Source organism: Methylobacterium tarhaniae (assembly GCF_001043955.1).
Classification (GTDB): domain Bacteria; phylum Pseudomonadota; class Alphaproteobacteria; order Rhizobiales; family Beijerinckiaceae; genus Methylobacterium; species Methylobacterium tarhaniae.
Window position 1 is genome coordinate 1 of the sequence record NZ_LABZ01000030.1, and the last position, 40,730, is coordinate 40,730.

The 40,730-nt window shown below is 69.8% G+C and carries 35 protein-coding genes and 2 pseudogenes; 20 read left to right on the forward strand and 17 right to left on the reverse strand.

All coding sequences use genetic code 11. The annotated features are described in order from the left end of the window. The 4 genes and pseudogenes from VQ03_RS05525 to VQ03_RS05540 form a co-directional block, all read right to left on the reverse strand. Positions 1–291: pseudogene (locus VQ03_RS05525) on the reverse strand (histidine kinase); the annotation flags it as partial. Positions 292–364: 73 nt separating this feature from the next. Further along, positions 365–1,657 (reverse strand): adenylosuccinate synthase, encoded by a 1,293-nt coding sequence (locus tag VQ03_RS05530; RefSeq protein ID WP_048449873.1) that lies wholly within the window; start codon positions 1,655–1,657, stop codon positions 365–367. A gap of 159 nt (positions 1,658–1,816) precedes the next feature. Continuing rightward, the gene (locus tag VQ03_RS05535; RefSeq protein WP_048449874.1) at positions 1,817–2,179 is read right to left on the reverse strand and encodes a hypothetical protein; all 363 of its coding nucleotides are present in this window, start codon (positions 2,177–2,179) and stop codon (positions 1,817–1,819) included. A gap of 119 nt (positions 2,180–2,298) precedes the next feature. Next, on the reverse strand, positions 2,299–3,150 hold the full coding sequence (locus tag VQ03_RS05540) for a D-amino-acid transaminase (RefSeq protein ID WP_048449875.1): 852 nt from the start codon (positions 3,148–3,150) through the stop codon (positions 2,299–2,301). 196 nt (positions 3,151–3,346) lie between these two features. On the opposite strand from VQ03_RS05540, the gene VQ03_RS05545 reads away from it, so the two are divergent. Further along, positions 3,347–4,273 (forward strand): dihydrodipicolinate synthase family protein, encoded by a 927-nt coding sequence (locus VQ03_RS05545; protein WP_048449876.1) that lies wholly within the window; start codon positions 3,347–3,349, stop codon positions 4,271–4,273. Between the two features lie 73 nt (positions 4,274–4,346). Here VQ03_RS05545 and purB read toward each other — a convergent pair whose 3' ends face one another. From purB to VQ03_RS05560, 3 genes are all read right to left on the reverse strand, one after another. Beyond that, on the reverse strand, positions 4,347–5,657 hold the full coding sequence (purB, locus tag VQ03_RS05550) for an adenylosuccinate lyase (protein WP_048449877.1): 1,311 nt from the start codon (positions 5,655–5,657) through the stop codon (positions 4,347–4,349). 297 nt (positions 5,658–5,954) lie between these two features. Then, positions 5,955–6,707, reverse strand: coding sequence for an arginyltransferase (locus VQ03_RS05555; protein ID WP_048449878.1), 753 nt, complete (start codon positions 6,705–6,707; stop codon positions 5,955–5,957). 143 nt (positions 6,708–6,850) lie between these two features. Further along, positions 6,851–7,366, reverse strand: a complete 516-nt coding sequence (locus tag VQ03_RS05560) for an RDD family protein (RefSeq protein ID WP_048449879.1) — start codon at positions 7,364–7,366, stop codon at positions 6,851–6,853. Between the two features lie 304 nt (positions 7,367–7,670). On the opposite strand from VQ03_RS05560, the gene VQ03_RS05565 reads away from it, so the two are divergent. Together VQ03_RS05565 and VQ03_RS05570 are read left to right on the forward strand one after the other, a co-directional pair. Beyond that, positions 7,671–7,961, forward strand: coding sequence for a hypothetical protein (locus VQ03_RS05565; RefSeq protein ID WP_048449880.1), 291 nt, complete (start codon positions 7,671–7,673; stop codon positions 7,959–7,961). A gap of 505 nt (positions 7,962–8,466) precedes the next feature. Further along, positions 8,467–9,363 carry a transporter gene (locus tag VQ03_RS05570; RefSeq protein WP_425350033.1) on the forward strand — a complete coding sequence of 299 codons (897 nt, stop codon included), beginning with the start codon at positions 8,467–8,469 and terminating at the stop codon, positions 9,361–9,363. A 23-nt stretch (positions 9,364–9,386) separates the two neighbouring features. Here the strand turns inward: VQ03_RS05570 and VQ03_RS05575 are convergent, their stop codons facing one another. The 3 genes from VQ03_RS05575 to hemB all read right to left on the reverse strand — a co-directional run bounded on the left by VQ03_RS05575 (position 9,387) and on the right by hemB (position 12,230). After that, complete coding sequence (locus VQ03_RS05575; RefSeq protein WP_048449881.1) at positions 9,387–10,628, reverse strand: threonine ammonia-lyase; 1,242 nt, start codon at positions 10,626–10,628, stop codon at positions 9,387–9,389. Between the two features lie 127 nt (positions 10,629–10,755). Then, the gene (locus VQ03_RS05580) at positions 10,756–11,148 is read right to left on the reverse strand and encodes a hypothetical protein (protein WP_245291978.1); all 393 of its coding nucleotides are present in this window, start codon (positions 11,146–11,148) and stop codon (positions 10,756–10,758) included. A 32-nt stretch (positions 11,149–11,180) separates the two neighbouring features. Then, positions 11,181–12,230, reverse strand: coding sequence for a porphobilinogen synthase (hemB, locus tag VQ03_RS05585; protein ID WP_048449882.1), 1,050 nt, complete (start codon positions 12,228–12,230; stop codon positions 11,181–11,183). A gap of 234 nt (positions 12,231–12,464) precedes the next feature. On the opposite strand from hemB, the gene VQ03_RS05590 reads away from it, so the two are divergent. From VQ03_RS05590 to recA, 6 genes are all read left to right on the forward strand, one after another. Next, positions 12,465–13,517 (forward strand): enoyl-CoA hydratase/isomerase family protein, encoded by a 1,053-nt coding sequence (locus VQ03_RS05590; RefSeq protein WP_048449883.1) that lies wholly within the window; start codon positions 12,465–12,467, stop codon positions 13,515–13,517. Positions 13,518–13,520: 3 nt separating this feature from the next. Beyond that, positions 13,521–13,982 (forward strand): DUF6163 family protein, encoded by a 462-nt coding sequence (locus VQ03_RS05595; RefSeq protein WP_048449884.1) that lies wholly within the window; start codon positions 13,521–13,523, stop codon positions 13,980–13,982. A gap of 174 nt (positions 13,983–14,156) precedes the next feature. Then, on the forward strand, positions 14,157–14,672 hold the full coding sequence (gene ldtR / locus VQ03_RS05600) for a transcriptional regulator LdtR (protein WP_048449885.1): 516 nt from the start codon (positions 14,157–14,159) through the stop codon (positions 14,670–14,672). Positions 14,673–15,114: 442 nt separating this feature from the next. Beyond that, a complete protein-coding gene (gene gmd / locus VQ03_RS05605; RefSeq protein WP_048449886.1) occupies positions 15,115–16,191 on the forward strand; it encodes a GDP-mannose 4,6-dehydratase in 1,077 nt (358 codons plus the stop codon). After that, on the forward strand, positions 16,181–17,137 hold the full coding sequence (fcl, locus tag VQ03_RS05610) for a GDP-L-fucose synthase (protein WP_048449887.1): 957 nt from the start codon (positions 16,181–16,183) through the stop codon (positions 17,135–17,137). Before gmd ends, fcl begins: the two co-directional genes overlap by 11 nt. A gap of 298 nt (positions 17,138–17,435) precedes the next feature. Continuing rightward, positions 17,436–18,527, forward strand: a complete 1,092-nt coding sequence (recA, locus tag VQ03_RS05615; protein ID WP_048449888.1) for a recombinase RecA — start codon at positions 17,436–17,438, stop codon at positions 18,525–18,527. A gap of 234 nt (positions 18,528–18,761) precedes the next feature. Here recA and VQ03_RS05620 read toward each other — a convergent pair whose 3' ends face one another. After that, complete coding sequence (locus VQ03_RS05620) at positions 18,762–19,175, reverse strand: MAPEG family protein (protein ID WP_048449889.1); 414 nt, start codon at positions 19,173–19,175, stop codon at positions 18,762–18,764. A 191-nt stretch (positions 19,176–19,366) separates the two neighbouring features. Here VQ03_RS05620 and alaS point away from each other — a divergent pair, with 191 nt between their 5' ends. The 6 genes from alaS to VQ03_RS05650 all read left to right on the forward strand — a co-directional run bounded on the left by alaS (position 19,367) and on the right by VQ03_RS05650 (position 27,752). Continuing rightward, a complete protein-coding gene (gene alaS / locus VQ03_RS05625) occupies positions 19,367–22,033 on the forward strand; it encodes an alanine--tRNA ligase (RefSeq protein WP_048449890.1) in 2,667 nt (888 codons plus the stop codon). Between the two features lie 450 nt (positions 22,034–22,483). Then, positions 22,484–23,038 (forward strand): dTDP-4-dehydrorhamnose 3,5-epimerase, encoded by a 555-nt coding sequence (gene rfbC, locus VQ03_RS05630; RefSeq protein WP_048449891.1) that lies wholly within the window; start codon positions 22,484–22,486, stop codon positions 23,036–23,038. 107 nt (positions 23,039–23,145) lie between these two features. Further along, on the forward strand, positions 23,146–24,198 hold the full coding sequence (gene rfbB, locus VQ03_RS05635) for a dTDP-glucose 4,6-dehydratase (protein ID WP_048449892.1): 1,053 nt from the start codon (positions 23,146–23,148) through the stop codon (positions 24,196–24,198). 4 nt (positions 24,199–24,202) lie between these two features. Beyond that, entirely contained in the window at positions 24,203–25,102 is a 900-nt protein-coding gene (rfbD, locus tag VQ03_RS05640) for a dTDP-4-dehydrorhamnose reductase (RefSeq protein ID WP_048449893.1), read from the forward strand. Between the two features lie 14 nt (positions 25,103–25,116). Beyond that, positions 25,117–26,007: a glucose-1-phosphate thymidylyltransferase RfbA gene (gene rfbA, locus VQ03_RS05645; protein ID WP_048449894.1), complete on the forward strand. Its 891-nt coding sequence runs from the start codon at positions 25,117–25,119 to the stop codon at positions 26,005–26,007. Between the two features lie 212 nt (positions 26,008–26,219). Further along, positions 26,220–27,752: an acyl-CoA carboxylase subunit beta gene (locus tag VQ03_RS05650; protein ID WP_048449906.1), complete on the forward strand. Its 1,533-nt coding sequence runs from the start codon at positions 26,220–26,222 to the stop codon at positions 27,750–27,752. 270 nt (positions 27,753–28,022) lie between these two features. Here the strand turns inward: VQ03_RS05650 and VQ03_RS05655 are convergent, their stop codons facing one another. Together VQ03_RS05655 and VQ03_RS05660 are read right to left on the reverse strand one after the other, a co-directional pair. Then, positions 28,023–29,483, reverse strand: coding sequence for a methyl-accepting chemotaxis protein (locus tag VQ03_RS05655; protein ID WP_048449895.1), 1,461 nt, complete (start codon positions 29,481–29,483; stop codon positions 28,023–28,025). Between the two features lie 413 nt (positions 29,484–29,896). After that, the gene (locus VQ03_RS05660; protein ID WP_048449896.1) at positions 29,897–31,279 is read right to left on the reverse strand and encodes an aminotransferase; all 1,383 of its coding nucleotides are present in this window, start codon (positions 31,277–31,279) and stop codon (positions 29,897–29,899) included. Between the two features lie 152 nt (positions 31,280–31,431). Here VQ03_RS05660 and VQ03_RS05665 point away from each other — a divergent pair, with 152 nt between their 5' ends. Beyond that, complete coding sequence (locus VQ03_RS05665; RefSeq protein ID WP_048449897.1) at positions 31,432–31,968, forward strand: hypothetical protein; 537 nt, start codon at positions 31,432–31,434, stop codon at positions 31,966–31,968. A 27-nt stretch (positions 31,969–31,995) separates the two neighbouring features. Here VQ03_RS05665 and VQ03_RS05670 read toward each other — a convergent pair whose 3' ends face one another. Beyond that, the gene (locus VQ03_RS05670) at positions 31,996–32,469 is read right to left on the reverse strand and encodes a MarR family winged helix-turn-helix transcriptional regulator (RefSeq protein ID WP_048449898.1); all 474 of its coding nucleotides are present in this window, start codon (positions 32,467–32,469) and stop codon (positions 31,996–31,998) included. 251 nt (positions 32,470–32,720) lie between these two features. Between VQ03_RS05670 and VQ03_RS05675 the strand changes: the two genes are divergently transcribed. From VQ03_RS05675 to VQ03_RS05690, 4 genes are all read left to right on the forward strand, one after another. Further along, positions 32,721–34,349 (forward strand): long-chain-fatty-acid--CoA ligase, encoded by a 1,629-nt coding sequence (locus tag VQ03_RS05675; protein WP_048449899.1) that lies wholly within the window; start codon positions 32,721–32,723, stop codon positions 34,347–34,349. 210 nt (positions 34,350–34,559) lie between these two features. Continuing rightward, positions 34,560–34,940: a thiol-disulfide oxidoreductase DCC family protein gene (locus VQ03_RS05680; protein ID WP_048449900.1), complete on the forward strand. Its 381-nt coding sequence runs from the start codon at positions 34,560–34,562 to the stop codon at positions 34,938–34,940. 45 nt (positions 34,941–34,985) lie between these two features. Next, positions 34,986–35,696, forward strand: a complete 711-nt coding sequence (locus tag VQ03_RS05685) for an SDR family NAD(P)-dependent oxidoreductase (RefSeq protein ID WP_048449901.1) — start codon at positions 34,986–34,988, stop codon at positions 35,694–35,696. A 219-nt stretch (positions 35,697–35,915) separates the two neighbouring features. After that, complete coding sequence (locus tag VQ03_RS05690; RefSeq protein ID WP_245291979.1) at positions 35,916–36,395, forward strand: protein phosphatase CheZ; 480 nt, start codon at positions 35,916–35,918, stop codon at positions 36,393–36,395. A gap of 466 nt (positions 36,396–36,861) precedes the next feature. Here the strand turns inward: VQ03_RS05690 and VQ03_RS05695 are convergent, their stop codons facing one another. From VQ03_RS05695 to VQ03_RS33665, 3 genes and pseudogenes are all read right to left on the reverse strand, one after another. After that, entirely contained in the window at positions 36,862–37,857 is a 996-nt protein-coding gene (locus VQ03_RS05695; RefSeq protein ID WP_083467799.1) for an ArdC family protein, read from the reverse strand. A 1,083-nt stretch (positions 37,858–38,940) separates the two neighbouring features. Further along, complete coding sequence (locus tag VQ03_RS05700) at positions 38,941–39,519, reverse strand: tetratricopeptide repeat protein (protein WP_048449903.1); 579 nt, start codon at positions 39,517–39,519, stop codon at positions 38,941–38,943. A gap of 19 nt (positions 39,520–39,538) precedes the next feature. After that, positions 39,539–40,730, reverse strand: a pseudogene (locus VQ03_RS33665) (hypothetical protein); the annotation flags it as partial.

Below are 40,730 nucleotides of genomic sequence, written 5' to 3' on the forward strand. Positions count from 1 at the left end.
GGGCAGCTCCGGGGGCGGCTCCGATGCCTCCCGCGGCGCGGAAGCCTCCTGCGGCGGCTCCGGGGGCGCGGGCTCCGGCTGGCCGCCATGCTCGATCTCGAGCCGCGCGATCGCCCGGTCGAGGGAGACCCGCTCCGCCTCGATATCGGCTTCCGACAAAGGTGGATCGAGGGAGCGGAGCTGGCCGATCAGCGCCGCGCGCGCGCGTTCGTAGACCGTGTGCCGCATGTCGGGCGAGCGGTCGGGCAGGGCCTCGAGGGCGCGGGCGAGCAGGGGATAGTAATCGGCCATGGTCGCCGCATGCCTTGTCGTGCGAGGCGGCGGGCGTCAAGCTTCGCCCGCCTTCGTGCGCGCTGGATTCCCCTCAATCCTCGAAGGGGTTGTGGACCAGGATGGTGTCGTCCCGCTCCGGCGAGGTCGAGAGAAGCGCGACCGGCGCGCCGATCAGCTCCTCGATCCGGCGCACGTACTTGATCGCCTGGGCCGGCAGGTCGGCCCAGGAGCGGCCGCCCGCGGTGGTCTCGCTCCAGCCCTCGAAGGCCTCGTAGATCGGCTCGACCCGGGCTTGGTCGGCCTGGCTCGCCGGCAGGTGGTCGATCTCGCGGCCGTCGAGACGGTAGCCGGTGCAGATCTGGATGGTGTCGAATCCGTCCAGGATGTCGAGCTTGGTCAGCGCGATGCCATCGATGCCCGAGGTCCGCACGGTCTGGCGCACGAGGGCGGCATCGAACCAGCCGCAGCGGCGCTTGCGCCCGGTGACGACGCCGAACTCGCGGCCGCGCTCGCCGATCCGCTCGCCGATCGCGTCGGTGAGTTCCGTCGGGAACGGCCCCTCGCCGACCCGGGTGGTATAGGCCTTGACGATGCCGAGCACGTAGCCGATCGCGCCCGGGCCGAGGCCCGACCCCGTGGCGGCCTGCGCCGCCACGATGTTGGACGAGGTGACGTAGGGGTAGGTGCCGTGGTCGACGTCGAGGAGCGCGCCTTGCGCGCCCTCGAACAGGATGCGCTTGCCGGAGCGGCGGGCATCGTCGAGGAGCGACCACACCGTGTCGGCGAAGGGCAGGATCTTCGGCGCGATGGCGAGCAGCTCGGCCTTCAGCGCCGCGCCGTCGATCTCCTCGATGCCCAGGCCCCGGCGCAGGGCGTTGTGGTGGGCGAGCAAGCGGCCGATCTTGGCGTCCAGCATCTCGGCATCGGCGAGATCGACGACGCGGATCGCCCGGCGGCCGACCTTGTCCTCGTAGGCCGGGCCGATGCCGCGCTTGGTGGTGCCGATCTTCAGGACCGCGTTCGAGGTCTCGCGGAAATGGTCGAGCTCGCGGTGCAGCGGCAGGATCAGGGTCGCGTTGTCGGCGATGCGCAGGTTCTCGGGCGTGATCGCCACGCCCTGCTGGCCGATCCGGGCGATCTCCTCGACGAGGTGCCAGGGATCGACCACCACGCCGTTGCCGATGACCGAGAGCGTGCCGCCGCGCACCACGCCCGAGGGCAGCAGCGACAGCTTGTAGGTCACGCCGTCGATGACGAGGGTGTGGCCGGCATTGTGCCCGCCCTGGAAGCGCACCACGACATCGGCCTGCTCGGAGAGCCAGTCGACGATCTTGCCCTTGCCCTCGTCGCCCCACTGGGCGCCCACGACGACGACGTTCGTCATATCACAATACCCGTCCCTGCCCGCCGCGCGAAAAGCCCCGGCGCACGAGGCGCGGGGCTGATCGGCTGCGAATGGTGTCACGCGTATGCGCTCTTCGGCGATCCGGGCCGGGAAATCAAGCGACGCCCGAGGGATGGGCCATGCGCGGAGGTGCCGGCTCTATTTCGCCTGCGTGTTCGGGCCCTGGCCCGGCAGCTCGCCCGGCTTGATCACCGGGGTCGAGTTCGGGGTCGGGTCCGGCGGCCTCACCGCCATGTCGGGGGCGCCGGTGGCCGGCGGCTTGATGACGCCGTCGGATTGCTGGAGTCGGTCGCTCAGGGTCGAGCCGGTGGTGTCGGTCTTGTCGGCATTCGAGGTCGCGTCGCCCGGCCGCACCTTCTCGGGGATGGTCTGGTTCAGGGGCGGCAGGTTCGGGTCGCGGTCGCGCCCCTTCAAGGGCACTTCGGGCGACTGGGCGAGAGCGGCGGTGGCGCCGGCGACGATCGCCAGCACGGCCAACCCGCCGCGCATCAGCTTGGACATCGGGTTTCTCCCAAGGATGGGTCTCCTCAGGGAAACCGGGCCGGCTCCCGTGGGTTCCGGCCCTGCTTGGGTTCGGCTGGCCTTAGGCTTGGCTGGCCTCGGGCTCGGCCGGTCTCGGTTCAGCCGGCCTTCGCCATATCGAGGTAGAGGTCACGCAGGCGCCGGGTCATCGGGCCGGGCTGGCCGCCGCCGACCCGCTTGCCGTCGATCTCGACCACCGGCATCACGAAGGCGGAAGCCGAGGTGAAGAACGCCTCGGAGGCGGCCAGGGCCTCGTCGATCGTGAAGGCGCGCTCCTCCACCGTCAGGCCGTTCTCCTCGGCGAGCCGCATCACCGCCCGGCGGGTGATGCCCGGCAGCAAGGCCGTCGAGAGCGGGCGGGTGACGATGCGGCCGTCCTCGGTGATGATGAAGGCGGTGGAGGAGCCGCCCTCGGTCACGAAGCCGTCCTCGTGCATCCAGGCTTCCGCGACGCCGGCGGCGGCCGCCTGCTGCTTGGCCAGAACCTGGGCGAGCAGCGCGACCGACTTGATGTCCCGGCGCTTCCAGCGCAGGTCCTCGACCGAGATGACCTTGGCGCCGCGCTCGGCGAGCGGGTTCGCCGAGACGTTCTTGGCTTGGGTGAACATCACCACGGTCGGCGGCGTGCCCTCGGGCGGGAAGGCGAAGTCGCGCTCGGCCACCCCGCGGGTCACCTCCATGTAGACGAGGCCTTCCTCGAGGGCGTTGCGGGTGACCAGCTCCTCCTCGAGCCGCGTCCATTCGGCGATGGTGTGGGGATTGCGGATGCCGATCTCGCCCAGCGACCGGTCGAGGCGGGCGAGATGCGCCTCGTTGTCGACGAGGCGCCCGTTCAGCACCGCGCTCACCTCGTAGATCCCGTCGGCGAACAGGAACCCGCGGTCCATGATCGGGATCGTCGCCTCCTCGAAGGGCACGAAGCGGCCGTTGACGTAGACGATGCGGGACATGCGGGTCTTCCTCTCGCGGGGCCGACGGCGCGGCCGGTCACGAACAAGCCGCCCTTGAAGCACCGCTCGGCGCCCGGCGGCAAGCGTGATTCCGGCCGCCCGGCCTTGCATGATTCGTGCAGGCGGCCGGCGCGCGCGGCGGTTGCGCGGGGCCGCCGCCCCGACCTATCGTCCGGCGACACCGAGAGGAAACGACATGCGGCTCACCCCCGACGCGAAGGGCGTCTTCCCCATCGCCCCGACCCCGTTCCACCCGGACGGCCGCATCGACGAGGCCTCGATCGACCGGATGACCGATTTCTACGGCGAGATCGGTGCCACCGGCCTCACCGTGCTCGGCATCATGGGCGAGGCGCCCAAGCTCGACGGCGCGGAGGCGGTGGCGGTGGCCTCGCGGGTGATCCGGCGCACCCGGCTCCCGGTCGTCATCGGCGTCTCGGCCCCGGGCTTCGCCGCCATGGGCTCGCTCACCCGCGCGGTGATGGATGCGGGCGCCGCCGCCGTGATGATCGCGCCGCCGCCTTCCTTACGCACCGACGACCAGATCGTCGGCTACTACGCCCAGGCCGCCGAGGTGATCGGGGCCGACGTGCCGTTCGTGATCCAGGACTATCCCCTGACCTTGAGCGTGGTGATGACCCCCGGCGTGATCCGCCGCATCGTCACCGACAATCCGAACTGCGTCATGCTCAAGCACGAGGACTGGCCGGGGCTGGAGAAGATTTCGGCGCTCCGGGCCTTCCAGCGCGACGGCTCGCTGCGGCCGCTCTCGATCCTGTGCGGCAATGGCGGCCTCTTCCTCGACTTCGAGTGCGAGCGCGGGGCCGACGGCGCCAATACCGGCTACGCCTTCCCGGAGATGCTGGTCGACGTGGTGCGCCTCTCGGCGGCCGGCGAGCGCGAGCGCGCCCACGACGTCTTCGACGCCCACCTGCCGCTCCTGCGCTACGAGCAGCAGCCCGGCCTCGGCCTGGCCGTGCGCAAATACGTGCTGATGCGCCGCGGCATCCTGGCCTCCGACGCCCAGCGCAAGCCCGGCGGCGGCCTGTCCGCGACGGCCAAGGCCGAGGTGGACTTCCTGCTGGAGCGGCTGGGCCGGCACGATCCGCGGGCGCGGGTCTGACGGCCCTGCGATTGGTCCGGGGATCACCGCAGGGTGAGCCCCGGGACTTTTCAGCAGACCGCGCGGCGCGCGATCAGGCTGCCGAGCCGAACACGCGCCGGAAGATCGTGTCGACGTGCTTGAGGTGGTAGCCGAGGTCGAAGCACTCGGCGATCGCCTCGGGCTTGAGCGCCGCCGTCACGTCCTTGTCGGCCTGGAGCAGGGTGAGGAAGTCGCCCTCGCCGCGCCAGACCGGCATCGCGTTGCGCTGGACCAGGCGGTAGGCGTCCTCGCGCGACACGCCGGCCTGGGTCAGCGCCAGCAGCACCCGCTGCGAGTGGACGAGGCCGCCGAGCCGGTCGAGGTTGCGCTGCATCTGCTCGGGGTAGACGAGCAGCTTGTCGACCACGCCGGTGAGACGGGCGAGCGCGAAATCGAGGGTCACGGTGGCGTCCGGGCCGATCATCCGCTCGACCGAGGAATGCGAGATGTCGCGCTCGTGCCAGAGCGCGACGTTCTCCATCGCCGGCAGCGCGTAGGCGCGGACCATGCGGGCGAGGCCGGTCAGGTTCTCGGTGAGCACCGGGTTGCGCTTGTGCGGCATCGCCGAGGAGCCCTTCTGGCCTTCGGAGAAGTACTCCTCCGCCTCGAGCACCTCGGTGCGCTGCAGGTGGCGCACCTCGATCGCCAGCCGCTCGATCGACGAGGCGACGACGCCGAGCACCGCGAAGAACATCGCGTGGCGGTCGCGCGGGATGACCTGGGTCGAGACCGGCTCGGGGGTCAGGCCCATCTTCTCGGCGACGTATTCCTCGACCCGCGGGTCGATGTTGGCGAAGGTGCCGACGGCCCCCGAGATGGCGCAGGTCGCGACCTCCTCACGCGCCGCCACCAGGCGGGCGCGGGCGCGCTCGAACTCGGCATAGGCCTGGGCGAGCTTGAGCCCGAAGGTGACCGGCTCGGCATGGATGCCGTGCGAGCGGCCGATGGTCGGGGTGAGCTTGTGCTCGAAGGCCCGGCGCTTGAGCGCGGCGAGGAGCCCGTCGATATCGGCGATGAGCAGGTCGGCGGCGCGGGCGAGCTGCACGTTGAGGCAGGTATCGAGCACGTCCGACGAGGTCATGCCCTGGTGGACGAAGCGCGCCTCGGGCCCGACGATCTCGGCGAGATGGGTCAGGAACGCGATCACGTCGTGCTTGGTGACGCGCTCGATCTCGTCGATGCGCGCGACGTCGAACACCGCGTCGCGGCCCTTCTCCCAGACCGTCTCCGCGGCCTCTTTCGGCACCACGCCGAGCTCGGCCAGCGCCGTGGTGGCATGGGCCTCGATCTCGAACCAGATCCGGAAACGCGTCTCCGGCGACCAGATCGCCGTCATCTCGGGCCGGCTGTAGCGGGGGATCATCGTCGGGGCTCCTGCTCACGGGTGGGTCGGTTGCCGCGACGGCTATGGGATGCGAGGCGAGAAGGCAAGGAAGGCGAGAAGGCAAGGAAGGGGAGGGGAGCGGCCACTCTTGAGCGCCCGCGGCAACCTCGAGCGCCTGCGACGTCACGGCGCCGCTTCGGCACCGCCATGGGCCCGGGCCGGAGCAAGTCGGTCAAGGTTTCATCGGACGGGTTGAAGATCCGAACAGATGACGGGTCCGACCCGTGGCCGATGGCGACAGGTCTTGTCGCCAACGGATCCCGGCGACGGGCCCGCTCAGGTCTCTTCCACCCGGGCCCAGCCGTTCGGCATCAGCCGTTCCTGGGGTGTGAACTTCGCCTTGTACTGCATCTTGCGCGAGCCCTCGACCCAGTAGCCGAGGTAAAGGTAGGGCAGGCCGAGGCTGCGGGCGCGCTCGATGTGGTCGAGGATCATGAAGGTGCCGAGCGAACGGTCGGCCTCCGCCGGATCGTAGAACGAGTAGACCATCGACAGCCCGTCGGCGAGCACGTCGGTGAGGCAGACGGCGATGGGCGAGCCGGTGCCGCGGCCGTTGATCGCCGTGTCGGGCCCGCGCCTCCGGTAGACGACCAGGTGGGTCTCGACGTGGCTGTCCTCCACCATCATGGCGTAGTCGAGCACCGTCATGTCGACCATGCCGCCGTCGCCGTGGCGGGCGTCGAGGTAGCGGCGGAAGAGGGCGTATTGCTCCGAGGCCGGCCGGTTGGCCTGGGCCTGGCCGATGAGGTCGCGGTTGCGCTTGATCACCCGGCGCTGGCTGTCGCTGGGCTTGAAGTCGTCCACCACCACCCGCACCGAGATGCAGGCACGGCACGTCTCGCAGGCCGGCCGGTAGGCGATGGTCTGCGAGCGGCGGAAGCCGCCCTGCGTCAGGATCTCGTTGAGGTCGCGGGCGCGCCGGCCGACGAGGTGCGTGAAAACCTTCCGCTCCTGCTGCCCAGGCAGGTAGGGGCACGGCGAGGGCGCCGTGAGGTAGAACTGCGGTGCATCCCGCGGATGGCTGGTCACGCTTCGTCGTGCTCGCAGGCAGGGACCGGCCTGTGGGCCGGGGAGGGGAGGATAGCACCGGCGCGGCCCGCCTCAACAGGCTACGGCCGCGCCGGTGCGAAATCCTGGGATTTAAGCGCAATGGGACGCAGAAGGTTGCGCCCTCACGCGTCGTGCACCACCGCGAGATCGATGACGAGGTCGTGACCCATGCGCCGGTCGGCCCGCAGCAGGCCGATGCCGATGTCGAGGAGCCAGAGCAGGAAGGTCGACAGCGCGACGTAGAACAGGAGCGCGTGCACCGCCGCCGTGATCCAGTCGACCGGCGCACCGGTCGTCGCCCGCACCGCCCGCAGGCCCAGCATCCGCATGCCGAGGGTGCTCTGGCGCGGCCCGCCGACGGTGATCGCGCTGTAGATGATGCCGCTCGCCGGCAGGATCGCGTACAGCACCCAGGCGACCCCGAAGGTGATGACCCCCAGGAACGAGATCGCCAGCCACAACAGGCAGCTGAAGCCGAAGATGAACACAATGTCGAGCAGGTAGGCCATGAAGCGCCGCGACAGCGAGCCATGCGCCACCAGCACCGGCGGTCCGGCCCAGCCCGGCCCGCCCGGCGGGATGGTGCCCTGCTGATAGGAGTGGCCCGGAGAGGGACCGCCTTGCCAGGAATTCGCCATCGCTTCCGCCTCTGCCTGTTCGCCCGCCGATAAGGTGGGCGCGGCCGCGCTCCGGCTCAAGGGTGCCGCCGCGGGCACGGCTCTCCTCCAGGCGATCTCGCACCTGCGTCATCGCGGATGGTTCCGGCCTTCGGTCCGCCGCGTGCCCTTGCGCACCTTGCTGTAGAGTTAGCTGGATTAAATCATGATAGACTTGGTGTGCGGGTGCGCACATCAATAAATATTCTTCTATTTCAGTCTCTCGATATGGAAGCGGGCGGGTTCCTGCGAGCAGGGACCGCGCCTCGGATCGAGGACGACATCCATGACGAAATTCGCGCTCACCACGCTCGTCGCCGCCACGCTGGCGCTCCCTCTCCTCGCCGCCCCCGGGGCGGCCCGGGCCGATGGCGGGGGCGGCGGGCGGATGCCGGCGGGCGGCGCCCATATGAGCAGCTACGTCCACCATCCCTACCACGACCCGCGCTCCTCCCACTGGCAGAAGCGCAGCACCGGTCAGCTGCTCGGCGCCCCGATGATGGCCGATCAGGGCGCCAGGCTCCTGCCGCGCACCTCCGGCGTGCCGGCCTGGGCGGTGCAGCCGGGGCGCCGCTGAGCCGCCGCATCCCGGCGTCGCCGGCCCGGGCGCCGCCGGGACCCGAGGGTCGAGACGGGTCGCCGTCGCATCATCGTCCAGGCGCGGCTGCGCCCGGGCGGCGGGCGTCCCGCTGGCGGTGCCGGCCTGGTGCGAGCAGGAGCGCCGACGACGCAGGATATCGCAGCAAACGTTGCTCCGAGATCAATTCATCCATGGCATCTAAGAATATTTCAGCGTTGACTACCTCGTGTCGTCACGAGCACATGTGGCCGTGGTGAGATGGGCGTTGTGTTATAGATCTAACAAGCCGTCTTATAAAATGACAATCAAGCCGTGAGAGCGGCAACAAGAACATGGGGAAGCCTGCATGGGAACGCCTGACTGGAAGGCTTGGCGCCAAAACTCTGGGGAAGAAGGCTTTCTACAAGAAAACTCTAGCAACGAAGACTCCGGGACGGGCCGAAGCATCGCGCTGACCGGCCTGCTGCGCCAGGACGCCGCCCGCGAGGCGTTCCGGCGGGGAGTGGCGTCAGGTGCGAGGTCGCGCGCCCTGCGTCGTCGGGCGGCCGCCGGCCTCGCCGGGGCGGCGTGCTGCCTCGCCGGGGCGGGCCCGGCCGCAGCCGGCTCCGCCGCCCAGCCCGGGCAGTCGGTCGGCCTGCCCGTCGGCGCCCAGATCCCGCACGGGTTGTACCTGATCACCGCGTCGAATTTCGGCGTCCGCGACACCGCCCCGGGCGTGACGCCCCTCAACGTCAACACCGTCACCCTGGCCTGGGCGACGCCGTGGGATCTCCTCGGCGGGCGGGTGCAACTCTTCGCCGGCGTGCCGTACTCGGCGGTCGGCCCTCAGAACAGCGCCTGGCAGAGCGGAGTCGGCCAACCGCTGCTGGCCGGCCAGCTCGCCTGGGATCTCGGCGGCGATGTCGGCTTCAGCTACCTGCTCGGCGGCTATTTCCCGAGCCAGACGGGCTTCACGACCCAGGCCCCGTCCCTGACCCACCGCTTCGCGCTCAGCTACGTCGGCAACGACTGGAACCTGACCGGGCACCTGTTCTACGGCCACTTCCTCGGCGACCGGCCGCCGCCCGGCGTCGCGACCTATCCCGACTACATGAACCTGGACCTGACCGCGACGAAGAAGTTCGGCAAGTGGCAGGTCGGCGCGGTCGCCTTCGCCTCCACCGACCTGCCGGCGGGCGTCGCCGGCTATCGCTCCCAGGGACAGATCGCAGTGGGTGGGCTGGTCGGGTACAATTTCGGCCCGGTGAACCTCCAGGCCTTCGTCACCCGCGACGTGATCGACCGCAATTACGGCGGCCGCGACACCCGGGCCTGGCTCAGGGCCGTGATCCCGCTCTACCAGGACAAGCAGGAGGCCGCGCCCGGCCGCACCCTGGTGACGCGGGAACAGTCGCGCTGAACCGGCAATCCCGCGCGACGGGGTCATCCCCCCGTCGCCGCGTTCCCGTGCGGCCCGATCCGCCGCGGCTCCAGCCCTTCCCGGCCGAGCGTGTCGAGGATCTCGGCGGTGTGGCCGGGGCCGCGGGTCTCGATGGTGACGTCGATCGAGACGCTTTTGGCCGGCACGTCGAGGTGCAGGCGGCCATGCGAGACCTCCAGGATGTTGGCGCCGAGCTCGCCGAGGCGCCCGGCCACCCGGCCGAGCACGCCGGGCCGGTCGCTCGCGGTCATCCGGAACGAGATGATGCGGTCCTCGCGCTCCAGCTCGCGCACCATCACCGAGGCGAGCAGGCGGGCGTCGATGTTGCCGCCGCACAGAACCAGGCCGACGGTCCGGCCGGCGAAGAGATCGGGCCGGGCCAGCAGGGCCGCGAGGCCCGCCGCCCCCGCGCCCTCGGCGAGGCTGCGCTGGAGCGTCGCATAGTCGTGTACCGCCCGCTCGATCTGCGGCTCGTCGACGAGGACGATCTCGCGCACGAGGTCGCGGATGATCGGCAGGGTCAGGCGGCCGACGGTCTTGACGGCGATGCCCTCGGCGAGGGTCGGCCCGCCGATCGGGCGGTCCTGCCCGTCGATGGCGTTGAGGAAGGAGGGGTAGAGCGCGGCCTCGACGCCGACGAGCGACACACGCGGCCGCAGGCTCGCCGCCATCGCGATCCCGCTCATCAGCCCGCCGCCGCCGATCGGCACCACGAGGCAGTCGAGGTCGGGGGCATCCTCCAGCATCTCGAGGGCGATCGTGCCCTGGCCGGCCATCACCAGGGGATCGTCGTAGGGGTGGACCAGCACGAAGCCGTGCGCCTCGACCAGCCTGTCGACCGCGGCGGCCGACTCGACCAGGGTCTCGCCCTCCAGCACCACGGTGGCGCCGTGGGCGCGGGTGTTCTCCACCTTCACCAGCGGGGTCGTCGCCGGCATCACGATGGTGGCCGGGATGCCGAGGCGCTTCGCATGGTAGGCCACGGCCTGGGCGTGGTTGCCGGCCGACATCGCCACCACGCCGCGGCGGCGCTCCGATTCCGTGAGCGCGCTCAGGCGGTTGACTGCCCCGCGCTCTTTGAAGGCGCCGGTTGCCTGCATGTTCTCGTGCTTGACGAGGACCCGCGCCCCGGTGAGCTCCGACAGGCGCGGCGCCGGCACGAGCGGCGTGCGCAGCACGTGGCCGCGGACCGTGTGGGCGGCCCGGACCACGTCGTCGGGGGTGATGGCGTAGTGTTGGCTCAAGACGACCTCCGGGACGAGATCACGCTAAGCGGGCGAGGCATTGGCGGGCGAGGCATTGGCGGGCGACGCGTCGCCCGCTCAGGTTGCTGTTCTGTCGCAGATTTTTGTCGCAAAACCGGCGATCGCGTCAGCCCGACCCCGGCTCGGCGAGCGCCGCGTCCGGCGTGTCGAGATAGTAGTGCTTGAGCAGGTAGAGCGCCGCGCCGCCGATCGGGCCGCGGTCGCTCGTCAGCCCCGACAGGTCGGTGCGGCTCATCCCCGAGAACTGGCAGATTGCGTAGCGCGGCAGCGGGCTGCGGCCCTCGCGCTCCTGCACGAAGTCGATGCGGATGCTGCGCTCCTGCGGCCCGGCCGCCTCGCGCCGCACCGTGATGCGGGCGCCCTCCGGCACCAGGGTCGGCAGGGCGCGCCGGCAGATCCGGGCCTGCTCGGCGTCGTGGCTGCCCGAGCAGGCGCCGAGGCCAGCCAGGGCCGCGACCAGGATCGTGAGCCCGAGGCCCGCCCCCGCTCTCGCCCTCACCCTTGGTGTCAGGTTCACCGTTGGTGTCAGGTTCACCCTTGGCGCAGCCGCTCGGCGACCCGCGGCGCGAAGTAGGTGAAGATGCCGTCGGCGCCGGCGCGCTTGAAGGCGGCCAGGCTCTCCATCATGGCGCGCTCGCCGTCGAGCCAGCCGTTCTGGGCGGCCGCCGCGATCATCGCGTACTCGCCCGAGACCTGGTAGGCGAAGGTCGGGACCGAGAACGTCTCCTTCACCCGGCGGATCACGTCGAGATAGGGCATGCCCGGCTTCACCATCACCGAGTCGGCGCCCTCGTCGAGGTCGAGGGCGACCTCGCGCAGGGCCTCGTCGGTGTTGCCGGCATCCATCTGGTAGGTGCGCTTGTCGCCCACCAGCGTGGCGTTGGTGCCGATCGCGTCGCGGAACGGGCCGTAGAAGGCGCTCGCGTATTTCGCCGCGTAGGTCATGATCTGCACGTCGCGGTGCCCGGCCCGGTCGAGCCCGGCCCGGATCGCCCCGACCCGCCCGTCCATCATGTCGGAGGGGGCGATCACGTCGGTGCCGGCCTCGGCCTGGATCAGGCTCTGCTCGACGAGGAGCGCCACCGTCTCGTCGTTGACGATCACCCCGTCCTCCAGAAGGCCGTCATGGCCGTGGCTGGTATAGGGGTCGAGGGCGACGTCGGTGATGATCCCGATCTCCGGCACCGCCTTCTTCACAGCCCGCACGGCGCGGCAGACCAGGTTGTTGCGGTTGAGCGCCTCGGAGCCGGTGGCGTCGCGCAAGGACGGTTCGACGAAGGGGAAGAACGAGAGCGCCGGGATGCGCAGCGCGGCGGCCCGCTCGGCCGCCCGCACCGCCTCGTCGACGGAGAGGCGCTCGACGCCCGGCATCGAGGCCACGGGCTCGCGCCGGTTCTCGCCCTCGATGAGGAAGATCGGCCAGATCAGGTCGTCGACGGTGAGCGTCGTCTCGCGCACCAGGCGGCGCGACCATTCCGCCTTGCGGTTGCGCCGGGGGCGCTGGGTGAGCGCGAGGGAGGCCGGCTCCGTCCGGGCGGCTTCCCGGGCGAGCGGCCGGGGCATCGGCTGGATCTGCGACATCCGGGGTCGGGCCTCCTGGTGGCCCGCTCCGTGCCGGGCCGGTTCCACGTCGAATTCGTCCAATCCGCAGGTAGCACAGTCCGGCAGGCGCCAGAACCCTGGCAGAGGTCCGGAGGCGGGACGCGCATGCATGGCAGGGCCGCGAGCGGCCCTGGACGAGGCAGGCTCGGCCGCCCGATGCCGTTGACGCGGCGGGTTGAGCCCGGTTAACCGCCTTTAACCGGGAGGCGGATCATGAGCGACGCGGGCGTGACAGCGGACGACGCGGTTCTGTGCGAGCGGCGGGGCGCGGCCGGGTTCATCACCCTCAACCGGCCGAAGGCGCTCAACGCCCTCACCCTCGAGATGGTGCGCGCGATGCGCAGGGCCCTCGACGCATGGGCGGCGGATCCGGCGGTGACCCGGGTGGTGGTGCAGGGCGCCGGCGAGCGCGCCTTCTGCGCCGGCGGCGACATCCGCCGCATCCACGAGGAGGGGCGCGCCGGGCATTACGTGCAGGCCGAGACCTTCTTCCGCGAGGAATACGAGCTCAACGCGCTGATCCAGCGCTACCCCAAGCCCTATGTCGCGCTGATCGACGGCATCGTGATGGGCGGCGGCGTCGGCGTGTCGCTGCACGGCTCGCACCGGGTGGCGGCGGAGCGCACGGCCTTCGCGATGCCCGAGACCGGGATCGGCTTCTTCCCCGACGTCGGCGCCACCTACGCCCTGCCGCGGCTTCCGGATTGCGCCGGCACCTATCTCGCGCTCACCGGCGAGCGGATCGGCCAAGGCGACGTCCTCGCCTTCGGGCTGGCCACCCACGCCGCACCCGCCGCCCGTTTCGCGGCGATCCGCGACGCGCTCGGCGAGGGCGGGCCGATTGAGGCGGCGATCGGCGCGCACGCGATGCCGGCCCCCGGGCCGCTCCACGCCGAGCGGGCGCTGATCGCCTTCTGCTTCTCGGCCGACAGCGTCGCAGAGGTGCTGGCGCGCCTCGATTCCGTCGGGTCCGCGTTCGCCCAGACATCCGCCGCGACGATCCGGACCCGCTCGCCCACCAGCTTGACCCTGGCGCTGGCGCAGATGCGCCGCGGTGCCGGCCTGTCCTTCCCGGAGGCGATGCGGCTCGAATACCGCATCCTGTGCCGGATCCTGCGCGGGCACGACTTCTACGAGGGCGTCCGCTCGGTGCTGATCGACCGCGACGGCCGGCCGGACTGGCAGCCCGCCACCCTGGAGGCGGTGCGGCCGGACGACGTCGAGGCCCATTTCGCGCCGATGGCCGGCGAGCCGAGCTTCACCTGACCGATGCGCTCGCTCAGCAAGGTCCGGGGCGCTCCCCGGCGGGCCAGGCCCGAGGAGGTCGCCGACCGCATCGAGCGCCGGGCCCCGAGGCCCGAGACGCGCTGGGACGTGGTCCTGGTCTGGCTGATGCGGGTCGTGGCCGTGGTCTGGATGGTGAAGGGCCTGAGCGCCTGGGCCGAGATCCTCGGCGCCCGCCCCAACGCCGCGCCGTTCGAGGCCGCGCCGATCGGCCGCCAGGCGGTGATCGTCTATTTCGGGGTCATCAACCTGCTGGCGGCGGTGGGCCTGTGGCTCGCCACCGCCTGGGGCGGGGTGGTCTGGCTGCTTGCCGCCACCTCCGCCATGGTGCTCGCCCTGCTCACCCCGCAGCTCCTGCCGATGTCGCTGCCCAGCCTCGCCTTCGACGGCATGATCATTCTGGTCTACTTCACGGTCTCCTGGCTCGCCTCGCGCGAACTACGCTGAGCCTCAACCTTTCTCGGAAGTGAACGATCAGGTTCATCTTCGGTTTACCGACAGAGGTAAATCGAGAATTTATCCTGTCGTTTAAACTCACATTCACGGGGTCCGCCTAATTTGAACCCATAAGCGGAGCGGGACGAAACCGCCGAGCATCCCCGGACAGAGTGAGGCGTTCCGATGAAGACCCAGGCGACGAAGGTGGCGCAGACGATCTCCGCTCCCGAGACCGAGACCGCCGTCCGCCCCCACTACCTCGAGGCCCTCCACCTGGTCGAGCGCCTGCACCGCCGGCTCCTCGACGTGATCAAGGACGAGTTCGATCGCCGCGGCCGCGAGGACGTCAACAGCGTCCAGGCTCTCCTGCTCTACAACATCGGCGACAAGGAGCTGACCGCGAGCGAGCTGCGCACCCGCGGCTACTATCTCGGCTCGAACGTCTCGTACAACGTCAAGAAGCTGGTCGAGGCCGGCTACCTGCACCACGCCCGCTCCAAGACCGATCGCCGCTCGGTGCGCATCAGCCTCACCGACAAGGGCCGCGAGGTGCACGAGATCGTCCGCGGGCTCTACGACAAGCACGCCAAGACGATCCAGCCGATCGGCGGCATCTCCGAGGACGATTTCGGCCGCCTCAACCAGGCGCTGGCCCGCCTCGAGCGGTTCTGGACCGACCAGATCCGCTACCGGCTCTGATGCCGGTTCCGTCGAGCGGCAGATCCGGGACGGCCGCCAGGTCGTTCCGGGATCGCGCAGCGGAGCCTCGGATGCCGAGGCGCAGGCGATGTGGCACGCGGTGTGGAGCGCCGTCCGCCCTGTTCTGAAACCATCCGTGCATCCGGAATTCGGGCTCCGCGGCGCGGCCGCGGAACGACGTGGTGAGACGAGGGCATGGGCCTGCCATGACGGTCGCCGCAGCGCCGATGCCGTGCACGCCTGTCCTTGCATCGACCGCGGCGGTGCGCCGCATTCGTGCAGAATACTGATGGTGAAAAATACGTATTGAAATTTTCTCGTCATCGACACGAGTCGATGCGTCAAGATGTCGTGTGCATCCAATTCGGGTCTTCTGGGTTGCCTTAGAAGTCGTATTTCCAATACAATTGTGGAAATACGTACGTAATTCAACGGGCGGCCTATGAAAATTGATCGATCGAAGAAAGTAGCCTTGATCACGGGCGTGACGGGGCAGGATGGTGCCTACCTGTCGGAGATCTTGCTGCAGAAGGGCTACATCGTCCACGGGATCAAGCGACGGTCGTCGTCGTTCAACACCGGGCGCATCGAGCACCTGTACCAGGATCCGCACGATCACGATCAGCGCTTCGTGCTCCACTACGGAGACATGACCGATTCGACCAACCTGATCCGCGTCATCCAGCAGGTGCAGCCGGACGAGATCTATAACCTGGCGGCACAGAGCCACGTCCAGGTCAGCTTCGAGACGCCGGAATACACCGCCAATGCCGACGGCATCGGCACGTTGCGGATCCTCGAGGCGATCCGCATCCTCGGCCTGGAGAGGAAGACGCGCTTCTACCAGGCCTCGACGTCCGAGCTGTACGGGCTGGTCCAGCAGGTCCCGCAGAGCGAGACGACGCCGTTCTATCCCCGCAGCCCCTACGCGGCCGCGAAGCTCTACGCCTACTGGATCGTGGTGAACTACCGCGAGGCCTACGGCCTACACGCCTCCAACGGCATCCTGTTCAACCACGAGAGCCCGCTGCGCGGCGAGACCTTCGTGACCCGCAAGATCACCCGCGCGGTCGCGGCGATCCGGCACGGCCGGCAGGACAAGCTCTACCTCGGCAATCTCGACGCCCGCCGCGACTGGGGCCACGCCCGCGACTATGCCCGCGGCATGTGGCTGATGCTGCAGCAGGACGAGCCCGACGACTACGTGCTGGCGACCGGGACGACGACCCTGGTCCGCGACTTCGTCACGGAGGCCTTCGCGCAAGCCGACATCGCCCTCGACTGGTCGGGCCACGGCATCGAGGAACGGGGGCTCTGCGCCCGGACCGGGCGCGTCCTCGTCGAGGTGGATCCGCGCTACTTCCGGCCGACCGAAGTCGACCTGTTGATCGGCGATCCGACCAAGGCCCGCGAGAAGCTCGGCTGGACCCACGAGACGACGTGGCGGGACCTCTGCGAGGACATGGTCCGCCACGACCTGTCGGCCCTCGCCCAGGAGCAGCGTCGCCATGTCGGATAAGAACCATTACCCGCTCGCGGGCAAGCGCGTCTGGGTCGCCGGGCATCGGGGCATGGTCGGGAGCGCGGTCGTGCGCCGCCTGGCCGGCGAGGGCTGCGAAATCCTCACCGTCGATCGCCGCACCGTCGACCTCACGCGTCAGGCCGACACCGAGGCCTGGATGGCGCAGGCGCGTCCCGACGCCGTCGTGCTCGCCGCCGCCCGGGTCGGCGGCATCATGGCCAACAGCACCTATCCGGCCGACTTCCTGTACGACAACCTGATGATCGCCGGGAACGTGGTCGAGGCCTCCCGCCGGTTCGGGGTCGAGAAGCTGCTCCACCTCGGTTCGAGCTGCATCTACCCGAAATTCGCGCCCCAGCCGATCACCGAGGACGCCCTGCTGACCGGCACGCTCGAGCCGACGAACGAGTGGTACGCCGTCGCCAAGATCGCCGGGGTCAAGCTCACCCAGGCCTATCGCCGCCAGCACGGCTGCGACTTCATCTCGGCGATGCCGACCAACCTCTACGGGCCGGAGGACAATTTCGACCTGACGAGCAGCCACGTCCTGCCGGCGCTGATCCGCAAGGCCCACGAGGCCAAGCTGCGCGGCGACGACGAGCTGGTCATCTGGGGCACCGGCTCGCCGCGGCGGGAATTCCTGCACGTGGACGATTGCGCCGACGCGCTGGTGTTCCTGCTCGAGACCTATTCCGGCGACCGGCACGTCAATGTCGGCTCCGGCACCGACATCGCGATCTACGACCTGGCCCAGATCGTCGCCGAGGTCGTCGGCTTCCGCGGGCGGATCGCGAAGGATCCGAGCAAGCCCGACGGAACGCCGCGCAAGCTGATGAGCGCGGAGACGCTCCGGTCGATGGGCTGGGCGCCGCGCATCCCGCTGCGGGACGGGATCCGCTCGGTCTATGCCTGGTTCCTGGAGAGCTGGACGGAGGCGGCCTGAGGACGGGCCGGCCCGCCGCTCGTCCCGCATTCGGACCGGGCGGCGGGCGCAAGGGAGCGACCCGCCCGATCGGCGCAGCCGGGCCGGAAGGGCTTGCGGGGGAGGGGACCCGACGGCCCCGCGCGGCCGGATGTCCGTGGCCCGCACCACGAAACATCCCCGGACGCGCGGCCTCACACGGCCGGAACGCCGGTGCAAATTCCCTACCGCCCCTTGCCGAATGAGAACAAAACAGGTACATAAATCCCAGCCGCGCGATTGAGACTTGCCGCCCCTCCTGCCATAAGGACCCGCCGAGATGGCTCAGCCCCAGATGCGACTGGTGGAAAACCCGACCATGGACAAAGACAAGTCGAAGGCGATCGACGCCGCCCTCGCCCAGATCGAGCGCGCCTTCGGCAAGGGCTCGATCATGCGGCTCGGCAAGGGCGACAAGGTGCAGGAGGTCGAGGTCGTCTCGACCGGCTCGCTCGGCCTCGACATCGCGCTCGGCGTTGGCGGCCTGCCGCGCGGGCGCGTGATCGAGATCTACGGGCCGGAATCCTCCGGCAAGACCACGCTCGCCCTCCACACCATCGCCGAAGCCCAGAAGAAGGGCGGCGTCTGCGCCTTCGTGGATGCCGAGCACGCCCTCGATCCGGTCTATGCCCGCAAGCTCGGCGTCAACCTCGACGACCTGCTGATCTCGCAGCCCGATACCGGCGAGCAGGCCCTCGAGATCACCGACACGCTGGTGCGCTCCGGCGCCATCGACGTGCTGGTGGTCGATTCGGTGGCCGCGCTCACCCCGCGGGCCGAGATCGAGGGCGAGATGGGCGACCAGCAGCCGGGCCTCCAGGCCCGCTTGATGAGCCAGGCCCTGCGCAAGCTCACCGGCTCGATCTCGCGCTCGAACTGCATGGTCATCTTCATCAACCAGATCCGGATGAAGATCGGCGTGATGTACGGCAGCCCCGAGACCACGACGGGCGGCAACGCGCTGAAGTTCTACGCCTCGGTGCGCCTCGACATCCGGCGCATCTCGACCCTCAAGGACCGCGACCAGCCGATCGGCAACAGCGTTCGGGTCAAGGTGGTCAAGAACAAGGTGGCGCCGCCGTTCAAGCAGGTCGAGTTCGACATCATGTTCGGCGAGGGCGTGTCGAAGGTCGGCGAGCTGATCGACCTCGGCGTCAAGGCCGGCATCGTCGAGAAGTCGGGCGCCTGGTTCTCCTACGACAGCCAGCGCCTCGGCCAGGGCCGCGAGAACTCGAAGGGCTTCCTGCGCGACAACCCGGACATCGCCAACAAGATCGAGGCCTCGATCCGGCAGAATTCGGGTCTCGTCGCCGACAAGATCCTGGAGAACGCAACCCCGACCGCGGACGACCTCGACGAGGGGTCGGCCTGACCCGAGGGGTCAAGTCGAGGAGACATGGGGGGCCGCCGCGCGAAGAGCGCGGCGGTCCTTCTCGTTGTGCGGGGCTGTGCGGGGAAAGAAGAGGAGCCGGCTTCCCCTTTCCCCGACAGATTCCGGGCTCGCCCGGGATCTGCAAGTGACGGACGAAGTCGGGCAAGCCCGACTTCGTTGCGGGGGAGAGGACGAACCTGCGCCTATTCCGGTCCTCGGATACCTCGTTCGCCGTTACGGCGCGCCCGGACCCGCCCAGCCGAACAACCCCGCGAACACGAAGCCGATGCCGACGACCGCCACGCCCCAGACCGGCGTGCGGATCCACGGGATGCCGAAGCCGTAGATCGGCAGGTAGAGGAGGCGGGCCCAGAAATAGAGCTGGGCTCCCCATGCCACCGCGCCGCCCTGCCTCCCTGAGACGGCGGCGGCCAGCACCAGGGCGGCGAAGAGCGGGAAGGTCTCGAAGAAGTTCTTCGACGCGCGCTGGAGCCGGGCGGCGGCGCCGGTGACCTCGCCCTCGCTCTCCCGGTTGCCCGCCGCCCAGGTGAGCCCGCCGCGTTGCCCGAGCCCGGCGGCGGAGGCCGCCACGATGTGGGCGAAGCCGAGGGCGGCCGAGAAGGCGAGGAGACGGATGTCTTCGGTCATGACGGCGTGGGTCCTGCCGGGCGGGCCGGCGGCCGCGCTTGCTCCGGCTCAGATAGCGGCTCAGCCCTGCCTCGACATGGGGGAGGCGCGTGACTAAAGACACGCGGATGCATCCGCGGGCCGCCCGCCGGTGCGCCGTATTGTCAGCCCGCCCTTCGCCCGGCCCGCCTTCCGCAGAGACGATTCTTCCCATGAGTGGCGTCAACGAGATCCGGTCCACCTTCCTGGACTACTTCGCCAAGCACGGCCACGAAGCGGTGCCGTCCTCGCCGCTGGTGCCGCGCAACGACCCGACGTTGATGTTCACCAACGCCGGCATGGTGCAGTTCAAGAACGTCTTCACCGGCGTCGAGAAGCGGCCCTACCAGCGCGCCGTCACGGCGCAGAAATGCGTGCGCGCCGGCGGCAAGCACAACGACCTCGACAATGTCGGGTACACCGCGCGCCATCACACCTTCTTCGAGATGCTGGGCAACTTCTCGTTCGGCGACTATTTCAAGCCGCTGGCGATCGAGCTGGCCTGGAACCTCGTCACCAAGGAGTTCGGGCTCTCGCCCGAGAAGCTGCTCGTCACCGTCTACGCCGACGACGAGGATGCCGCCACCCTGTGGCGCAAGATCGCCGGGTTCTCCGACGACCGCATCATCCGCATCGGCACCTCCGACAATTTCTGGCAGATGGGCGATACCGGCCCCTGCGGGCCGTGCTCGGAGATCTTCATCGACCAGGGCCCGGAGCTGTGGGGCGGCCCGCCCGGCAGCCCGGAGGAGGATGGCGACCGCTTCCTCGAGTTCTGGAACCTCGTGTTCATGCAGTACGAGCAGATCGAGCCGGGCAACCGGGTCGACCTGCCGCGGCCCTCGATCGATACCGGCATGGGCCTGGAGCGCATGGCGGCGATCCTCCAGGGGGTGAAGAGCAACTACGACACCGACCTGTTCCGCAGCCTGATCGACGCCGTGGCGCATCAGGTCGGCCGGGCGCCGGAGGGCAAGCAGACCGCCTCCTACCGGGTGATCGCCGACCACCTTCGCGCCTCGTCCTTCCTCGTCGCCGACGGGGTGCTGCCGAGCAACGAGGGCCGCGGCTACGTGCTGCGCCGGATCATGCGCCGCGCCATGCGCCACGCCCAGCTCCTCGGCTCCCGCGACCCGATGATGTACCGGCTGGTGCCGACGCTGGTCCGCGAGATGGGCCAGGCCTACCCCGAGCTGGTGCGGGCCGAGAGCCTGATCGCCGAGACCCTGCGCCTGGAGGAGACCCGCTTCCGCCGCACGCTGGAGCGCGGCCTGTCGATCCTCGACGCGGAGACCCGCGACCTCTCGGAAGGCCAGAGCCTGTCGGGCGAGACCGCCTTCACCCTCTACGACACCTACGGCTTCCCCCTCGATCTGACCCAGGACGCGCTGAAGTCCCGCGGCATCGGCGTCGACACCGACGGCTTCACGGCCGCGATGCAGCGCCAGCGCGCCGCCGCCCGCGCCGCCTGGTCGGGCTCCGGCGAGGCCGCCACCGAGACCCTGTGGTACGGCCTGCGCGAGCGCACCGGCGCCACCGAGTTCCTCGGCTACGACACCGAGGAGGCCGAGGCCGTGGTCACGGCGCTCGTGCGCGGCGGCGCCGAGGTCGAGGCGATCCGGGCCGGCGAGGAGGGCCTGCTCGTCGTCACCCAGACGCCGTTCTACGGCGAGTCCGGCGGCCAGGTCGGCGATACCGGCACCGTCACGGGCCAGGGTCTCAAGGTTCGCGTCACCGCGACCGAGAAGAAGCTCGGCGACCTCTTCGTCCACCACGTCGCGGTGGAGGAGGGCGCGTTGAGCCTCGACCAGCCGGTCGAGCTGAAGGTCGATCACGGGCGCCGCTCGGCGATCCGCGCCAACCACTCGGCCACCCACCTTCTGCACGAGGCCCTGCGCCAGGTGCTCGGCGACCACGTCGCCCAGAAGGGCTCGCTCGTCGCGCCTGAGCGCCTGCGCTTCGACATCAGCCATCCGAAGCCGATCGAGGCCGAGGAGCTCGCCCGGGTCGAGGAGATCGCCAACCGGGTGCTGCTCCAGAACGAGCCGGTGGTGACGAAGCTGATGGCGGTCGACGACGCCATCGCGTCGGGCGCCCGGGCGCTGTTCGGCGAGAAGTACGGCGAGGAGGTCCGCGTGGTCTCGATGGGCCGCGACACCGCCCCCGACGGCCGGCCCAAGACCTTCTCGGTCGAGCTCTGCGGCGGCACCCATGTCGGGCGCACCGGCGATATCGGCGTGGTGACGATCCTCGGCGACAGCGCGGTGGGCGCCGGCGTGCGCCGGATCGAGGCGATGACGGGCGACGCCGCCCGCCGCCACCTCGCCGGCGAGAGCCGCCAGCTCGCCGCGCTGGCCGGCCTGCTCAAGGTTCCGGTCGCCGAGGCGCCGGAGCGCCTGGCGGGCCTCCTCGAGGAGCGCCGCCGGATGGAGCGCGAACTGGCGGATGCGCGCCGCAAGCTCGCCATGGGCGGGGGCGGCAGCGCCGCCGCCGATGACGGCGTGCGCGAGGTCGCCGGCACGAAGCTGATGGCACGCGTCGTGCAAGGGGTCGAGATGCGCGACCTCAAGAGCCTGGCCGACGAGGGCAAGAAGCGGCTCGGCTCCGGGATCGTGGCGATCGTCGGGGTGGCGCCGGACGGCAAGGCCGGCCTCGTCGTCGGCGTGACCGAGGACCTGACCGGCCGGTTCGACGCCGTCGCCCTGGTGCGGGCGGGGTCGGAGCGGCTCGGCGGCAAGGGCGGCGGCGGGCGCCGTGACATGGCCCAGGCCGGCGGTCCCGACGGCGCGGCGGCCGAGGCCGCTCTGGAGGCGGTTGCGGCTTCCCTTGCGGGGGCCTGATCCCGGCCTGGAACCGGGGGACGAGACGGGGAGCGTGCGGGGGGATGGCGGCCGACATCGAAGCGTCACGGGTGATGCTCTAGAGCCACAGGCCGTCCGCTTCATGCGGTGACGCGGCGGGGGCGATGATCGCCCCCAAGACGTGGCCGCATCCGCGCGTTCTGCGCCTGGGCGATCCGCCTTGTCCCAAATATTGGTTTGCCTCTCCTGAAATCGCACTTGGCCGAGAGCGCCCGCTGTCCCCATCGATCCGGCAGGGTTCTATCGGTGCATGTTGCGGCTCGTCTCGCGCGATCGGGCGCAGCCGACGATCGAACTTGCTCGGACCGTGCCGGCGAAGTAGAGGCTGCGGATATGCGGCTCTGGCCGGTCAGGCCGACGCTGTCGTGCCACGATTGCTGGGCATGAGGCCCCAAATCAAGGCCGCGCGAGATCGGAAGGTGAGGCAGGATGCAGGTCATCGGTCAGGCGATACCGGCGGTGAAGCTGGTGATCCCGAAGCGGCACGGCGACGCCCGTGGCTGGTTCTCGGAGACCTACAGGGCCGACATCCTGGCCGCCAACGGCGTCGAGGATCACTTCATCCAGGACAACCAGTCCTTCTCGGCGCAACAGGGCACCGTGCGCGGCCTGCACTTCCAGCGCCATCCCTTCGCCCAGGCCAAGCTGATCCGGGTGCTCGCCGGCGCGATCCTCGACGTCGCCGTCGACCTGCGCCGCGACTCGCCCACCTACGGCCGGCACGTCGCCGCCCGCCTCGATGCCGAGAACGGCCACCAGCTCTACGTGCCGATCGGCTTCGGCCACGGCTTCTGCACCCTCGAGCCGGACACGATGGTGGCCTACAAGGTCGCCGGCGGCGTCTACAGCCCCGAGCATGACGGCAACCTGCTCTGGAACGACCCCGCCCTCGGCATCGACTGGCCGGTGAGCGAGGCCGAGGCCCAGCTCTCGGCCAAGGACAAGGTCGCGCCGCGCTTCGCCGATCTTCCGCCGCTGTTCTGAGCGTCGCGCCGGCGGCCTCCCGCGCCGCCGCCGGCCATCACGATCACACGGCGAGCTGCTTCGCCGCGCGCCGACGGGCGCCATCCTCTCAGGAGATCATCCACCCCATGCGCATCCTCGTCACGGGCGGCTGCGGCTTCATCGGCTCGGCCCTGGTCCTCCACCTCGTCCAGGATCTCGGCCACGAGGTCCTGACCCTCGACGCGCTCACCTACGCGGCGAACCCGATCTCGCTGATGCCGCTCAAGGGCGACAACCGGCACCGCTTCGCGGAGGCCGACATCTGCGACCACGAGAAGGTCGGCGCGCTCTTCGCCGAGTTCCGCCCCGAGGCCGTGATGCATCTCGCCGCCGAGAGCCACGTCGACCGCTCGATCACCGGGCCGGGCGCCTTCATCCGCACCAACGTGGTCGGCACCCAGGTGATGCTGGAGGCCGCCCGCGCCTACTACAACACCCTGTCGGGCGCGGAGCGCGAGGCGTTCCGCTTCCTCCACGTCTCGACCGACGAGGTCTACGGCTCGCTGCCCCCGGGGGGCTTCTTCACCGAGGACAGCCGCTACGACCCGCGCTCGCCCTACTCGGCCTCGAAGGCGGCCTCCGACCACCTGGCCCGCGCCTGGCACGAGACCTACGGCCTGCCGGTGCTGGTCACCAACTGCTCGAACAATTACGGGCCGCGGCACTTCCCCGAGAAGCTGATCCCGCTGATGATCCTCAATGCGCTCGAGGGCAAGAGCCTCCCGGTCTACGGCGACGGCCAGAACGAGCGCGACTGGATCCACGTCGAGGACCATGCCCGCGGCCTCGTCGCGGTGCTGGAGAAGGGCCGGGTCGGCGAGACCTACCTGCTCGGCGGCCGCTCGGTGCGCAACAACCTCGACGTGGTGAAGACGCTCTGCGCCATCTTCGACCGGCTGCGGCCCGAGGCCGGCCCGCACGAGCGCCTGATCCAGTTCGTCACCGACCGTCCCGGCCACGACCGGCGCTACGCCATCGACCCGAGCAAGGCGGAAGCCGAGGTCGGCTACAAGCCCAGCCGCACCTTCGAGCAGGCGCTGGAGGACACCGTGCGCTGGTACCTCGACAACGAATCGTGGTGGCGCCCGATCCGCGAGGGCCGCTATTCGGGCGAGCGCCTCGGCCTGAGCGCGGAGTAGGACCATGGCGCGGGACATCCTCGTCCTCGGCGGCGGCGGGCAGGTCGGCACCGAATTGCAGCGGCAATCGTGGGGGGAGGGCGTGGTGATCCACGCCCCCACCCGGGACGCCCTCGACATCACCGACGAGGCGGCGGTCGCCCGCGCCATCGCCGAGCGCCCTTACGCGGCGGTGATCAACACCGCCGCCTATACGGCGGTCGACAAGGCCGAGAGCGACGTGGCGGCGGCCTGGCGGCTCAACGCGCTCGCTCCCGCCTACCTGGCGGCGGAGACGGCGAAGGCCGGCATTCCGCTCGTCCACGTCTCGACCGACTACGTCTTCGACGGCAGCGGCACGGGCGCCTACGCCACCGACGCCCCCGTGCGCCCGGTCAGCGTCTACGGCGCCAGCAAGGCCGCCGGCGAGATGGCGGTGCGCACCGGCAACCCGCGCCACGCGGTCGTCCGTACGGCCTGGGTGGTGAGCCCGCACCGGGCGAACTTCGTCAAGACGATGTTGCGGCTCGCCGCCGAGCGCGACAAGCTGACGGTGGTCGACGACCAGCGCGGCTGCCCGACCTCCGCGGGCGACCTCGCGGCGGCGCTCGTCGCCATCGCGCTGCGCTTCGCCGAGGATCCGGCCGCGCCGGCCGGCACCTATCACTGCGTGAATGCCGGGGCGACGACCTGGTACGACTTCGCGGCCGCCATCATGGCGGGGGCGGCCGCGCGCGGCGCCCGCTCGGTGCCGGTCGAGCCGATCCCGAGCACGGCCTTCAAGACCCCGGTCACCCGGCCGGCCAATTCCGAGCTCGCGACCGAGACGCTCACCCGCGCCTTCGGCCTCACGCCGCGCCCGTGGCAGGCGGCCCTCGACGACATCCTGGACCAGCTGATCGGTCCCGCGGCGAACCGCGCCTGAAGGAGACACAGACCATGAAGGGCATCGTGCTCGCCGGCGGATCCGGCACGCGGCTGCACCCGGCGACGCTGGCGATCAACAAGCAGCTGCTGCCGGTCTACGACAAACCGATGATCTACTACCCGGTCTCGGTGCTGATGCTGGCCGGCATCCGCGACATCCTGCTGATCTCGTCGCCGGAGCACATCGACAACTACAAGCGGTTGTTCGGCACCGGCGAGCAGTTCGGCATCAACATTTCCTACGCGCTGCAGCCGAAGCCCGAGGGCCTGGCCCAGGCCTTCATCATCGGCCGCGAGTTCGTCGGCGACGATTCCGTCGCGCTGGTGCTCGGCGACAACCTGTTCTTCGGCGCCGGCATGCGCCAGCTCCTGGCCAAGGCCCGCACCCGCGAGGCCGGGGCCACGGTGTTCGCCTACCATGTCGACCAGCCGGAGGCCTACGGCGTCGTCACCCTCGACAAGGAAGGCCGTGCCACCAAGCTGGTCGAGAAGCCGAAGAACCCGGAATCGCCCTGGGCGGTGACGGGCCTCTACTTCTACGACAACCAGGTGCTCGACATCGCGGCGGCGGTGAAGCCCTCGCCCCGCGGCGAACTCGAGATCACCGACGTCAACCAGGCCTATCTCGACCGGGGCCAGCTGCACGTCGAGTGCATGTCGCGCGGCTATGCCTGGCTCGACACCGGGACCCACGACAACCTGCTCGAGGCGGGCGAGTTTGTGCGGGTGATCCAGCACCGCCAGGGCATGCAGGTCGCCTGCCTGGAGGAGATCGCCTACCTGCAGGGATTCATCACCCGCGAGCAGGTGGTGGCCCGCGGCCAGCTCTTCGCCAAGACCAATTACGGCCAGAGCCTCCTGCGCCTCGCCCGCGAGCAGGAGCCGGGCCAGGGGTTCGCCTGATCCAACCTCGGATCGAGGCATCGAGGGCCGCGCCATCCCCGCGAGGGGAGGGGGCGGCCCTTCGCGCTCCGGTCCTGGCTTGCGCCCCCGCCGACCCCCGTGTCTCGCCCAAAAAGACCGAGTTTTCGCCGCGCCCCGGCGCATGCTAAGGCCGCAGGCACGGTCAAGCCTCCCGGCGGGCGCGCGACTCTTCTTCAGGAATGGGCGACAGCATGAAGGACATCCTCGAACGGCTCGACCAGCGGCGCGCGCAGGCCCGGGTCGGCGGCGGCGAGAGCCGGGTGGCGGCACAGCACAAGCGCGGCAAGCTCACCGCGCGCGAGCGCATCGAGCTCCTCCTCGACTCCGGGTCGTTCGAGGAATTCGACATGTTCGTGCAGCACCGCTCGATCGATTTCGGGATGGAGAAGCAGAAGATCCCGGGCGACGGCGTCATCACCGGCTGGGGCACCATCAACGGCCGCGCCGTCTTCGTGTTCTCCAAGGACTTCACGGTCTTCGGCGGTTCGCTCTCGGAGGCGCATGCCCAGAAGATCATCAAGGTCCAGGACATGGCGCTCAAGATGCGCGCCCCGATCATCGGCATCTTCGATGCCGGCGGCGCCCGCATCCAGGAGGGCGTCGCGGCGCTCGGCGGCTACGGCGAGGTGTTCAAGCGCAACGTCACCGCCTCGGGCGTGATCCCGCAGATCTCGGTCATCATGGGTCCCTGCGCCGGCGGCGACGTCTACTCGCCGGCGATGACCGACTTCATCTTCATGGTGCGCGACACGAGCTACATGTTCGTGACCGGGCCCGACGTGGTGAAGACCGTGACCAACGAGGTGGTGACGGCGGAGGAGCTCGGCGGCGCCAAGGTCCACACCTCGAAGTCGTCGATCGCCGACGGCTCCTACGAGAACGACGTCGAGGCGCTGTTGCAGATCCGGCGCCTGATGGACTTCCTGCCGGCCAACAACCAGGCCGGCGTGCCGGAGCTCGAGAGCTTCGACGATCCCTCCCGCCTCGACCGCAGCCTCGACACCCTGATCCCCGACAACCCGAACAAGCCCTATGACATGGGCGAGCTGATCCGGCGGGTCGTGGACGAGGGCGACTTCTTCGAGATCCAGGCGGCGTATGCCCGCAACATCATCACGGGCTTCGGCCGGATCGAGGGCCGCACGGTCGGGTTCGTGGCGAACCAGCCGATGGTGCTGGCCGGCGTGCTCGACTCGGACGCCTCGCGCAAGGCCGCCCGCTTCGTGCGCTTCTGCGACGCGTTCTCGATCCCGATCGTCACCTTCGTCGACGTGCCGGGCTTCCTGCCGGGCACCGCGCAGGAATACGGTGGCCTCATCAAGCACGGCGCGAAGCTCCTCTTCGCCTACAGCCAGGCGACGGTGCCGCTCGTCACCGTCATCACCCGCAAGGCCTTCGGCGGCGCCTACGACGTGATGGCGTCGAAGCATGTCGGCGGCGACGTGAACTACGCCTGGCCCACCGCCCAGATCGCCGTGATGGGCGCCAAGGGCGCGGTCGAGATCATCTTCCGCCAGGATCTCGGCGATCCGGAGAAGATCGCGGCCCGCACCGCCGAGTACGAGGAGCGCTTCATGTCGCCCTTCGTGGCGGCGGAGCGCGGCTATATCGACGAGGTGATCATGCCGCACTCCACCCGGCGGCGCATCGCCCGGGCGCTGGCCATGCTGCGCACCAAGGAGAGCGAGCAGCCCTGGAAGAAGCACGACAACATTCCGTTGTGAGGGGCGTGGAGGGGACGGCGAAATCCGCCCCTTCGCCTCGTGCAGGCGCAGTATATCCGCGTGCAGATCGGCAGTGCTGCCGGTTGTCCTAGAAGCGATCTCATCCTGAAGTGTCAGTCCATCCGAGAGAGACTGACCTCGAAGGAGGGCTCTAGAACTCTTGGGGGTATCTGGAGCCCTCCTTCGAGGCTGCTTCGCAGCACCTCAGGATGAGGTTGCGGGTAGGACGAAAGACTCCTGCGATGCTTTGCTTTCAGGATCGGAAGCGTCTCACCCCGCCTTCAAGAACTTCTCCACGCTCCCGGTCAGCCCGCTCGAATGCCCGGCGAGGCTCTCCGAGACCGTCCGGACGGTTTCGGCGATCCGGCCCGTCGCCGTGGCGGCGTCGGACACCGCCACGATGTTCGACGACACCTCCTGGGTCGATGCCGCCTGCTGCTCGACGGCACTGGCGATGGCGAGCGTCAGCCGCGACAGTTCCGCGACGGCATTGTTGATGGTCGCGATCGCCGCCACCGCCTCGCTGGTCGCCCCCTGGATGTCGCCGATGCGCTGGGTGATCTCGCCGGTCGCCTTGGCAGTCTGGCCGGCCAATTCTTTCACCTCGGCGGCGACCACCGCGAAGCCACGGCCCGCCGCCCCTGCCCGGGCCGCCTCGATCGTGGCGTTGAGCGCCAGGAGGTTGGTCTGGTCGGCGATGGTCGAGATCATGCCGACGACCGAATCGACCTCGCGGGCCTTGGCCGACAGGGTCCGCACGGTGGCATCGGTCGCCTCGGCCTGGGCGGCGATCTGCTGGGCGCGCTCGGAGACCCGCCCGACCTGGCCGGCGATCTCCTGGATCGAGGCCGTCATCTCCTCCGACCCCGCCGCCACCGTCGCGGCGCGGTCGCGCGCCTCATCGGCCGAGCGGCCGAGCCCGGCGGCGGAACGCTGCATCTCCTCGACGGCCGTGCCCATGGCGCCGACCACCTGCGACACGTCGGAGGCCATGTTCACCTGCGCGGTCACCACCGCCCAGGTCAGCATCGGCCCGATATAGGTGCCGTCCGGCCCCATGATCGCCGAGACTTGGAGGTCGAGCACCTCCGGCCCGAGCTTGATCTTGGTCCGGTGCGGCAGCCGGCTCGCATCGGCCAGCATCCGGCGCTGGTGCGACGGGTTCTTGTGGAAGACGTCGATCGAGGTGCCGACCATCAGGTCGGTTGCGACCGGCAGGTACTGCGCCAGCGGGCCGAGGGTCCGGCGCGACGCGCCGTTCATGTAGTCGATGCGGAACTCGTTGTGGGGGTCGGCGGTCATCACCGCGACCGGCATCCCCTCGATCATCGTCAGGAGGCGGCTGATCTCGTTCTTCTTCTTGGTGATGTCAGCGGCGAGCTTGACCACCTTGACCGGCTTGCCGGTGGCGTCGAGGATCGGATTGTAGGTCGCTTCGAGCCAGACGCGCTTGTGGTTCTTGCCGAAGCGCAGGAACTCGTCGGCGCAGAACTCGCCGGCGCGCAGCCTGTCCCAGAAGCTCGTGTAGTCGGGCGAGGCTGCCGCCTCCTTGTCGAGGAACATCCGGTGGTGCTGACCGACGATCTCGTCGAGCCGGTAATCGAGCAGGTTGAGAAAGTTGGGGTTTGCGTGGATCACCGTGCCATCGAGGTTGAACTCGATGATGGCGAGAGACTTGTTGAGAGCACTCAATGTCGCGTCCGACAGAGTCTCGCGCTGTTTCCAAAACATGTCGCCGGTTCCCTCTTGGGCTAAATGTGCCCAAAAAATGCGCCGGCAAGCTTAAGATTCTTCTAAAAAGAAACCCTAGGTCGCGTGTCGATAATCCAGGCGCGGCCTGCCGACCGGTCCCGGCCCGAGGCCGCGGGCGGCCGCATTCCGCAGATAGATGTTATGAAACAAGCCATTGGCATGGTCGTGCGGAAAACCCGCCCATGCGGCTTGCCTGCCGGTTCGTAACGGTAAGGCAGACCGGCGTGCCGCTGGTCCGTTGCCCGGATCGGCTCCAGCGACGCGAAAGTCAGTTCAACAATGGAACGTGTCGCGTCGCCCGGCGCCGGCCAGTCGGATATTCGGCGGTACTGGTCTAGACTGATCGGCCGAGACCGCCGGATGGCGGCCTCCCCTCCGTGTTTGAGCGTTTTTTACGCAGCCGTCAGGCCTTGCTCGCGGATCCAGGCCTGGGTGCGGTCCAAGGCGGTGCCGAGCCGATCGAACAGGGTGTCGATCTCGTCCGGGCGGATCACCAGGGGCGGGCAGACCGCGACGCGGTCGCCGGTGAGGAAGCGGACGATCAGGCCCTCCTCCTGCGCGAAGGCGACGCAGCGGGCGGCCACGCCCGCCTTCGGGTCGTACTGGCGCTTCGTCGCCTTGTCGGCGACGATCTCGAGACCGCCGATCAGGCCGAGCCCCTTGGCCTCGCCGACCAGCGGGTGCTCCTCCAGGGCCGAGAGCCGGCGCTGGAAGTGCGGCGCCTTCTCGGCCGCTCCCTCGATGATCCGGTCGCGGCGGTAGATCTCGATGGTCTTGAGCGCCACCGCGCTCGCCACCGGGTGGCCCGAATAGGTCGTGCCGTGGCCGAAGGTGCCGATCTTGCGGCTCTGGTCCTGCATCGCCTGGTAGAGCGTCTCGTCGACCGTGACGCCGCCGAGCGGCATGTAGGCCGAGGTCAGCGCCTTGGCGAAGGACAGGCTATGGGGCTTCATGCCCATCGCCTCGGAGCCGAACCAGGTGCCGAGCCGGCCGAAGCCGCAGATCACCTCGTCGGCGATGAACCGCACGTCGTAGCGGGCGAGCACCGGCTCGATCGCCGCGAAGTAGCCCTTCGGCGGCACGATGGCGCCGCCGGCGCCCATCACCGGCTCGGCGATGAAGGCCGCGACGGTCTCGGGGCCCTCGCGCAGGATCATCTCCTCCAGCTCGGCCGCGAGGCGCGCCGAATAGGCCTCCTCGCTCTCGCCGGGCTCGGCGCCGCGATAATGGTGCGGGCAGGCGGCGTGCAGGAAGCCCGGCAGGGGCAGGTCCCAGTCGGCGTGGTTGGCGGTCAGCCCGGTGAGCGAGGCCGACGCCACGGTGACGCCGTGATAGCCCTTGTGCCGGCCGATGATCTTCTTCTTCTGCGGCCGCCCCAGCGCATTGTTGAGGTACCAGGTCAGCTTGACCTGGGTGTCGTTGGCCTCCGAGCCCGAGGAGGTGAAGAACACCTTCGAGACCGGGATCGGCGCCAGCTCCTTGATGGTCTCGGCCAGCTCGATCGCCGGGTCGTGGCTGCGGCCGGAGAACAGGTGGGTGAAGGGCAGGCGGGCCATCTGCTCGCGGGCGGCCTCGACCAGCTCCTCGTTGGAATAGCCGAGCGCCGTGCACCACAGCCCCGCCATGCCCTCGAGATAGGGCCGCCCGTCGGTGTCGTAGACCCAGACGCCGTGGCCACGCTCCAGCACCAGCGGCCCGGTCTGCCGGAAAGCCGCCAGGTTGGTGTAGGGGTGGATCAGGGTTTCGACGTCGCGGGTGGCGAGGTTCGAGAGCATCGTCTCTGTCGCTTTCCTTCATGCGGGCGCCCGGAAGGCCCCGACTGGCCGAGCAGAATTCGCTTGCGCCGTCACACTAGCGGCGCGATGCCGACGCACAACCCGGGCCGCTCTCGCGGCGCCCCCGCACAATCCTGGTCAGACCGACGCGCATGCTCGACCCCGCCCAACTCGTCTCGACGCCCGCGCCCGGCCGGGCCTGCGGCGCCTGTACCCTGTGCTGCAAGGTCTACGACGTGCCGGCCGTCGAGAGCGTGGCCGGGGAATGGTGCCGCCACGCGAAGCCCGGCCGCGGCTGCGGCATCCACGAGACCCGGCCCGGCCATTGCCGCGCCTTCCATTGCCTCTGGATGACGGAAGCCTGGCTCGGTCCGGAATGGAAGCCCGACAAGGCCAAGATGGTGCTGAGCCTCGACCCGACGACGCGCTTCCTGCACGTCCAGGTCGATCCGAGCCAGCCCACGGTCTGGAAGCGCGAGCCGTATTACGGCCAGCTCAAGCGCTGGGCCGTGTCGTCGATCCCGCAGCGCCGGCACGTGCTGGTCTTCGTCAATTACAGCGCCACCGTCGTCCTGCCGGACCGGGACGTGCCGCTCGGCATCTTCCTGCCCGGCGACCGGCTCGTCGCCCGCGAGCGGATGACGCCGAACGGCGTCGTCCTCGACGTGGAGAAGCGGACGGTCACCTGAGCGCCGCGACGCCGTCTCGACACCGGGTCAGCCGCCATCGGCCCGGGCCGCGTCGCGCCAGGCCAGCACCACCCGCTCCAGCTCGGCCACGTCGCCGGGCGGCAGCCGGCCGAGGGTGCGGGCGACGTAGCCCTGCTGGGCGGCGATGCCCGAGCGGGCGAGTGCCAGACCGGCCTCGGTCAGGTGCAAGGCGTGCGAGCGCCGGTCGCCGGGGATCGGGCGGCGCTCGACGAGGCCGGCCTCGACCAGCCGGTCGATCAGCCCCGAGACGTTGCCCTTGGTGACGTAGAGCCGCTCGGCGAGGTCCTGCTGGGTCAGGCCCTCGCGCTCGGACAGGGTCGAGAGCACGTCGAATTGCGGGATCGACAGCCCGACGGCCTTCAGCTCTGCCGCCACCGCGGCCACGACGCGCCGGTGCAGGCGGATGAAGCGGAACCAGACCCGCAGCGCGTCGGCCCCGGCCGGGGCGTCTGTGGGGTGGGGGCGCGAGGATGCCGTCATCCCGATAGTTTACATCAGAACCATCTCGGCGCCACGCCCGGCCGCGCCCGATCCCCGCTCTTCATCCCGGCAGTCTCGATCCCGGGAGTCGTGATACCGGGATTCTCGGGGGCCGGGCTGCGTGATGGCGCCGCTCTAGCCGCTCCGGGACCGCTGCCATAAGCTGACGATCTCAGACCGCGGGCCCATGAGGCCCCGGCGACCGAGGGCGCGCCCCGATGCGCGCCCCACCAAGGGAAGGACGACACGCCATGCTCGGCCTGATGCAGGACTGGCCCCTGCTGATCCACCGCGTCATCGACTACGCCGCGCTTCAGCACGGCGCCCGCCCGGTCATCTCGCGCTCGGTCGAGGGGCTGATGCACCGGACCACTTACGCCGACGTGCGGCAGCGGTCCTTGCGCCTGTCGAAGCGCCTCGCCGCCGACGGCATCCGCCTCGGCGACCGGATCGCGACTTTGGCCTGGAACACCTGGCGCCACCTCGAGGCCTGGTACGGCATCACCGGCATCGGGGCGATCTACCACACGGTCAATCCGCGGCTGTTCGAGGACCAGATCGCCTACATCATCAACCACGCCGAGGACCGGATCCTTCTCCTCGACCTGACCTTCTTAGCCCTGGTCGAGCGCCTGGCCGACAAGCTGCCGACGATCGAGCGCTACGTCGTGCTCACCGACGGCGCTCACATGCCGCAGACGACCTTGCGCAACGCCGTCGCCTACGAGGACTGGCTGGCGGAGGCCGACGACGACTTCGCCTGGGCGAGCTTCGAGGAGAACACCGCGGCGGGTCTCTGCTACACGTCGGGCACCACCGGCTTGCCGAAGGGCGTGCTCTACTCGCACCGCTCGAACGTGCTCTTGGCGCTGATGGTCAACAACCCGGCCTTCATCGCGCTCTCGCCGAACGACATGGCGATGCCGGTGGTGCCCCTGTTCCATGCCAATGCCTGGGGCTTCAGCTTCGCCGCGCCGATGTCCGGCGCCGGCCTCGTCATGCCGGGGCCGAAGCTCGACGGCGCCTCGGTGCACGAGATCCTGGAGACGACCGGCGTCACCGTGACGGCGGCGGTCCCGACCGTCTGGCTCGGCCTGCTGCAATACCTCGACACGACAGGCAAGCGCCTGAGCCACCTGAAGCGGGTGGTGATCGGCGGCTCGGCTTGCCCGCGGGCGATGACCGAGCGCTTCGAGCGCGACTACGGCGTCACCGTGGATCATGCCTGGGGCATGACCGAGATGAGCCCGATCGGCTCCTATTGCTCGCTCAAGCCCGAGGTCGCCCATCTCGAGGGCGAGGCCCGCCTCGACCTCAAGATGAAGCAGGGCTACGCCCCCTTCGGCGTCGAGTTCCGCCTCACCGACGACGAGAACCGCGACCTGCCCTGGGACGGCACGACCTTCGGACGCCTCAAGGTTGCGGGCTTCGCGGTGGCGAAGGCCTATTTCCGCTCGGACGAGCCGATCCTCGACGATCGCGGCTTCTTCGATACCGGCGACGTCGCCACCATCGATCCCAACGGCTACATGGCGATCACCGACCGCTCGAAGGACGTGATCAAGTCCGGCGGCGAGTGGATCTCCTCGATCGACCTCGAGAACCTGGCGGTCGGCCACCCGGACGTGGCGGAGGCCGCGGTGATCGGCGTGCAGCACCCGAAATGGGACGAGCGCCCGCTCCTTATCGTAGTGCCGAAGGAGGGCCGCACCCCCGACAAGGCCGACATCCTGGCCTTCATGGCGCCGCGCATCGCCAAGTGGTGGATGCCCGACGACGTGGTGGTGGTGCAGGCCATCCCCCACACCGCCACCGGCAAGATCCAGAAGACGGCGCTCCGCGACCAGTTCCGCGATTACCGGCTGCCCGGGGCGGCGTGAGCCCGGAGCGCGGCTCCCCGCCACACGGCAGCAGCCGTCCGGGGCGCCGCGCCCTCGCTTCGATCCGGGCCACCTTGCATCCCCGAGGCGACGGGGCGGCCCGCGAGCCCTGATGGCGCGACCTTATCGCGCGTCTGCCGCAGGGTGACGGAGACCGCCGTGCGCCCATCTCGAACGAGGCGGACGTTTCGGACCGCGGCGAGGGGCGCAATGCGGGAGGATCTGACCGTCTACTACGATGGGGCCTGCCCGCTATGCCGGAGGGAGATCGGCCATTACCGGCGCTGCGCCGGGGCCGAGCGGGTGAATTTCGTCGATCTCGCGGCGATCGGGAGCGACGCCGCCCTGGGCCCGGGGCTCGACTTGGCCGCCGCCAGGGCAAGGCTCCACGTGCGCGAGGCGGATGGGCGCCTCGTCTCCGGCGCGGCGGCCTTCGCGCGGCTCTGGCGCCTCCTGCCGGGCTGGCGCTGGCTCGGCCGGCTCGTCGGGTTGCGGCTGTTCGGCCTGCATCCGGTGCTGACCCTGGCCGAGGCGGCCTACCGCCTGTCGCTCCCGCTGCGGCCGCGTCTGGCGCGCCTGCTGCGCCGCTGAGGTCCCGATGCTCCCCCGAACTCCCTCGCGGTCACGAGGTGGCGCATGAGCAGCGCGGTCGTCGTCGGGGCCTCGGGCGGGATCGGCCGCGCCCTCGTCGCGGCCGTTGCCGCGGGTGGGGCGCACGGGACCGTCTTCGCCCTGTCGCGCTCGGCCGTGCCCCAGCCCGCGCCGGTCCAGTCCCTGGCGATCGACGTCACCGACGAGGATTCCGTCGCCGCGGCGGCGCGGAGCATCGGGGAGGCCGGTCCGGTCGGCCTGGTCGTCGTCGCCAGCGGCATCCTGCATGGGCCGGGCGTCTCGCCCGAGAAGGCGATCCGCGCGCTGGATCCGGCCGCGATGGCCGCGGTCTTCGCCGTCAACGCCCTCGGCCCGGCCCTTGTGGCCAAGCACGTGCTCCCGCTGATGCCGCGCCGCGGGCGCTGCGTCTTCGCCGCCCTCTCGGCCCGGGTCGGCTCGATCGGCGACAACCGCCTCGGCGGATGGTACGCCTACCGGGCCTCGAAGGCGGCGCTGAACCAGGTCCTGCGCACCCTCGCCGTCGAGACGGCGCGCACCCACCCGGAGCTGATCGTCGCGGGACTGCATCCCGGCACCGTGCAGACGGCCCTGTCCCGGCCGTTCCGCCCGGATCCCGGCCCCGGCCTGTTCTCGCCGGAGGAGAGCGCGGCGCACCTGATGCGGGTCCTGGACGGGCTGCGGATCGAGGATTCCGGCCGGGTCTTCGCCTGGGACGGGCAGCCGATCCCGCCCTGATCCCGTCGTAGATCCCCTGGCGCGTCCGACTGGCCGATGGCGGTCCTGCCCGGCCGTTCGTGGCGATGCGCGCGGGCCGCCGCTCTTTGCAAAGGTTTAATGTTGAACGGTTACCGTACGCGGCGTGGTAGTTTCGCATAGCGATCCGGGATCATGACGAGCGGCACGGAAACACTCGGATCTCTCGCAGACAGCACGGCCCTTCTGCAGCAGCATCTGGTGGCGATCTCGGAGGCGATCGCGCGAACGCGGCGGGAGATCGCCGAGCTTCGGGACGAGCAGAGCGCCGGCCGGACCCGCGACGAGCTCCACGCCGTCGTCCAGGGCACCGAGCACGCCACCAACACCATCCTGACGGCCTCGGAAACCGTCGATGCACTCGCCGGCGGGATCGCCAGGCGGTCCGGGGATGACGCGACCCGGGATGACGCCCTGGCCATCCAGGCCCAGATGCAGACCATCTTCGAGGCCTGCAACTTCCAGGACCTGACCGGGCAGCGGATCTCCAAGGTCGTGCGGACCATCGTCCTGGTCGAGGAGCGGGTCGACGAGATGCTGCGCGTCTGGTCCGGCCCGGCTTCCGCGGTCGCCGCAGCGAAGCCCGACCGGCGTACGGGAGAGGACGCCCTTCTCAACGGCCCCACGCTCCCCGGCGACGCCTCCGTCTCGCAGGACACCGTCGACGCGATGTTCCCGTAGGATCGCCGTCCGAGCGTGTCGGCGAGCGGGGGCCGGTTCTGGCATCGGCGTCAGGTTCCAAACCCGTTCGAGACAGGCGATTGCGAGAGAAACGCGACTCCAAGCGCCTCTCGGACGGCGGATGGCCGGTGATCGCGCCATTGCGGTGTTCCGCCGCCGTACGTTCTTCCGTCGCGTCGCCGCCCTGCTACGACAAGCTCGCCTATAGCGTCGTGTCCGCTCTCGACGCCGTCATCGCCGTCTGGTGCTGATCGCGTTTCGACCCTTGGGCTCTCTCGACACCGATTTTGAGATGACCCCAAGGCGAACGATCATCGACCGGAGATTGGCACGCGGCGTGGCACGCAGCGCGGAATCCAGTCCGGTTAAAATCTCGAGATCGAACAGCTTTCAAGCAAGCTGAAACGCTTGGCTGGGGCGCCAGGACACTAAGCCCGACGCCGGCCGCCTGAAAACCCTAGCCGGTTCAGGCACTTGTCTCGGCAGTTGCCTGGGGATGTGTAGCAGGATGGTGGTGCGGGCGGCAAGCTCGCTTCGTGCCGGCGCCGTCGGCGCTGGGGTCCGCGTTCGCGGTAGGCTTGGGGCCCGCTGCGTCTGGCTGCAGGGCGGTGAGGTAGTCGGCCGCGCGCGAGGCTTGGATGGCGGCGTGACTGAGTGCGCGCGGATCCGCCCGCAGCAGGGGTGCCCAGGAGGCGCAGTAGGCGGCGTGGTCCGGGTGGGGCGTGCGCGCGATGCCGAGGTCTGCCAGCACGAAGGCGGCGCCGAGTTCGGCCGTCAGCTCCTCGGCGGCGTAGGCGCGGGCGCCGAACCGGGCGGTGAGGTCGCGGGCGAGCCGGTGGGGGGCGCCGGTCCAGTGGATGAGTTCGTGAGCGAGCGTGCCCGCGTGGCCTGTGGGCGTGTGGAAGGCGGCGCGGGACGGCAGACGAATCGTGTCCGTGGCCGGGACGTAGCAGGCGCGGGTGCCGCCTTCGGTGATGTGCGCGCCGGTGGCGGTGACGAAGGCGTCGAAGGTCGACAGGGGCGTGGGCGTGGGCGGCGACATGCTGCTGGGGGCACTGGCGGCCAGCGGGGCTGCGTCCACCTGGGCGGCGTTGAAGACGTAGGCGGCGCGGGCGACGAAGGGGGCGCTGTTCGTCGTGTCGACGTCACCTGTCTCGGCGCGGGCGCCGCGGGGTAGTTCCTTGTAGAACATCACCAGCGTGCCGCGCTCGGCTCGACGAACCTGGGCGCCGAGCGCGGCCCATTGCCGGTAGGTCGCCCAGCGTGCGTCGGCGTAGCCGTGCGCCTGCGCGGCGCACCACAGCGCCAGCACGTTCAGTCCGCGGTAGCGTCGGTTTGTGCGGGCGTTGCGCGGCGTGGGGTCGGCGCCATGCCAGGGTGGGGTCCACGACGCGGGGTCGGCGGTGTCGAGCTGCGCCAGGATGATGGCGGCGAGGCGTGTGTGCAGGTCGGTGGCGGACATGAAGGGGGCGAGACTCCGGGCAGCCGCGGCGTTGCGGCTTGGCTGCTGTTTCCCGGAGCGGCAGGCGATGTTGACCGGCTCAATGGTGTCCGGGGCGCCGGCACCTCGGATTCCGCTGGGTGCGCTGTGACGGCGCCGCGCATTACCGTCTGCTGTCTGCGGGGCTCGCCCTGTTTGCCTGCTTGTTCTGGATCCTGGTGAACGTTTGAGGGAGGCCGGCTTGCTGGAGGCAAGGCTTTGCCGAGCGATGGCAAAGCCGCGCTCTCTCGATGGAGCAGTCCGGATCCCGGAGCCACGCCGTCGGTCGACCGGCAGATCGAGGTGCAACCTCGCGACAGGCAGGCCGGGGTTGGGCTGTCGGCCTTTACGCACCGCTTCCCGACATCTTGGTCGGCCAGCGCTGACGGACCCCTCCGCTCGATCTGCGGTGCGTTAGGGTCGTCCTAGAGGTTTGGGGCTACCCCTTTCCTCCATCCTGCGGTTCCGCTTGCGCGGAGCCGCTTCCTGCCGATGCCCTTCGGCGTATGACCCGGCGGTCCCCGTCCCCCATGGCTAGGGGTGGAGGCTCGGGGCTCGTAGGGAGCGTGGCTCTTTCTTCTTGCGAAAAGAATATCTACGCTACATAGTGCAGTTCGAGGAGTGTTTTGTCTTCGTGCTGGACGCGCCTTACAAGCTTGCCGGCGGCAACGTCCGCTCGCGAGAATAAGGGTGCATCGAAGCGGCGGCTCCGAGAGCAATAGTCTCAGCCACGTTCGCAACCGACCGGGAACATCAGGCCTGGACAATTCCCGTAGGCGAGAATATCGCCCGGACGGCCTTTATGGAGGGCAACCATGCGGGCCCTAGCTAGACGTGTCGTACCGGCTCCTCCGGAAATGCGAAACGGGCCGTTACAGGCAACCAAGGCATCTTGGCGCCGTTTATGGAGCCCAGAAGCTTGATCGGCAGGAGCGCAACCAGTTCTGCAGCCCTGGATGAAGGAGGGGCGTTAGGAGCAGGCTCAGCGTGGAGATCTGAACTAGCTCGAAAGTGGAGAAAGCACCTATATCCTCATCCCATGTTCGGGCGTGACGAACATTTTGGTCAGGTACATCCGGAGCTGCCACAGAGTGAGTTGGCGGCGTTCACCGGCGACGATGGGGGCCCACCTCCGCGCAGCAGGGCCAGAGCGGAGCGTGCTTCCTCGTTCTCCGGCTTCAGGCGCAACACATCCTCGTAGTCCCGCATCGCTGCCTGGGTATTGCCCAGAGCCAGGTAGGCCTTCGCCCGATTGAGGAGGGTATTGAAGAAGTTCGGCCGCATCGCGAGGGCCCGGTTGAAGTCGACGATCGCGGCGCTCGGATTCTGCAGGCCCGCATAGGCCACACCGCGGTTGTGGAAGGCGTAAGGGTACTGATCGTCGGCGCGGATCGCGGCGTTGCAGTCGCTCACGGCTTCCGCGAAGGCGGTGCGGTCGATGTGAGCCCAGCAGCGCCCATCGAGGGCGATGGCCCGCTGGCGCGCCGTGCGGGCCTCGGCCAGTAGTCGGCTGCAGCCGCCGACCCGCGCGTCCGGGATCCCGGACCGGCAATCCTGGGCAGCGTCCGCCCGGGCGCCGATGTTCGCGGCGAGGATCGAGCAGGCCGCGAGGCCGACGATCAGGATAGGCGAGGCTCCGCGCATCGTTCGCTCCTCCAGCGCCTCAGCCGCAGCGATTGGCAAAGACGTCACGGTTGGGCAGCTGCATCGAGTTCATCATGCGCAGGAGCTCGGCCCGGTACAGCTCGCCGTACTCGGCAGGGAAGCGTCCGCCGACATTGGTGATCGTGCTGCGGTCGTCCCGCCGCACCGAGGCGAAATCGTAGAAGCTGCGGTCGTCGAAATTGCCTTGCGTGATCGCTGTGCCGCGCCCTTCGAGCACGAAGCCGGTGCGCAGGGGCGCCGAGGTCACGTCCTGCGCCCGTGTGACCTGGCCGCGGCGGGGCCGGATCTGCTCGGTGATGAACTGCTGGGCGCTGCCGCAGCGCTGATTGGGGCTAACCTGGACGTACATCATCACCTGCTGGCCGTGCTGGCGCGAGTACCAGATCGTCGTGTAGCTTTCCTTCTGCGGGTCGTACTGGTCGTTCATCAACGGCGAGACCTCGAGGAGCGCGGTCGAGTAGTTCAGTGTCCAGCCCGCGTTGCTACCGATGGTGGTGCGCTGCTGGGCCGCCTGCTGGCGCCGCTCCTCGTCGCGCCGGCGCTGCTCCTCCTGGGCGCGCCGCGCCTCGGCCATCTGCCGCTCCAGTTCCTCCTGGCGCCGCCGCGCCTCATCCTGGCGGCTCCGCTCCTCGTCCTGGCGGCGGCGCGCCTCGTCTTCCTGGCGGCGGCGCGCCTCGTCCTGCCGGTCGCGGGCGCGGCCGCAATCGAGGCCGAACGTGTCGACGAGAGGTCGGAAGCGGCCGGCCGGGTAGGCGGCGGCGTAGGCCGCGATCGCCGCGCCGTCCTCGCAGGAGGCGGTGGCGCGCTGATAGGCGCGCTGCTCGCGGCCCGCCTGGAGCCGGTCTTCGAAGGCGCGGGCGTAGGGATAGGTCACCACCATCGCCTCGCAGGCGCGCAAGGCCGGGTCGAGATTCTGGCCGCGCAGCGAGGTCGGCTCGGCGTTCGGATCGATGCGGTTGCAGTCGGTGCGCAGGCCGGAGAAGAAGCCCTGCGGCAGGAAGGCGAACGAGGTGGAGAGCGTGCCGCTCGCCCGCGGCTCGAGGTCGCTGTCGGCAAGCCCCCGGCGCAAGGTGGCGTAGGATTGCAGGAAGGTCTCACCCTCCTGCGCCATAGCAGTGAGCATCGGCTCGCGCAGGGAGGCGCGCCCGGCGAGCGGCGTGCCGGACCCTCCCCGCCGCGCCACCCGCTCG

What these genes read in the sequence shown, in the direction of transcription:
- VQ03_RS05655 (WP_048449895.1), bottom strand. Translation starts at nt 29,483, where the DNA reads ATGTTTTGGAAACAGCGCGAGACTCTGTCGGACGCGACATTGAGTGCT.
- VQ03_RS05540 (WP_048449875.1), bottom strand. Translation starts at nt 3,150, where the DNA reads ATGTCCCGCATCGTCTACGTCAACGGCCGCTTCGTGCCCTTCGAGGAG.
- VQ03_RS05700 (WP_048449903.1), bottom strand. Translation starts at nt 39,519, where the DNA reads ATGCGCGGAGCCTCGCCTATCCTGATCGTCGGCCTCGCGGCCTGCTCG.
- VQ03_RS05545 (WP_048449876.1), top strand. Translation starts at nt 3,347, where the DNA reads ATGCGGCTCACCCCCGACGCGAAGGGCGTCTTCCCCATCGCCCCGACC.
- VQ03_RS05535 (WP_048449874.1), bottom strand. Translation starts at nt 2,179, where the DNA reads ATGTCCAAGCTGATGCGCGGCGGGTTGGCCGTGCTGGCGATCGTCGCC.
- VQ03_RS05590 (WP_048449883.1), top strand. Translation starts at nt 12,465, where the DNA reads ATGAGCGACGCGGGCGTGACAGCGGACGACGCGGTTCTGTGCGAGCGG.
- VQ03_RS05660 (WP_048449896.1), bottom strand. Translation starts at nt 31,279, where the DNA reads ATGCTCTCGAACCTCGCCACCCGCGACGTCGAAACCCTGATCCACCCC.
- hemB (WP_048449882.1), bottom strand. Translation starts at nt 12,230, where the DNA reads ATGTCGCAGATCCAGCCGATGCCCCGGCCGCTCGCCCGGGAAGCCGCC.
- VQ03_RS05680 (WP_048449900.1), top strand. Translation starts at nt 34,560, where the DNA reads ATGCGGGAGGATCTGACCGTCTACTACGATGGGGCCTGCCCGCTATGC.
- alaS (WP_048449890.1), top strand. Translation starts at nt 19,367, where the DNA reads ATGAGTGGCGTCAACGAGATCCGGTCCACCTTCCTGGACTACTTCGCC.
- VQ03_RS05665 (WP_048449897.1), top strand. Translation starts at nt 31,432, where the DNA reads ATGCTCGACCCCGCCCAACTCGTCTCGACGCCCGCGCCCGGCCGGGCC.
- VQ03_RS05650 (WP_048449906.1), top strand. Translation starts at nt 26,220, where the DNA reads ATGAAGGACATCCTCGAACGGCTCGACCAGCGGCGCGCGCAGGCCCGG.
- VQ03_RS05565 (WP_048449880.1), top strand. Translation starts at nt 7,671, where the DNA reads ATGACGAAATTCGCGCTCACCACGCTCGTCGCCGCCACGCTGGCGCTC.
- ldtR (WP_048449885.1), top strand. Translation starts at nt 14,157, where the DNA reads ATGAAGACCCAGGCGACGAAGGTGGCGCAGACGATCTCCGCTCCCGAG.
- recA (WP_048449888.1), top strand. Translation starts at nt 17,436, where the DNA reads ATGGCTCAGCCCCAGATGCGACTGGTGGAAAACCCGACCATGGACAAA.
- rfbA (WP_048449894.1), top strand. Translation starts at nt 25,117, where the DNA reads ATGAAGGGCATCGTGCTCGCCGGCGGATCCGGCACGCGGCTGCACCCG.
- rfbB (WP_048449892.1), top strand. Translation starts at nt 23,146, where the DNA reads ATGCGCATCCTCGTCACGGGCGGCTGCGGCTTCATCGGCTCGGCCCTG.
- VQ03_RS05595 (WP_048449884.1), top strand. Translation starts at nt 13,521, where the DNA reads ATGCGCTCGCTCAGCAAGGTCCGGGGCGCTCCCCGGCGGGCCAGGCCC.
- gmd (WP_048449886.1), top strand. Translation starts at nt 15,115, where the DNA reads ATGAAAATTGATCGATCGAAGAAAGTAGCCTTGATCACGGGCGTGACG.
- VQ03_RS05695 (WP_083467799.1), bottom strand. Translation starts at nt 37,857, where the DNA reads ATGTCCGCCACCGACCTGCACACACGCCTCGCCGCCATCATCCTGGCG.
- VQ03_RS05560 (WP_048449879.1), bottom strand. Translation starts at nt 7,366, where the DNA reads ATGGCGAATTCCTGGCAAGGCGGTCCCTCTCCGGGCCACTCCTATCAG.
- VQ03_RS05670 (WP_048449898.1), bottom strand. Translation starts at nt 32,469, where the DNA reads ATGACGGCATCCTCGCGCCCCCACCCCACAGACGCCCCGGCCGGGGCC.
- VQ03_RS05675 (WP_048449899.1), top strand. Translation starts at nt 32,721, where the DNA reads ATGCTCGGCCTGATGCAGGACTGGCCCCTGCTGATCCACCGCGTCATC.
- VQ03_RS05685 (WP_048449901.1), top strand. Translation starts at nt 34,986, where the DNA reads ATGAGCAGCGCGGTCGTCGTCGGGGCCTCGGGCGGGATCGGCCGCGCC.
- rfbD (WP_048449893.1), top strand. Translation starts at nt 24,203, where the DNA reads ATGGCGCGGGACATCCTCGTCCTCGGCGGCGGCGGGCAGGTCGGCACC.
- fcl (WP_048449887.1), top strand. Translation starts at nt 16,181, where the DNA reads ATGTCGGATAAGAACCATTACCCGCTCGCGGGCAAGCGCGTCTGGGTC.
- VQ03_RS05620 (WP_048449889.1), bottom strand. Translation starts at nt 19,175, where the DNA reads ATGACCGAAGACATCCGTCTCCTCGCCTTCTCGGCCGCCCTCGGCTTC.
- rfbC (WP_048449891.1), top strand. Translation starts at nt 22,484, where the DNA reads ATGCAGGTCATCGGTCAGGCGATACCGGCGGTGAAGCTGGTGATCCCG.
- VQ03_RS05530 (WP_048449873.1), bottom strand. Translation starts at nt 1,657, where the DNA reads ATGACGAACGTCGTCGTCGTGGGCGCCCAGTGGGGCGACGAGGGCAAG.
- purB (WP_048449877.1), bottom strand. Translation starts at nt 5,657, where the DNA reads ATGATCCCCCGCTACAGCCGGCCCGAGATGACGGCGATCTGGTCGCCG.